This is a genomic window from Pullulanibacillus sp. KACC 23026 (assembly GCF_029094525.1).
Taxonomy (GTDB): domain Bacteria; phylum Bacillota; class Bacilli; order Bacillales; family Sporolactobacillaceae; genus KACC-23026.
Window position 1 is genome coordinate 2,595,222 of the sequence record NZ_CP119107.1, and the last position, 57,671, is coordinate 2,652,892.

At 40.4% G+C, this 57,671-nt stretch carries 48 protein-coding genes (2 of these 48 cut by a window edge); 8 read left to right on the forward strand and 40 right to left on the reverse strand.

Annotation, left to right across the window (positions count from 1 at the left end; translation table 11 throughout):
* Positions 1–179, reverse strand: the 5' end (the start) of a protein-coding gene (locus PU629_RS12110; protein ID WP_275280327.1) for a glycoside hydrolase domain-containing protein. 610 nt of this gene lie to the left of the window's left edge; only the first 179 of its 789 coding nucleotides appear in the window; its start codon is at positions 177–179; its stop codon lies beyond the left edge, outside the window.
* 212 nt (positions 180–391) lie between these two features.
* The gene (locus PU629_RS12115; RefSeq protein WP_275280328.1) at positions 392–1,555 is read right to left on the reverse strand and encodes an FtsW/RodA/SpoVE family cell cycle protein; all 1,164 of its coding nucleotides are present in this window, start codon (positions 1,553–1,555) and stop codon (positions 392–394) included.
* A gap of 314 nt (positions 1,556–1,869) precedes the next feature.
* Here PU629_RS12115 and PU629_RS12120 point away from each other — a divergent pair, with 314 nt between their 5' ends.
* The gene (locus tag PU629_RS12120) at positions 1,870–2,499 is read left to right on the forward strand and encodes a LysE family transporter (protein ID WP_275280329.1); all 630 of its coding nucleotides are present in this window, start codon (positions 1,870–1,872) and stop codon (positions 2,497–2,499) included.
* Between the two features lie 41 nt (positions 2,500–2,540).
* Here the strand turns inward: PU629_RS12120 and PU629_RS12125 are convergent, their stop codons facing one another.
* The 17 genes from PU629_RS12125 to PU629_RS12205 all read right to left on the reverse strand — a co-directional run bounded on the left by PU629_RS12125 (position 2,541) and on the right by PU629_RS12205 (position 23,423).
* Complete coding sequence (locus PU629_RS12125) at positions 2,541–3,869, reverse strand: amino acid permease (RefSeq protein ID WP_275280330.1); 1,329 nt, start codon at positions 3,867–3,869, stop codon at positions 2,541–2,543.
* A gap of 11 nt (positions 3,870–3,880) precedes the next feature.
* A complete protein-coding gene (locus tag PU629_RS12130; RefSeq protein ID WP_275280331.1) occupies positions 3,881–4,171 on the reverse strand; it encodes a hypothetical protein in 291 nt (96 codons plus the stop codon).
* 218 nt (positions 4,172–4,389) lie between these two features.
* Positions 4,390–7,131 carry an aconitate hydratase AcnA gene (acnA, locus tag PU629_RS12135; protein ID WP_275280332.1) on the reverse strand — a complete coding sequence of 914 codons (2,742 nt, stop codon included), beginning with the start codon at positions 7,129–7,131 and terminating at the stop codon, positions 4,390–4,392.
* Between the two features lie 1,133 nt (positions 7,132–8,264).
* Positions 8,265–8,732 (reverse strand): flavin reductase family protein, encoded by a 468-nt coding sequence (locus PU629_RS12140; protein WP_275280333.1) that lies wholly within the window; start codon positions 8,730–8,732, stop codon positions 8,265–8,267.
* A 243-nt stretch (positions 8,733–8,975) separates the two neighbouring features.
* On the reverse strand, positions 8,976–9,242 hold the full coding sequence (locus tag PU629_RS12145) for a phosphocarrier protein HPr (RefSeq protein WP_275280334.1): 267 nt from the start codon (positions 9,240–9,242) through the stop codon (positions 8,976–8,978).
* Positions 9,243–9,367: 125 nt separating this feature from the next.
* Entirely contained in the window at positions 9,368–9,958 is a 591-nt protein-coding gene (locus PU629_RS12150; RefSeq protein WP_275280335.1) for a GNAT family N-acetyltransferase, read from the reverse strand.
* A gap of 98 nt (positions 9,959–10,056) precedes the next feature.
* On the reverse strand, positions 10,057–10,665 hold the full coding sequence (locus tag PU629_RS12155) for an SAM-dependent methyltransferase (protein WP_275280336.1): 609 nt from the start codon (positions 10,663–10,665) through the stop codon (positions 10,057–10,059).
* Between the two features lie 135 nt (positions 10,666–10,800).
* Entirely contained in the window at positions 10,801–12,105 is a 1,305-nt protein-coding gene (locus tag PU629_RS12160; protein WP_275280337.1) for an MFS transporter, read from the reverse strand.
* Positions 12,106–12,669: 564 nt separating this feature from the next.
* The gene (rhaM, locus tag PU629_RS12165; RefSeq protein ID WP_275280338.1) at positions 12,670–12,984 is read right to left on the reverse strand and encodes an L-rhamnose mutarotase; all 315 of its coding nucleotides are present in this window, start codon (positions 12,982–12,984) and stop codon (positions 12,670–12,672) included.
* 28 nt (positions 12,985–13,012) lie between these two features.
* Complete coding sequence (locus PU629_RS12170; protein ID WP_275280339.1) at positions 13,013–13,774, reverse strand: DeoR/GlpR family DNA-binding transcription regulator; 762 nt, start codon at positions 13,772–13,774, stop codon at positions 13,013–13,015.
* A gap of 94 nt (positions 13,775–13,868) precedes the next feature.
* Positions 13,869–15,125, reverse strand: coding sequence for an L-rhamnose isomerase (rhaA, locus tag PU629_RS12175; protein WP_275280340.1), 1,257 nt, complete (start codon positions 15,123–15,125; stop codon positions 13,869–13,871).
* A gap of 18 nt (positions 15,126–15,143) precedes the next feature.
* The gene (gene rhaB, locus PU629_RS12180) at positions 15,144–16,556 is read right to left on the reverse strand and encodes a rhamnulokinase (RefSeq protein WP_275280341.1); all 1,413 of its coding nucleotides are present in this window, start codon (positions 16,554–16,556) and stop codon (positions 15,144–15,146) included.
* Positions 16,557–16,597: 41 nt separating this feature from the next.
* Positions 16,598–17,299: a LutC/YkgG family protein gene (locus tag PU629_RS12185; RefSeq protein WP_275280342.1), complete on the reverse strand. Its 702-nt coding sequence runs from the start codon at positions 17,297–17,299 to the stop codon at positions 16,598–16,600.
* A complete protein-coding gene (locus PU629_RS12190) occupies positions 17,292–18,734 on the reverse strand; it encodes a LutB/LldF family L-lactate oxidation iron-sulfur protein (protein WP_275280343.1) in 1,443 nt (480 codons plus the stop codon). The genes PU629_RS12185 and PU629_RS12190 overlap by 8 nt, the downstream gene beginning before the upstream one ends.
* Positions 18,700–19,464, reverse strand: a complete 765-nt coding sequence (locus PU629_RS12195) for a (Fe-S)-binding protein (RefSeq protein WP_275280344.1) — start codon at positions 19,462–19,464, stop codon at positions 18,700–18,702. The genes PU629_RS12190 and PU629_RS12195 overlap by 35 nt, the downstream gene beginning before the upstream one ends.
* A 155-nt stretch (positions 19,465–19,619) precedes the next feature.
* Positions 19,620–21,686, reverse strand: a complete 2,067-nt coding sequence (locus tag PU629_RS12200) for a bifunctional aldolase/short-chain dehydrogenase (protein WP_275280345.1) — start codon at positions 21,684–21,686, stop codon at positions 19,620–19,622.
* A gap of 270 nt (positions 21,687–21,956) precedes the next feature.
* On the reverse strand, positions 21,957–23,423 hold the full coding sequence (locus PU629_RS12205; protein ID WP_275280346.1) for a DHA2 family efflux MFS transporter permease subunit: 1,467 nt from the start codon (positions 23,421–23,423) through the stop codon (positions 21,957–21,959).
* 616 nt (positions 23,424–24,039) lie between these two features.
* Here PU629_RS12205 and PU629_RS12210 point away from each other — a divergent pair.
* The 4 genes from PU629_RS12210 (at position 24,040) to PU629_RS12225 (ending at position 29,153) form a co-directional block, all read left to right on the forward strand.
* On the forward strand, positions 24,040–24,723 hold the full coding sequence (locus PU629_RS12210; protein ID WP_275284415.1) for a response regulator transcription factor: 684 nt from the start codon (positions 24,040–24,042) through the stop codon (positions 24,721–24,723).
* Positions 24,724–24,725: 2 nt separating this feature from the next.
* Positions 24,726–25,730 carry a sensor histidine kinase gene (locus PU629_RS12215; protein ID WP_275280347.1) on the forward strand — a complete coding sequence of 335 codons (1,005 nt, stop codon included), beginning with the start codon at positions 24,726–24,728 and terminating at the stop codon, positions 25,728–25,730.
* Between the two features lie 184 nt (positions 25,731–25,914).
* Positions 25,915–26,598 (forward strand): ABC transporter ATP-binding protein, encoded by a 684-nt coding sequence (locus tag PU629_RS12220; protein WP_275280348.1) that lies wholly within the window; start codon positions 25,915–25,917, stop codon positions 26,596–26,598.
* Positions 26,595–29,153 carry an ABC transporter permease gene (locus PU629_RS12225; RefSeq protein ID WP_275280349.1) on the forward strand — a complete coding sequence of 853 codons (2,559 nt, stop codon included), beginning with the start codon at positions 26,595–26,597 and terminating at the stop codon, positions 29,151–29,153. Before PU629_RS12220 ends, PU629_RS12225 begins: the two co-directional genes overlap by 4 nt.
* 65 nt (positions 29,154–29,218) lie before the next feature.
* Here PU629_RS12225 and PU629_RS12230 read toward each other — a convergent pair whose 3' ends face one another.
* The 5 genes from PU629_RS12230 to PU629_RS12250 all read right to left on the reverse strand — a co-directional run bounded on the left by PU629_RS12230 (position 29,219) and on the right by PU629_RS12250 (position 34,550).
* Complete coding sequence (locus tag PU629_RS12230) at positions 29,219–30,706, reverse strand: hypothetical protein (protein ID WP_275280350.1); 1,488 nt, start codon at positions 30,704–30,706, stop codon at positions 29,219–29,221.
* A gap of 300 nt (positions 30,707–31,006) precedes the next feature.
* Entirely contained in the window at positions 31,007–31,519 is a 513-nt protein-coding gene (locus PU629_RS12235) for a DinB family protein (protein ID WP_275280351.1), read from the reverse strand.
* Between the two features lie 587 nt (positions 31,520–32,106).
* On the reverse strand, positions 32,107–32,313 hold the full coding sequence (locus PU629_RS12240) for a hypothetical protein (protein WP_275280352.1): 207 nt from the start codon (positions 32,311–32,313) through the stop codon (positions 32,107–32,109).
* A gap of 210 nt (positions 32,314–32,523) precedes the next feature.
* Positions 32,524–33,678, reverse strand: a complete 1,155-nt coding sequence (locus tag PU629_RS12245) for a Gfo/Idh/MocA family protein (RefSeq protein WP_275280353.1) — start codon at positions 33,676–33,678, stop codon at positions 32,524–32,526.
* An 11-nt stretch (positions 33,679–33,689) separates the two neighbouring features.
* Entirely contained in the window at positions 33,690–34,550 is an 861-nt protein-coding gene (locus tag PU629_RS12250; protein WP_275280354.1) for a sugar phosphate isomerase/epimerase family protein, read from the reverse strand.
* A gap of 201 nt (positions 34,551–34,751) precedes the next feature.
* On the opposite strand from PU629_RS12250, the gene PU629_RS12255 reads away from it, so the two are divergent.
* Complete coding sequence (locus PU629_RS12255) at positions 34,752–35,588, forward strand: AraC family transcriptional regulator (protein ID WP_275280355.1); 837 nt, start codon at positions 34,752–34,754, stop codon at positions 35,586–35,588.
* 142 nt (positions 35,589–35,730) lie between these two features.
* Positions 35,731–36,804 carry a Gfo/Idh/MocA family protein gene (locus PU629_RS12260; protein ID WP_275280356.1) on the forward strand — a complete coding sequence of 358 codons (1,074 nt, stop codon included), beginning with the start codon at positions 35,731–35,733 and terminating at the stop codon, positions 36,802–36,804.
* Between the two features lie 60 nt (positions 36,805–36,864).
* Here the strand turns inward: PU629_RS12260 and PU629_RS12265 are convergent, their stop codons facing one another.
* From PU629_RS12265 to PU629_RS12315, 11 genes are all read right to left on the reverse strand, one after another.
* The gene (locus PU629_RS12265; protein WP_275280357.1) at positions 36,865–37,335 is read right to left on the reverse strand and encodes a hypothetical protein; all 471 of its coding nucleotides are present in this window, start codon (positions 37,333–37,335) and stop codon (positions 36,865–36,867) included.
* A 38-nt stretch (positions 37,336–37,373) separates the two neighbouring features.
* Complete coding sequence (locus tag PU629_RS12270) at positions 37,374–38,711, reverse strand: glucose-6-phosphate isomerase (protein WP_275280358.1); 1,338 nt, start codon at positions 38,709–38,711, stop codon at positions 37,374–37,376.
* A 73-nt stretch (positions 38,712–38,784) separates the two neighbouring features.
* Complete coding sequence (gene fsa / locus PU629_RS12275; protein WP_275280359.1) at positions 38,785–39,441, reverse strand: fructose-6-phosphate aldolase; 657 nt, start codon at positions 39,439–39,441, stop codon at positions 38,785–38,787.
* Positions 39,442–39,481: 40 nt separating this feature from the next.
* Positions 39,482–40,387, reverse strand: coding sequence for a phosphogluconate dehydrogenase (NAD(+)-dependent, decarboxylating) (gnd, locus tag PU629_RS12280; protein ID WP_275280360.1), 906 nt, complete (start codon positions 40,385–40,387; stop codon positions 39,482–39,484).
* A gap of 30 nt (positions 40,388–40,417) precedes the next feature.
* Positions 40,418–42,403, reverse strand: coding sequence for a transketolase (gene tkt, locus PU629_RS12285; RefSeq protein ID WP_275280361.1), 1,986 nt, complete (start codon positions 42,401–42,403; stop codon positions 40,418–40,420).
* Positions 42,404–42,424: 21 nt separating this feature from the next.
* Complete coding sequence (zwf, locus tag PU629_RS12290) at positions 42,425–43,933, reverse strand: glucose-6-phosphate dehydrogenase (RefSeq protein WP_275280362.1); 1,509 nt, start codon at positions 43,931–43,933, stop codon at positions 42,425–42,427.
* A gap of 654 nt (positions 43,934–44,587) precedes the next feature.
* A complete protein-coding gene (locus PU629_RS12295) occupies positions 44,588–46,588 on the reverse strand; it encodes an alpha-L-arabinofuranosidase C-terminal domain-containing protein (protein ID WP_275280363.1) in 2,001 nt (666 codons plus the stop codon).
* A 32-nt stretch (positions 46,589–46,620) separates the two neighbouring features.
* Entirely contained in the window at positions 46,621–47,511 is an 891-nt protein-coding gene (locus PU629_RS12300; RefSeq protein WP_275280364.1) for a carbohydrate ABC transporter permease, read from the reverse strand.
* A gap of 16 nt (positions 47,512–47,527) precedes the next feature.
* On the reverse strand, positions 47,528–48,496 hold the full coding sequence (locus PU629_RS12305) for an ABC transporter permease (protein WP_275280365.1): 969 nt from the start codon (positions 48,494–48,496) through the stop codon (positions 47,528–47,530).
* Between the two features lie 67 nt (positions 48,497–48,563).
* Positions 48,564–50,117: an extracellular solute-binding protein gene (locus tag PU629_RS12310; RefSeq protein WP_275280366.1), complete on the reverse strand. Its 1,554-nt coding sequence runs from the start codon at positions 50,115–50,117 to the stop codon at positions 48,564–48,566.
* A 494-nt stretch (positions 50,118–50,611) separates the two neighbouring features.
* Complete coding sequence (locus tag PU629_RS12315) at positions 50,612–52,132, reverse strand: sulfatase family protein (RefSeq protein WP_275280367.1); 1,521 nt, start codon at positions 52,130–52,132, stop codon at positions 50,612–50,614.
* Between the two features lie 151 nt (positions 52,133–52,283).
* Between PU629_RS12315 and PU629_RS12320 the strand changes: the two genes are divergently transcribed.
* Positions 52,284–53,150 (forward strand): AraC family transcriptional regulator, encoded by an 867-nt coding sequence (locus PU629_RS12320; protein WP_275280368.1) that lies wholly within the window; start codon positions 52,284–52,286, stop codon positions 53,148–53,150.
* Positions 53,151–53,214: 64 nt separating this feature from the next.
* Here the strand turns inward: PU629_RS12320 and PU629_RS12325 are convergent, their stop codons facing one another.
* The 5 genes from PU629_RS12325 to PU629_RS12345 form a co-directional block, all read right to left on the reverse strand.
* Positions 53,215–53,406: a hypothetical protein gene (locus PU629_RS12325; RefSeq protein ID WP_275280369.1), complete on the reverse strand. Its 192-nt coding sequence runs from the start codon at positions 53,404–53,406 to the stop codon at positions 53,215–53,217.
* A 96-nt stretch (positions 53,407–53,502) separates the two neighbouring features.
* Positions 53,503–55,263 carry a glycoside hydrolase family 2 protein gene (locus PU629_RS12330; RefSeq protein ID WP_275280370.1) on the reverse strand — a complete coding sequence of 587 codons (1,761 nt, stop codon included), beginning with the start codon at positions 55,261–55,263 and terminating at the stop codon, positions 53,503–53,505.
* Between the two features lie 50 nt (positions 55,264–55,313).
* The gene (locus PU629_RS12335) at positions 55,314–56,282 is read right to left on the reverse strand and encodes an ArsR/SmtB family transcription factor (protein WP_275280371.1); all 969 of its coding nucleotides are present in this window, start codon (positions 56,280–56,282) and stop codon (positions 55,314–55,316) included.
* Positions 56,283–56,594: 312 nt separating this feature from the next.
* On the reverse strand, positions 56,595–57,437 hold the full coding sequence (locus tag PU629_RS12340) for a CheR family methyltransferase (protein WP_275280372.1): 843 nt from the start codon (positions 57,435–57,437) through the stop codon (positions 56,595–56,597).
* 223 nt (positions 57,438–57,660) lie between these two features.
* On the reverse strand, positions 57,661–57,671 hold the end of the coding sequence (locus PU629_RS12345; RefSeq protein WP_275280373.1) for a response regulator. It continues 3,214 nt past the right edge of the window; the window shows 11 of its 3,225 coding nt (coding positions 3,215–3,225); the start codon falls outside the window, past its right edge — the gene reads right to left on this strand; its stop codon occupies positions 57,661–57,663.

Consider the following 57,671-nt stretch of genomic DNA (forward strand, 5'->3'; position numbering starts at 1 on the left):
ATTTTACTTGTTGTATCAATTCCCCAAGCGATCTTAGGATTAGAGGAGCTTCCAGAAGTGGAACCACCGCTTGGTTGAGCTTGTTTGACCGACCAAAACGATAACCAAATCAAACCGACTACGAGGATAACGGCGATTAGCCATGCCCACCATTGAAACCATCTTGATCTATCCAACATACTAACCCTCCTTACTATATTGGGGTTAATATTAAGTATTCAGATCGATCAAGGTTGGTTACAGATTAGACTATAAATGGTGTTCTAACTAATTGGACGAAAAAAATTCTAAGTTCCAGGAAAAACCATCCACAGAATGAATTTGAATGATTATAAACACCACCTTGAAAACACGAAAGGCCGCCAACTATATCGGCGACCTTCACATCGATTTATGAAAACATAAACTTTCTCGTATTAAGCTTAATATTTAAAACAAGACCAATCGCAAACACATTAATCACTAATGAACTCCCGCCATAGCTAATAAACGGTAAGCTTAATCCAGTGATTGGTAGTAATCCGACTGTCATCCCAATGTTCTGGAATAATTGGAAGCCAATCATCCCGATAATGCCTGCACAGACCAATTGCCCGTAATAATCCTGATAGGCCATCGAAATAATCACGATTCGATACATGATGATAAAGAAAATGATGATTAAGACAGCAGATCCCAAGAAACCATATGCTCCCCCAATTATAGCAAAGACAAAATCAGAGTAAGCGTATGGAACTAGAGAGCTTCCTACCGCATTTCCATAAATTTGGCCCGAACCGATCGTCACAAGGGCTTGCTGTAATTGATATCCCTCTGAATTCGTATAATGTGAGGAATCTAACCAGCCATAAAACCGCTCTGCTTGATAAGAAGGGAGCGCTCCTAGGATGGTATTAAAAAAGAAATGCGGATGTGCAAGATACGCATAGACGCAAGCCCCTAATAAAATGACAACAGGAGACATAAATAATAAGATCGTTCTAAATCGAACCGTCGACACAATAAGAACTGAAAAAAAGATGAAGGCGTACACCAATAAGCTTCCCATATCCGGAAGTTCTTTTGTTAAATACCCAAGTGGGAGTAAGGCTAGAAGCATTTTCCCAATTAGGATACATTCATCTCTGAAACGGTCCCGATCGTATTTCGGATTTTCACTATGCTTTGAAATCAATTGACTCAGCATAAAAATAAAGCCGATTTTCATAAATTCGGTTGGTTGAATGGAAAAAGGTCCAATGCGATACCAGCCCTTTGCCCCATTCAGCTCAGGTGCAATACTGTTTGGTGCAATTAATATACCCAAAATCAACACTAGACAAAATAGATAAATGTACAAGGACAGTCTTTTATAGATGTCTAAGTCGACAAAAATCCCTAAAGCTAGAATAGGAAGCGCGATCACATACCAAATGATCTGCTGTAATAGGTAGTTACCATTCACTAAATGCTGGACTTGAGCTGTATATAAAGCTAGGCAGCTTATACAAAACAAGAGAAAAATCATAAACAGTAAGGAATAATCAAATCGATTTGAAAATGTTTTATCGTCCATTAGGCAAAACTCTCTTTCTAATGATTGAACTCACATCTCTTTATTTTAAGATAAAAACGACTAAAATAATACGTTTTCTTCGTGAATTTTTTATGAAAAAAGTCGATAAGTCTTCTATAAGATTTTGTAAGCGTTTTATATAAAAATAACAATTGGTTATCGACTTACCTGCCACACTTATTTTCCTAGTTCATTTACCGCTTGCATTAGGATCATCTTAATTAAGGTTCAAACTATTTTTTTTAGGTAATAAGCCGACTCACCGTTGAATAACATTGTACAGGCTTATGAAATAAGAAAAAAGAGGTGGCAAGATGGGTATCTTACTTAGTTATTTCTTATTAGGTCTCTCTTTAGCCGCACCTATTGGGCCATTAAATGCCGCCCAAATTGATCGAGGATTAAAAGAAGGATTTCTTTCAGCCTGGTTGTTGGGAATAGGTGCAAATGTTGCCGACATTTTGTATATGCTTATCGTTTATTTTGGCCTCTTTCATTTTATTAATATCCCATTTGTTAAAGTATTCTTATGGGGATTCGGTGCATTTATCTTAATTTATACTGGAATAGAAGGATTAAAAGGATGGAACCACCAAACGACAAAAAGCTTGACAAGAGGAAAGGAATCCTTGATAAAAAGCTTTTTCACAGGATTTATTATGTCCCTTTCAAACCCTCTAACTATTCTATTTTGGCTTGGTATTTATGGGTCTGTTTTAGCAGAGACCGCTTCGAAATTTGGAACACGTGAACTTCTAGCTTGCAGTACGTTCATCTTCCTCGGATTGTTTATGTGGGATATTTCAATGGCGGCCATATCAAGCAGTTTCAGAGTTTTCTTAACTTCACGTCTGATCCAGGCGATCAGCTTAGTTTCAAGTCTATCATTAATAGGATTTGGCTGTTTTTTTGGTTACCAAGGGATGTTGCTCTTACTAAATTAATTTAATTAGCCCCCAACCTTTTAAGTGTTGGAGGCTGAACTCTAGGCTCCCTTTTCTTTATTCCATTTTTTTCTAAGCAAAAAAATGACACTCCCTATGACCAATAAAAAGAGAAAGCTAATGAACAACCCTGGACGACTCCCTTTATGAAGTACGGTTCCAATGACCGCAAGAACTATTAAAATTATTCCAAGAAAATTTTTTAACGTTCCCCAGAAGGTAAGTTCAAGTAGTTTTTTAGAAGCAAATAAGATAAATAACCAATTGTAAATAAGCATTAATCCCGCTGCAGTCGTGATGTATTCATAAATCATTCTTGGCATTAAAAGTCCCATAATAACAGACACAGCCATCCCTGAAATCGTTAAGATCAAAGCTCTAACGGGTATGTTCCGCCTAGTTTTCTTGGAGAAGAATGACGGGGCATCTCCTTCCTTCGCTAAGGTCGACATCATGCTGGTTACCGAAAACAGTGAGGCCGACATAGTGGAAAAACCAGCAATGATCAGGGCACCATTAAACACATGTGGAAAAAATGGGACGTGATAATCCTTTAGAGCGATAACGAAAGGGCTCTCTTTATCTGTAAACTCATTCCAGGAAACCATGGTCACAGCTAGTCCAATCGATAAAAGATAAATTGTGACAAGTAAAATCAGCATCATTCGCCCTGCCTTTGGGGCATCATTTTTATCTTTTAAACGGATGGCCATAAGCCCCATCATTTCTACACCGCCAAAGCCGTATAACGCATAGATAAAGGAGGACCATAAGCCCATGAATCCATGAGGCATCAAGCGATCCGGAATATGAGGACGAGGGTCAGTGCCGTGGTGATGAAGCCATCCCATACAGGCAAGAGCTGCCAAAAGAATGAACATTATAATAGCAGCGACCTTGATAACAGCAAATAGATTCTCAAGTCGATCAAAGCCCGAAGCCCCCATAAGGACCACTAATATCCCAAGCACGGCATAACCCGCTGCAAAAGCCCATAGAGGGACCCTTGGGAACCAAAAGCGTGAGAAAAGTGCGAGTGCTGTCATCTGACTTCCCATAATAAGCATTTCGGAACTCCAGTAAACCCACCCACTGCTAAAGCCTGCCCATCTTCCAAACGCTTTCTTGGCATAGGAACGAAAAGACCCCTCAGCAGGGTCTTTTGCGGTCATTTTTGCTAAGGCATCATATACGACATACGTCGCAAATGCTGCAATTATGAAGGCTATTAAAATAGATGGGCCTGCCATCCGAATCCCGAGACTTGACCCAAGGAAGAAACCCGTCCCAATGATACACCCAATACCAACTAAAGATAATTGCCACCATGAAAGATGTGTCTCTTGAGAACTGTTCTTTTTATTTGACATAATACGTGTCCTCACATGGTTTGGTCCATTTTCTCAACCTGATGACGAGCTCGTGAAACCTGCTGAATAACGGTTTGAAGCTGATAAAAATCTTGAAAGGAAGCTTTCCCTTCAGCACACAAGAGATGAACTAATTCATAAGAATGCTGAAGCTTCATCTGTGTCCTATCTAGTTCTTCTTTCACTCTATTTTTATTAAAAGAAGGAGCACCCTCGTATTGTCCCCATCTTTTCATAACCTCACCAGCCTCATCCATCGTATCTTGAACGGCTTGTAAGACAATATCTCGATGATCCGTCACCCTTTCCCACCTCACCTTTACTTAAGCACTCCAATTCATCATACTTAAATTGGCAAAAGAAGAAAAAAGTTATTCACGCAAAACACACGGAGACTCGAGAGAACAAAGCGAGGACCGTTCGCTAATTCATTTTTTATGGATAACGCTCCCCCTTTGTCCCCGCTTTAACGCAAAACGACCCTGCAGCATCAAGTGCTGCAGGGTTGTTGGTAAAAAAGTTAAGCTTGTTTACTTTCTTCAAATTTCTTAAGAAGAACCGTTTGAAGGATTCCACCATTGCGGTAGTAGTCGATTTCGACCTCACTGTCAAAACGAGCAAGGACTTCAAAAGTCTTCGTGTTGCCCGCTTCATCAGTCGCTGTCACTTTAACGATGTCACGTGGTTTTACGTTGTCATCGATTTGAATGTCAAGCGTCTCTTTACCAGTGAGGCCAAGGTTGTCAGCATTTTCACCATTGATAAATTGAAGTGGAAGCACACCCATGCAAACAAGGTTGCTGCGGTGGATACGCTCGTAGCTCTCAGCGATAACAGCTTTGATTCCTAATAAGAAGGTACCTTTAGCTGCCCAGTCACGAGATGAACCCATACCGTAGTCAACACCAGCCATGATGACAAGACCGGTTCCGTCTTCTTTGTACTTCATAGCTGCATCATAGATGGAGAGAACTTCACCCGTAGGCCAGTAAGGAGCATAACCGCCTTCTGTACCAGGAGCAAGCAAGTTGCGAATACGGATATTTGCAAATGTTCCGCGCATCATGACTTCATGGTGCCCACGACGGGAACCAAAAGAGTTAAAGTCGCGAGGCTGTACCCCTTTACTCATTAACCATTGACCTGCCGGGCCGCCTTTTGCGATCGAACCAGCTGGAGAAATGTGGTCAGTTGTAACGGAGTCACCAAGCTTAGCAAGAACACGTAAACCAGTAATTGGTTTAACCGGTTTTGGTTCTGGTGAAACATTTTCAAAGAATGGCGGGTTCGCAATATAAGTGGACTCTTCATCCCAATCATAAAGCTCACCAGTGCTTGTTTCGATTTGATTCCAGCGTTCGTTTTGTTCAAAGACACGACCGTATTCTTTCTTGAACATTTCTGGGCTAACCGACTTCGTAAGAAGCTCGCTGATTTCCTCAGAAGATGGCCAGAGATCTTTGAAATACACATCGTTGCCGTCTTTATCTTTACCGAATGAATCGTTTTCTAAGTCGAAGTTAACCGACCCAGCAAGCGCGTAAGCCACAACCAATGGCGGTGAAGCCAAATAGTTTGCACGGACAAGCGGATGGATACGTCCTTCGAAGTTACGGTTACCGGAAAGAACTGATGCAACGGTCATGTCGTTTGCATTAATGGCGGATTCGATTTCAGGAAGAAGCGGACCAGAGTTCCCAATACATGTTGTACAACCATAACCGACAAGGTTAAAGCCAAGTTGTTCAAGGTATGGAAGAAGCCCTGCATCTTCTAGGTAATCGGTAACAACTTTAGACCCTGGAGCCAAAGAGGTTTTAACATAGCCAGGTACTTGAAGACCTTTTTCAACCGCTTTCTTAGCGACAAGACCAGCACCGATCATAACGCTTGGGTTCGATGTATTCGTACAGCTTGTGATAGCAGCGATGACAACATCACCGGTTTTCAGCTCTTCCGTACGGCCATCTTTGTAGCTGATGGTCGACGTTTTGTTGATTTCATCATCACCTAAACCAAAGCCATGAACACCTTGTTCAGTTGTCAAAGCTTTGTTAAATTCTTTTTTCATATCTTTTAAAAGAATTAAGTCTTGTGGACGCTTAGGACCAGAAAGAGCGGGTTGAATTTCAGAAAGGTCAAGTTCGATTACTTTTGTAAAGCGCGGCTCTTGTGCATCAGGTGTATAGAACAAGCCGTTTTCTTTGCAATAAGCTTCAACCAATTTAACCTGTTCTTCACTGCGACCAGTCAAACGCAAGTAATTTAATGACTCTTCATCTACTGGGAAGAACGTTGCAGTTGCCCCGTTTTCAGGAGACATGTTGGAAATCGTGGCACGGTCTGCAAGAGACATCTGAGCCATACCTGGACCAAAGAACTCCACAAATTTACCAACGGCTTTTTCCGCACGCAAAATTTGAGTCACTTTAAGAGAAAGGTCAGTCGCTGTAATTCCGCTAGCAAGTGTACCTGTTAAACGGACACCGATCACTTCTGGTACAGGGAAGTAAGAAGGCTGACCGAGCATTCCAGCTTCAGCTTCAATACCGCCAACACCCCAGCCAAGTACTCCGATACCGTTGATCATTGTTGTGTGAGAGTCCGTACCAACGAGGGTATCAGGGAAAGCAAGATACTCACCGTTTTCTAACTCCACACCGTGAACAACAGAGGCCAAGTACTCAAGGTTAACTTGGTGAACAATACCCGTTGCTGGTGGCACCGCACGATAGTTTTCAAACGCATTTTGAGCCCATTTCAAGAACTTGTAACGCTCGATATTGCGCTCAAATTCACGTTCCATGTTATATTTTAATGCTTCATTAGTTCCGTACTCGTCAACTTGAACAGAGTGGTCAACAACAAGATCAACCGGTTTTTCTGGATTAATTTTTTGTGGATCCCCACCCATGTCTGCCATTGCTTTACGTAATGACGCTAAGTCAACAACAGCTGGAACCCCTGTAAAGTCTTGGAGAACAATACGTGAAGGATTAAAAGGAACATCGATATCAGGGTTAAGTTTGTCAGTACCCCATTTTGCAAGGTTTTCAACATGCTCTTTAGTAATAACACGGCCATCATATTGGCGAAGCACAGATTCGAGCAAAACTTTAATAGAATAAGGAAGGCGTTCGATATCGCCAAATTGCTTAAGTGCATCAAGCTTATAATAGTTATAAGTTTTGCCATTCACTTGGAAGGAACTCAGTGCTTGATACACATCGTTCTTCGCTCTGTTTTCAACAGACGTAGACATGCCTTTCACTCCTTTACAACCTAGTTCAAATTCTACATAACTATCATAATGCAAACCTGACAATAAGTAAAATTCAATCATGTTATTATGACTGATAAGTAACACTTATTGAATAAATGAAAAAGCCATTGTTTAACCGGATATTGCCATCGGAATTTTCGTTAAACCCCAATGTGTGATTTGTCAGATTTGCACAACTCCTATATTTTCTCATCAAATTTCTAATCTGTAAATATCTATCAGAAAAACATCTCCGTACAATCGAAAACAGCTATGGACTCGCTTTATACATAGTCTTTAATAAGATCGTTATTCTGCTAACTAATAGATCTTGCTTTCCAGAAACAATTATGTCCAAAAAAGCACGATTAAACTCTTTTTTGAAAAAAGAAAAAGCACCCTAACTATAAATAACGGGTTTACTTGTGAGGTGCAAAACTCTAATTATCACCTTCAATCACACTACTATTCACAATCACTGAAAGAAAGTAAAGTAAACGCCAAAACAACCGAATCTTTTGAGATTCGGTTTAATTATTTTCATAAAAGGCAATCGATTACCTATTTCATTAATTGGCTAAAGCGAACTTTCTAAATAAGCGGAGAAATTCCGCTTATTTAGAAATCAACATCGAAAATAGCTAAAATAGACGGAAGAATTCCGACTATTGACTCGAAAAACAAGAAAATGGGTCATTTCTTTTGGTTTAAACGGAAAATCTCCGCTTATTTACGACGAACTGAACGCTACTTTGGTTGATAACGGAAAAATCTCCGCTTATTTCAACGATCACAGGTGACGCTAAAATTTCTTGTCAACCATGACAGTCCGTTTTTTACTTATTTATCCAAATAACTTGGTAATCCCCCTACCTTTCACTTGCTCAATCACAGGTTAATTCACACACCGCCAATAATTATATCCACACCATGTAAATTACACTATGATTTGAAAAGGTCAATAAACATTGATCTTACAATAAACGTCGCACGGTGATGACTATGTGAAACCCGTGCGATTTACCTTGATAGTTAATTGTTTGCACCTCTGAAGTGAACCCGTTAATCCTATAAAGGGATGCTCCTCTAAATCCCATGCAGCAGCGGATTCTCTGCACGATTAGGTTTATGATTTAGTTATCTTCAAGATAGCCATACTTGCCTTGATAGTAAGTAAGCGGCTCCCCGTTTCTAGATGTCAATTCAAGTACTTCACCTATAAATAGCGTGTGGTCACCGGCAGGGTGCGCTTCATGGAGTCGACAGACCAGGTTGGCTAAAGCGTCCTTTAGGATCGGCTGCCCTGCGAGACGACCGAATAAACCGTCTACTGAATCTAACCGCTTTTGTTTGGCAAAATGCATGGAGACCTCTTTTTGTTCTTTACTTAATATACTCACCGCAAATCGGCCTGCTTTCATGATCTTCTCATGCATGCTTGCCTGTTGGTCCACTGAGACTAATATAAGCGGTGGGACTAACGAGACAGACATAAACGCATTTGCCGTCATGCCTGAAATGTCCCCATCGTGTTCAGTGGTCACAACCGTAATGCCTGTCACGAATTTCCCAAGTGTCTGGCGAAAATGCCTCTTCTCCAACTGGTAATACCTCCCTTTTTCTCATAAATTAAAATCATAAGGGTCGACCAGTTTTTCTGTTCCCATCATTATATCGTTGCTATCCCTAGTATATGAACCAAATGCCAGAATAGTTAAAGAAAACACAGCTCGTGTCACGCCTTAAGGTGATCGTGGGCGCTTAATTGCACTTAATTAATGTATAAAAAATAGAGAGCGATACAACGATCACTCTCTAGAAAAATAGTAACTTAAGCAACAACTTTATTCGGCAAGACCTTCACTCTTCAATCGATCAGTTAATCCTTCAATCGCTTCCTTAGCATCGCTGCCTTCAGCGGTGATGGTAATGTCTGCACCGTGGGCAATCCCAAGGGACATGACACCCATAATGGATTTCAAATTAACGGTTTTGTCTTTATAAGTAATTTCAATTTCAGCTGCATATTGATTAGCTTCGTTGACAATTGCTGTTGCCGGACGTGCGTGAATACCTGCTTCACTAACAACCTTAAACGTTTTGCTTTCCATAAAATATGCCTCCTCTAAATTACCTGCTCTTGATTTTAATATGAATAAATAAAGGTCGCATTTACATTTTATACAAAAACTTAACGAAACAACAACAACTATTTTTCAAAAAAGAAACAAATTTTTTATGACTTTAAAGCATCTAAGAAATAACGTTGAAGCAAGTCTTGCCGAATCGCTTCCCATTCTTCTCTAAGAATGCCATAACGGATCGAGTCATAGTAAACACCTTGATAATGTCGGCATTTGCGAATCCGTGATTCCAAGACCATGCCACATTTTTCTCCAACCTTCATCATCCGCTCATTGCCAGACCAAGTTGTAAATCCGATTCTTACTAAAGGAAAACGTTCAAACAAATGCTCCATCCAAAGAATGAGGGCTTGGGTTCCATATCCACCATTCCAATACTTTGGATCATAGATGACAATCCCCATCTCTAACCAATACGAAGGTCGATGCTCCCAATAAAAAGTAACGATACCAATTGGCTCACCTTCCATTGTCTCAATAACAAATCGTTGCTTTTCCTCCATCTCTTCAAGCATTTGCTGCTTAAACAAGCGAAAGCTGGGCTTATGATAAGGAAAATACGGGGCATCCCACTTCTTCCACTCTGGAATCTTATTCCCACTTACTCCATGCATCAATTGATAGATGACTGGAAAATCCTGTTTCACCATTGGGCGTATCGAAACACGTCTTTTTTGGTCCAACTTCGATTCCCCCCTATTTGTAAGGCGTTTATCTTAATAGTCTACTTGAGTTAATCATACCTCAAGTTGTAAGTGATTTCACTCATACGTTATTCGTTCTAGAATTCCAATCTATAGATTAAAAACCTCTCCTGTACATCTGTTTCATATAAACCCTTTAAAACAATTTCTTTTTTTAACTTAAACGGGGTCTGGTTCTCTAGAAAATCGATATAGGCCTCTGATGGGTAATATAAGAGAACCTCAATATCTCTTGGTGCTTTTTCATAAGACTGAAGAATATTCCAGATAATCGTTCTGAAAATCTCTATTGAAAATGGGTTAAAAAAATAAAAGTGATTGTCATTTGAATTTACGGGATAGTCTTCTGCTAAACAATTATAGAGCCTCACGTCGCCTTCTTTGACTCGATGCCTCTTCTTGTAGCTTTCGAGATTCTCTTCAGCGTTTCGATATAGCCGCTCATTTTTCTCCACACCGGCAACCTGTACTTTGAAAAAGTGATGAATATAGAAAAGGATCCTGCCTTTTCCACACCCAAAGTCGACAATTCGGTCACCGTCTTTTACTTCAAACCGTCTCACTAGTTCATCAAGTGCACTGTAAGGGGTTGGTTCATAAGGATAGTAGTGAAGGTCGCTCCTATCATAAAGCTTTCGGCTCTCCGTTTTTATATGTAGATGTTTATCATAATCAGAGTCTTTCATCATCATTTCTTCCTTTTTCCAAATGAGTTAAGGTTAAATAAAGTTTAAACAATAGACCAATCTTTGTCCAAATAAAAAACAAGCCCCCGGACTTTTGGAGGCTTCAATGATGTTTTGCTTCTTCTATTAAAAGCTTTAAGAGTATTTTCTCTCGCTAACTGTCTTACCAAAGCGTTCCTCTTCAATTTCTTTCAGTGATTTTCCGAGTGTATTAGGTGCTAGCGTAATCCCGATGATAAAGTGAATGACTAAAAATCCAATCATGACGAGTCCTGCGACCTTGAAGTTAAGAGCATCCATGAGCAGCGGTAAAATAAAGGACCAAATAGCAACAGCTACACGAGCCAGGAAGAACATAAAACCTTGAGCCCCGGCCCGGTAGTGTGTCGGGAATAATTCACCGCCCCACAAGCCATAGAAAGCTTGAGCGCCAAAGCCCGCTGCACATCCCCAAAGGATAACAAAGGCAAATAACGTAAACCACCCCATTGGAGCGAACGTAAGAATAAGCCAAGCAACAATTCCCATGACCGCTCCTAGACCAAACAAGAAGCGTCGACTGATGCGGTCACCGCATTTCATGAAGACAAAATAGGTAGTTAAACAAGTTAGTCCCCATAAAAAGACTTGCAAGAGGTTCGCTTGTTCACTGGATAACCCGCCAACATGCTGATAAATATAAGGCATAAAATAACCCATGGCTCCAGCTGTCAAATTCCAGAACAAGTAAATCCCGACTAAAAGAAAAAGTGCTTGTCGATTCACTTTAAGCTTGAGAAGATCCTTAAAAGATTTTTCTGGTAATAGACCTGATTGATTAATTTTTTGTTCTTTATCCTTTTCTTCTTTCCAAATAGTAGATTCAGATAAACCTTGACGAATGTACCACGTAATAAAAGCAATCACCATCAAATGAAGAAAAATAATCCGACTGCCGAGCAAGCCGAGAGGTGATAATAAGACGGCCAATAGGAAGGTTAAGGCAGGGCCAAAAGACCAGGCGAGTTGTGCCGTTCCAACGTGTGCGGCCCGTTTTTGATGGGGAGCCTCTTCGGCAATATAAGTCCAAGATGCAGGGATTCCAGCTCCAACCGAAACGCCTGTGATAATTGTACCCACTAAAAGCATTGGGAAATTGAAGGAACAAGCAATAATCAGTATACCAAGCATGTAGGCAAGCAGATCATATGTATAGATAAACTTACGGCCATACTTATCACACAAGTACCCGCCAATAATGGCACCAATTGCAGCCCCTAAAGCGTTTGCACTTAATGCGCTTAAAAAACTGATGGCTAAACTATGTAAATGTAAATAAGCCTGCCACAAAGATAAACTGCTCGCTGCGGCAATAATGGAACCTGCCTCAATGTAATTTGACATTGCCACAGAAATGGTCGCCTTCCAACCAGAAGTGGATTTGCTTCCGAGTTTCGCCATGGTGAACTCCCTCCTATTCGCAAGCGCTTCACATACTGTATTCAAAGGAACGAAAGCGCTTTAGTCTTTATCTATATATTAGGGTAAATTGACTGAAAAATCAACACAAACACAAAAATTATGTTTATTTTTATTTGTTTATATGTTTTTGTAAAGCGTTTTCTGCTATCAAGTCACAAAATACTCTCCCAAGCTCTTCTCCACAGCTAAAAAGACATAAGACTTATCCTTAATCGGTTCTCTTGAAGATGCGATTTTAGCCGTACATCCGTTCCAAATAGAAGAAGCCGGGGCAAAACTAAACTAACTGACTTAAATTCTGAACACTAAATGTTTATAAGAACAGAAACAAATTTAAACGAAAAGCCGAACCCAACACGTTAAAAGGTGTGAATAAGTTCGGTTTTTTCTCTTCGTCAAATACTTCCGTCCCAGCTTCTTTTCATGTCTCTAGACCTGACTCTAATAGATCTAAATGTTTGTTTCGCTTTGTTTTTAGAAAAACTTGGCTTACCGCCAAGTCCTTAATAACGGAGCCTAAAAAATCCGAACATAAGCCCAAAATTATGCCATGTAAAAAACAGGATGTAATTCTTTTGAAACCGGGCTATGATCCTCATTCGTTTCCATCAACGGGTCCATGAAATGCCACCATTTTTGGCAAACCGCCGTTTGGGACATTTGCGCCCATTTTTCTTCACTCTCAATTTCGAGATAAGCAAACAGCTGCCCTGAATCTCGGTCAAGAAAAATAGAATAATTGCTCGCTCCGTGATTTTTCAACTCAGCCACCATCTCTGGCCAAATTTCCGTATGTCTTTTTTCGTATTCCTCATAAGCATCCTTTTTCACATACATGATAGATGCGATTCGCTTCATTTCGACCACTCCCAATGCCTGCCTTAAATTAAACACACTTATACACTATAGATAAATGCTGCATGGCTTGATGTTCTTCTTTTGTTAATCTATGATCCGTTATAATCATATCTATGTCAGTCAGAGAATTCGTAATCTGGACGAATGTCCTTGTTTGAAACTTAGAAGAATCGACTAGTAATATTGTTTTGTCAGAGACAGCCAGTATCTCTTTTCTTAGTAACGCCTGCCACTCATTCGAATCCGATATCCCTGTCTCAAAGTCGATCCCTTGGCATGAAATAAAGGCCTTGCTAACATGATAGGCTCTAAGTGAACGTGAGGCGAGCGGTCCGACAAAGGACAGAGATTTTGGTGATAACATGCCGCCAACCGAAATGACCTGAATGTTATCCTTTTTGCTTAATGCGAGCGCGACGTTGATGGAATTAGTAATAACCGTTAAAGGCTGGTTGGGGATTTCCTGAGCCATGTACCACGAGGTTGTGCTGGCGTCTAGAATAATCTTATCACCAGGTTCAATGAACTGAATGGCAGCTTGAGCGATCGCTCTTTTTTGTTTTTGATTGGTAATCTCTCTTTCTCGATAAGAAATTTCGAGGGAGTCGTTCTCAAGTCGAACCGCTCCGCCATGGCTTCGGCGCAAGGCTCGAAGTTTTTCGAGTTTTTCAAGATCCCGCCTGATCGTTTCCTCAGTTACATTAAATAACTGGCTCAATTCCGTTACACGAACGCTTATCTTTTCGTTAACTAACTCCACAATTTTCCGCTGGCGATCCGCAACAAGCACATTCCCCACCTCCTCTATTTCCACTCTATGTGTTTTTCAAAAGAGTTAAGCGTTTCAGTGAAATAGAGAGGGAGTCTTCCCTCCCTATGTTTCTCTATTTTCTTTTTGAAAGGACCGCTTCCTCGTAGGTTTTTATTTCTTTCAACCATTCTTCTTTAACTGGTACACCCATCTTTTCACAATAGTAATCCCAAACAGCGCCAAATGGATAGGTCTTGAACTCTTCCATTAATGCCAGTCGGTCTGTGAAATGGCCTTCTTCCTGCAGCTGCTTAAGCTGCTCATTCGGAACAAGCATCGCGTAAAGAAGCGCTTTAATCATATTGCGTGTACCGATCGTCCAGGCGGCGATTCGATTGATGCTGGCATCAAAGAAGTCAAGTCCAATAATCACGCGATCTAAGGCATCATTCCGGACAATTTCAAGGGCAATTTCTTTTAATTCATCGTCAAAAATAACGACATGGTCACTGTCCCAGCGAACCGGGCGAGAAACGTGAAGGGCGAGTTTATCCGAATAAAGAAGCATGGAAGAAATCTTATTCGATACCGTTTCTGTTGGATGGAAATGCCCGGTATCAAGCAGGCAAAGTTTGTTATTCTTCAAAGCATACCCAAGATAGAATTCATGAGACCCAACCACATACGCTTCTGAGCCAATGCCAAATAACTTGCTTTCAATGGCATCTAGATTATGAGCTTCATCGATATCCTCTGCAAAAATCTGGTCAAGTGAATCCTTCAATCGAAGACGCGGAGTCAGGCGATCACTTGGAATATCCTTATAGCCATCAGGAATCCAAATGTTCGTCACGGCTGGCGTACCGAGTTCCTGGCCAAAATAGGCGCCAATCTTACGGCTCGCAATACAGTGGTCAATCCAAAACTTGCGAATTGCTTCATCAGGATGAGAGAGTGTGAGACCATCATCTGCTTTTGGGTGTGAGAAAAGAGTTGGATTGAAATCCAGACCTAGCCCGTGCTCCTTAGCCCAGTTCACCCAGTTTTCAAAGTGCTTAGGTTCAATCACATCCCGTTCAACTACTTCACCGTCTGTCTCCGCATAAATAGCATGGAGGTTGACGCGATGCTTTCCAGGAATCAAAGAAAGCGCCTTCTCAAGGTCCTGTCTCAGTTCTTCAGGATTGGTTGCTTTACCAGGATAGTTGCCTGTCACATCAATACCGCCAGACAGCTCATTTTGGTTCACTTCAAATCCGGCAATATCATCCCCTTGCCAACAATGGATGGAAACCGGAATGGTGCTTAATTTCTTAAGGACCGCTTCAACATCAATTCCCCATTTTTCATAGTCTTGTTTTGCTAATTCATAAGCTTCTTTAATTGCCATTTTATTAGCCCCTCTCTATTAATAACTGACCGCTTTTTCAAAGATTTTAATTGGAAAAGATTCTCGAATCAGCTGTCTCGCTTCCTTTAAATTGGATAGATCACCTAAAGCCATTAATTGTGCCACAATATTTCCTATAGCGGTCGCCTCCACGGGTCCAGCGAGCACTTGCTTGTCAGTCACATTAGCAATCCACTGATTCAACAACTCATTTTGACAACCGCCCCCGATCACATTAATTTTATTGAATGATTTCTCAAAGATCGCTTCGATTTCATCAATTGCTTTTTGATAGCTGACAACAAGACTATCGTAAATACATTTTGCCAATTCACCTGGAGTCTGAGGTATCATTAAGCTATTTTCTTGGCAATACGCTTGAATCTCTTCGATCATGTTTTCCGGATTCAGAAATCGAGGATCATCCACATTAATAATCGTCTTAAAATAAGAAGCTTCCTTAGCAAGATCGACAAGTTTTTCAAAAGAAAAAGCGCTGCCTAAATGCCTTTTGATTTCTTGAATCATCCAAAGTCCCATAATGTTTTTCAAAAATCGAAAACGATAATCGATGCCGCCTTCATTTGTAAAATTATAATCAAGCGCTTTCGTTACACAGATCGGAAAATGGTTTTCCACGCCGATCAGCGACCAAGTTCCTGAACTGATGTAAATCGTATCCTCTTGTTCAGGAACGGATACGACTGCAGAACCCGTATCATGAGTCGCAGGCAATATCACCTTGAGGTCAAAGCCAAATTCCTGTACTAAATCTTGAGAAAGCGTCCCTAAAATGGTTTTTGGGCGTTTAATCGTTTGGAACATCTCAACGTTTAAGCCTAATAGAGCCAATAGCTCTCGGTCCCACTGCTTCGTAAACGCATTCACTAATTGCGTGGAAGTGGCATTCGTATATTCATTCACTTTAACACCGGTCAATAAATAATTGAGATAATCCGGAATCATGAGAAAGGTACGCGCCTTCTCTAGAATTTCAGGTTGCTGCTTCTTCAAAGCCATTAATTGATAGATTGTATTAAATTTTTGGAATTGAATACCTGTTTCTAGGTACAGTCTTTCTTTAGAAATGAATTGAAAGACTTCCTCCATCATGCCATCCGTTCGGGAATCGCGATAAGCGACCGCCTCTGTCAATAACTGATCATTTTCATCTAATAAAACAAAGTCAACCGCCCAAGTATCAATGCCAATACTCTCTGGAATAATCCCGCGTTCCTTACATTTATGAATCCCATTCTTTATTTCTTGAAAAAGACGCTCTACATCCCAACAGTCATAGCCGCCTCGTTTAATGAGTCCGTTTTCAAAACGATGCAGCTCTTCTAATTTCAGGACACCGGAGTCCAAGTAACCGAGCATCACACGGCCGCTTGAGGCACCAATATCCACCGCCAAGCTATAATTTGTCATCGAACCCTTCCTTTTTAAAGAACTTTAGATTTTCTCTTAGCCTATTGATCTTCAAGAATAAGATAGCCGACTTTTATTGGTCCATGAACGCCCACCACCATGTTCATCTCAATATCGGCACTGTTACTAGGTCCTGAAACCATATTGATATAGCTTTCGATCGTCTCCCCCTGTTTAACTCGGTCTCCTATCGTTTTCGTGACTTGAGTTAATCGCGGGACAATAGAACTCTTGTTCAGAAGGACAATCGAGACTTTTGGAAGCAGGCTGATCGATCGGGCCTTTTCTTTGTTATGAAAAAAAACAGTCGTTCCCGATTCCGCGAGGGCTTGGTCGCTGAAAGAAATCCCGATCGTCGCTTGCTTCGCTTGCTCAATATTGAAATCCCCTAGCCGTAAATTCCAAAAATAAGTGTCGAGTTCGCTTAAAAAATCTCGAATCCCAATACTTTCAAATCTTGGATCATTGGAAGCCACAATTGGACCGCCGCCGTATGACTGAATCATCTCTGCCAAATTAACTTTTAAATGATCAAGAGAAGTCATCACGACGTCTGTTCCCTGGCGTTTACACGATTGCAGAAAGACCTCTAATAGTTCATCCTGAGTGGCTTTTTTATAGACCTCCCATTGAGGCTTATACGTCCACGAAGGCTCTTCAACTCGTTCTGGTTTAGCTCGGCCAAGCTTATTTGCAATAGACGAAAGGAATTTCTCACGCCCTTGTATGACACCTTTAGTCATGAGCTCTTCCCTCCTTTTCATGTCGTTCAAACCATTTTCTAAAGTTCTCTTTGCTTGGGGCTGGAAAATCTCGGATTTCCGTCCAAGGCTTCATAGGGCCTGGCCCTTTTTCAATACGCTCATCTTTCGTAAAAGGCCCGAGCATTGAAGGGACAAATTTGGTAGCCATTTCAAATAAAGAAGGTGAGCCCGCTCCCATTCCAAACGCTTTCATAGATAGTTTTTCACCAAGTTTCGGATGTCCTTCTCCAGATACATAAGCTTGGCGATGTTTGATAAGGAGTTCATGCAAAGGAATTCGAACAGGACATGCCTCCGTACACGCTGCACAGAGACTGGAGGCGTAGGGCAATTCCCCATATTCTTCATAGCCGCCAAGAATCGGAGAGAGAACGGCGCCAATTGGACCGGGATAAATCGACCCATACGCATGGCCTCCGATATGTCTATAAACAGGACAAACATTAACGCAAGCCGCACAGCGAATACAGTGAAGAGCGGATTGAAAGTCTGTTCCAACGGCATTTGACCGGCCATTATCAACAATCACCAAATGATACTCTTTTGGACTATCAACGGCATCGGTCTCAAGATCCGGTGTCAAGGTGGTGATATAAGTCGTTAATTTTTGACCAACGGCGCTTCGGCATAAGAGGGTCAGTAATATATCTAAAGATTCCCATGATGGGACAAGGCGTTCCATTCCCATTATCGTAATCTGAGTGTCCGGAAGCGTTGTCACCATGTTGGCGTTCCCCTCATTTGTAACAAGGGCGATGGTTCCTGATTCGGCAACTGCAAAATTACAGCCGGTTATCCCAATATCCGCTCGAAAAAATTTTTCTCTCAAATCTGCACGCGCAAAGGCTGCTAACTCTTCAGGCTGGTCCGTTCCCTTATAACCCCGTTTATCCCGAAACGCATCACGAATCTGTGACTTATTCTTATGCAGAGAAGGGACGACGATATGGGATGGCCGATCATGATCATCGATTTGAAGGATGTACTCCGCCAAATCAGATTCAAGAACCTCGCATCCAGCCTCTTCTAGAGCTTCATTTAAACTGATTTCTTCAGTCACCATCGATTTGGCCTTAACAACGTGTTTCGCCTTTTTCTTCTTTACAACTTCTTGTACGTATCTCTGGGCTTCTTCTGCTGTTTCAGCAAAAAAGACATGACCGCCGCGAGAGGCAAACTGTTCGCTCAGCTGTTCTAAGTAAAAATCCAGATTATCTAAAGTATGTGAACGAATGTCTTCACCTGCATGACGCCATAATTCCCAATCCACAAGCGACTCGTCCTCTACCGTCACTTGAAGCTTTCGTCCCCGCAGCCGGTCTTGCGCGCCACTGACCGCCTTTCTCATGAAGGCTTCGTCTAAGCTCTTATCAACACGATCAAAGAATGGCTCCGCTCCGATTTTCATTGGCATGAGCGATCCCTCCCTCTTTTGAATTAAGAATTTGGGCTATATGCATCACTTTAATCGGTTGACCTTTTCTGCTGAGACGCCCCCCTATATTCATCAGACAGCCATTATCTGCTCCAATTAAAACCTCTGCCTCTGTTTCTGTGATATGCTGCACCTTTTCATCCACCATTTGTTCTGAAATAGGAACCATCTTTACTGAAAAAGTTCCGCCGAAACCGCAGCAGTCATAATTATGTGGAAGATCAACCAATTCAAGGCCTTTCACATTTTTAAGCAATTTAAAAGGAGCAGATCCTTCATTTAATAATCGAGTCATATGACAAGATGTATGATAAGTCGCCTTTGCGTTAAATGTCGCTCCTAGATCTTCAACACCCAGTACATTAACAATAAATTGCGTTAATTCAAACGTTTTATCGGCAAGGCCCTTCGCTCGGTTAAACCATTCCGGATCCTCTTTAAACATACCTGGATATTCTTTGAACATGGCGCAACAAGAGCCAGATGGGGTGACGACATACTCCGACTTTTCGAAGGCTTTGATCATCTGCTTTGCGCCTTTTGCTGCTTCCTTCAAGTAACCGCTATTATAAGCAGGCTGTCCACAGCAAACCTGTCCTCTTGGAAAATCGACATGACAGCCTAATCGTTCTAAGATCTCGACAACGTCTTTTCCAACATTCGGATAAAACATCTCGCCAAGACACGTTACAAACAATGAGACATTCATTTCTAAGTCTCCTTTCATGAAACCATCTTCATGCTGTATCACGCAGGGTTTTTAGTCATTGTACCAGAAAAGTGTCAAAATTAGCAGAATTTTATAGAGGCGAAAAAGACCCGGGAGATGAGCCTTTTTCGCTTAAAGTATTCGTTTTATCTCGACTATCGAGTGAAAGCTGCTGGAACCCCGCCATCAACCGTTATCATACAACCTGTTGTTTTTTCAGCTTTGGAAGAAGCGAAAAAGAGAATGGATTCAGCAATATCTTTTGGATAAATATTAACTAATAAAGTCGTCCGCTTGCGGTAATGCTCTTCTAGTTGGTCTGGCTCAATGCCGTAAGCCGCTGCTCGCTCATTTCTCCAGCTTGAATTCCAGATAGCAGAACCTTGAAGCACCGCATCAGGAAGCACAGAGTTGACACGAATACCGTACGGACCGCCTTCAGCTGCGATACATCTTGCAAGATGAGTTTCAAGTGCTTTTACAGAACTGTAGGCTGCTGCATTTTTACCAGCATAGACCGAGTTCTTCGAGCCGATAAAGACCATGCTTCCGCCAACGCCCTGTTCCTTCATTTGCTTAAAGGCTTCGCGAGCGACAAGGAAGTAACCCGTACCAAGCACGTTCATATTAAGATTCCATTCTCTTAAAGTGGTTTCTTCAATTGGGCTTGACGTTGCAAGACCGGCATTATTCACAATGATGTCAACACCACCGAAAGTGAGAGCTGTTTTCTCAAATGCAGCTTGGACTTCTTCCTCTTTCGTAACATCCATTTTTACAGCGATAGTTCTTGCTTCACCGTATTTCGCATTTATTTCAGCCGCAAGTTTCTCTGCCCCTTCAAGGTTTAAGTCAGCGATTACTGCATGCGCCCCTTGTGCAACGAATTGACGGATGGTTTCACTGCCGATCCCGCCGGCCCCGCCCGTTACAAAAGCGACTTTTCTTGAAAACTCAGCTTCAGCAGGTGCTAAAGACAGCTTATAAAGCTCAAGCGGCCAGTATTCCACATTGTAGGACTCGTTTTCATTTAAAGAGACAAAGCGGCCTAGTGCTGTTGACCCTTTCATAACGGCAATGGCTCTATGATAAAGCGCACCACTGATGTTGGCATTCTTAAGATCCTTACCTGTATTCACCATACCGATCCCTGGAATTAGGACAACTCGAGGAGCCGGCTCAAACATTTGGTCCCCTTCTACTTTGTTTCGTTCAAAATAGGCTATGTATTCTTCTTTAAAAGCCTGGATACCAGCCTTCAGCTTGTCAACCAATGTACTGACATCTTCGGTTTGAGGATTCCAGTCCACATAAAGAGGAATTCGCTTAGTGTGAACAAGATGATCCGGACAAGCGGCGCCAACTTGTGAAAGCACCGGCGCTTCTTTGCTGTTTACAAATTGAAGAACATCAGCCCCGCGATCATAAGTTAATAACATTTTCTTGCTATCGCTCACTTGACCTCGAATAACAGGAAGGACCTTTGCTAAAACTTTTTCCGTTTCTTCATCAGAAAGAGATTGATAGATTGGCCCACCAAAGACAGATTCCTCATTGATTTTACTATTAATAAAGGCTTCTGCTTCGTTGATAATTTTAATCGTTTGATCATAGGCTTCTTTAGAAGTCTCTCCCCAAGTCACAAGACCGTGCTTCTCCATTAACACAAGCTCAGCATTGGGATTGTTTTTGACTCCTTCTGCGATCATTTTTGAAAGTGTGAATCCAGGTCGTACATAAGGTACCCAAACAAAACGATTTCCAAATAGTTCTTCCGCTAGTTGACGACCGTTATCCGCACAGCAAAGGCTGATGATGGCATCTGGATGGGTATGATCAACATGCTTAAATGGTAGAAAAGCATGGAGCAGCGTTTCAATAGAAGCGCGAGGATGCTTAGCATCAATCATGCAATGAGTTAAGTAATCGACCATTTCCTCATCAGGCATTTCCTCTCTTTCAAACAATGGACGAATGTCATCAAGACGTAAACCTGTAAAATTTTTCGCTTTCATAGTGGCGAGATCAGAACCACTTCCCTTTACCCACATAACTTCTACGTCGCGACCCATAAAATCCTTTTCAACCGTTTTCATAGAAGTATTTCCGCCGCCGTAATTACAAACCGCCCGATCGGAACCAATCAAATTGGAACGGTAAACTAATTCTTCGACACCTGTATGTTTAGCAGCAGCTTGTGAATCCCATAAGTTTTTAACCAAGTTTATTCCCTCCCATTATCAATATACCTTTTGTCTAAATAAATTGTAACACATTCGTTTCGTTTTGTGTGGATTTATTTTTGTTTTTATTTGATTTTATGGTTGTAGCCGTTATCATGAGTAGAGAAACCAAACAATCATGCGTTTAGAATACGTTTATATAAAAAAAAACACGCAGCATTTGCGCGTTTTTCGATGCTGGAAAACTCCTCCAGCAAAGTGTTATTAAGTTTTTAGAAGCAAAAGATTAAAATGAAGGACTGTTTTCTCTTAGCTTCTTGCCCCTTGAAGCTTAGGATGCGTTCCTGAACCTCTTAACGAAGAACTGATTGCGCCAAGAACACAGACAGCGGCAGCCGCCCAGAACACGGTATGCAAGGCTTGCAGAAACGGCTCAGAAGGAATATTTGTAAGCTCACCGTGAGTTGCTATTCCGGTTAAACTATGTAAGCGGGCAGAAAACAAGGACACAGAAAGGGCTGTTCCAAGTACCATGCCGACATTTCTGACTAAAGCATTTAAACCGCCCACTTGACCGGTTTTTGAACGGGGTGCCGCACCCATAATACTTGAATTATTGGGGGATTGAAACATGCCTTGTCCAATTCCAAAGATCGCTAAGTGCAGGGCAACAAGCCAAACGGGTGCTGTCCCGGAGAGGAACGTTAATAAGACAAAACCAAGTGCATTAAGAAGCAGTCCGCCAGTCGTCAACACATAAGGACCTATTTTATCAGATAACCAGCCAGAAATCGGCGCCACAACTGCCATAGCTAACGGATAGGTCATCATAGCCGTTCCCGTTAACTCCGGACTCGCATGCAAGACATCCTCCAAGTAGAACGGCATGATCGTCGTGGTACAAAAAAGGGATATGAAAGACAACATTGCGGCAAAACTCGCCGAGGATAATAACCGATTTTTATATAATGAAAAATCAATGAGCGGATTTCCTGCAAATCGTTCTCTAACTCCAAAGGCAATGAGTAAAAGAATTGAGAAAATAAGGCCCATGACACTTTGTTTCGAGGACCATCCCCAAACATCTCCATTTGAGACTGTATATAAAAAGAGGACAATCCCTAAAACAAATAAAATCGAACCGCTGTAATCAAATCGTTTTGCTTCAGACGTATTGGGCTTGCCTTTTGGTAATAAGAATAGACCTAGTATAAAGCCGGCAATGCCAATCGGCACATTTACCCAGAAAATCGACTGCCAACCAAAAAAACCAATTAACAGACCACCGATAACAGGCCCTGATAAAGATCCGAGTGAAACCATTGTCCCAGTCACACCAAATGCTCGGCCGCGCTGATTTATTGGAAAGACAGAAACGACCAATGCTTGATTATTAGCCATTAAAAGGGAAGCCCCAACGGCTTGAATAATTCGAGATACAATTAATAAGGAAATCGTTCCTGACAGACCACAAAAAGCCGAACCCAGTGCAAAGACTAAAAAACCCATATTATATAATTTTCCACGCCCATAACGATCGGCAAGATTCCCCACTAACGGCAGCATCGCACAAATGGTTAATAGATAAGCCGTCACGACCCATTGCACCACATGTAAAGGCACATGAAGGGAATCGGATATCGTGGGTAAACCAACATTGGCAATGCTGCCGTCTAAGGTTGCCATAAATGTCCCAACGGATACATTACCGAGTATCCACCATTTTCGCGGATCCCCATTTTCAGGGAATGTATTGGTCTTACTCTTTTCTCCCATAAAATTAAACTCCTTTTTCGATACTGATTTCTTTCACTTCAACCGCTTATGTATTACTATTTAATCCCGTTCAACCGTCCACCACTTTAATAAATAGGCTCTTTTCTAAAAGATTGTTGCTAGTTGATAAAAATAGGTGGAAATAGGCGAGACTCCCGCGGAAAGCGAGCTTATTGGAGTCTAAAAAAAACAACAAAGTTTACGAAAACAGCCAATAAATAAAAGTTATACAATCAATTTTACAAAAACAGACAGGAAATGTACATGAATCTACCTTGTTGAAGATCATTTGATTAATCCATACAAAATATCTATAGTCGAATCCTATCCCCTTTCAAACCTAGGAGTAAAATACGGACATTTAAAATTGGACTCTAAAGGATCCACATCAGATGTGGTTTTAAGGAAAGCTAAATCTTTCTAAAAAATCAACTCTTAAAATTGGAAGAACGTTTAATAGAACTTGAACTATTTGGTTCAAAGGTTAAAATAGTTTTAATTGTGATTGTTGATAGATACTTGGGAATGTTACAAGGGGAACTTTAAACTTATGGAACAAAAGAACCGTCCCCTTGTTCACACCCTTGTTCACAAAAAAATTGGGGTGTTAATTAAGATGAAAATTTTGTTGGTAGAGGATGATCATACGATTGCGTCTGGTCTTGATTATTCCTTGCAAAAAGAAGGCTATGAAACATTGGTTTCTTATTCGGTCCATGAGGCAAAGTCCCTCATTACTGAACAACTCCATGATATTGGTCTTTTTTTAATAGATTTAGGTTTACCGGATGGAAATGGCTATGAAATCTGTGAGTTTGTTAAACAGCGACGTGATATACCCGTGATGTTTCTGACCGCCTATGACGAGGAAGTCAATATCGTCATGGGACTAGATATGGGGGCGGATGATTATATCACCAAGCCTTTCCGTATTCGTGAATTGCTTTCTAGGATCAAGTCTGTCCTGCGCCGTTACCATAAGCAGCCCCCAAATGACCCGATTATTCAGTTCGGTCCTATTCAGATTCATACTTCAGAGGCAAAGGTATACAAATCAGGAATCGAGGTTTTCTTGACGACACTCGAATACCGACTCTTTCTTATTTTCGCAAACCATATTGGACAAGTTCTAACAAGAGAACAGCTTCTAGAACGCATATGGGATGTTGCCGGTGATTTTGTCAACGATAATACCTTAACTGTTTATATAAAGAGATTGAGAGAAAAATTAGAGGATGACCCGCAGCGTCCAAACTTAATAAAAACCGTGCGCGGTTTGGGTTATCGATTAGGTGATTAACTATGTGGCGCAACCGAGAAATTCAAATTCTATTACTTATTCTTTCTTTGTCTACGATAATTGGTACTGGGATTGCGGCCTATTTGTTCTCTATTCAAGCTGCTCTCTATACTTTTTTTCTATCAGTATTCCTTATTACCTGCTTTCTCTTTTTTACAGCCTGGCGTTATCGCGAAATCGAAAAACTATCCAGCTATTTAAGGCAGATCAGTCATGGAGATCATCAATTAGATATTCGGGATAACCATGAAGGTGAACTAAGCATCCTGAAAAATGATATCTTCAAAGTCACAAACATGCTGGTTGAACATCACTCCCTTTTGCATGATGAAAAGATAAAATTAACGGAGGCTATTTCCGATATTTCTCATCAATTAAAAACTCCGCTGACCTCCATGACGGTTATGGTGGACTTATTAAGCGATTCCAGCCTTGATCAATCAAAGCGCCAAGAATTTACGCATCACATGTCGGTTCAAATGGAGCGGCTTGATTGGCTCGTCTCATCCTTATTAAAGCTCTCAAAAATTGAAGCAGGAACCGTCCGATTTAAGCAAGAAAAAATAGGCGTAAGCGATCTGCTTCAAAAAGCGACACAGTCGATCGCCATTCCGATGGATATTAAACAGCAAACGCTCATTCTTTCAGGAGATGAAACAGCCTGTTTTTATGGAGACATCAATTGGACGGTTGAAGCCCTCATCAATATTTTAAAAAATGGGGTAGAGCATACACCCGAACATGGAACAATCACTATTTCTTATTCAGAAAATGTCTTATATACTGAAATGAACATTTCAGATAATGGAAATGGGATATCCAAACAAGATCTCCCTTACATTTTTAAACGCTTTTATAAAGGGAAAAACGCTGGTCTTGACAGCGTTGGCATTGGACTTGCTATGGCTCACACGATTATAAAGGAACAAAATGGGGCTATTTCTGTTAAGAGTGAGGCAGGCAGAGGTACTCAATTTCAGATTAAGTTTTATAAACAAGTCGTTTAAGCGCAACCAGCTTTAATGACAAATACCCTATATTCCATGTTCCCCTTTATACTTTATGTCCTCGCAAAGTTCATTGCCTTTTTACCTCCTTACCTTAAGTGACTAAATTGTCACTTTAAAGTCACTTAATCGTCAGCTTGGACAGATAAACTAAAAGCTATGTTTCTAATCAGGAGGTTTTTAAATGGCTATTTTGAAGATTGACAATCTGTCTAAAGTCTACGGTAAAGGGGAAACAACTGTCACCGCACTTGACAAGGTCTCTTTTTCTGTGAGAAAAGGCGAATTTGTCGCTATTATCGGTCCATCAGGATCAGGTAAATCCACCTTGCTGCATTTATTAGGAGGTGTCGACCGACCCACCAATGGCAAGGTTTGGATTGATCAAACGGATATCTATTCGCTTAGTGAAACAAAGCTGGCTATTTTCAGGCGACGTCAAATTGGGCTAATTTATCAATTTTATAATCTCATCCCTATTTTAACCGTTGAAGAAAACATGGCCCTTCCCCTATTGCTGGATGGCCATAAGGTGGATCCCAAACACTTTAACCAAACGGTCAAAATTTTAGGGCTTGAAGACCGGCTCGGCCATTTACCGAATCAGCTTTCAGGTGGTCAGCAGCAACGCGTTTCCATCGGGCGCGCACTTATAAGCAATCCCAGTATTATGCTGGCAGATGAACCGACTGGAAACTTAGACAGTAAAAACAGCCAAGAGATAATAGAACTGCTCAAACTGTTTAACAAAACGTTCCATCAAACGCTTATTGTCATTACCCATGATGAGCGAATTGCCTTACAAGCCGACCGTGTCATCTCGATTGAAGACGGGCATATTGCGACTGACGAGGTGATTCGTCCATGAACATTGTTAACACCCTTACACTTAGGCAGTTACAAAGAAATAAAAGAAGAACACTTGTGACGATTATAGGCGTCATCATCTCAGTCGCTATGGTCACCGCTGTGGCGACCCTTAGTTTCTCTTTTTCCGATCTCTTAATAAGGCAAGAAATAGCCAATAATGGAGAATGGCATGTTGATTATCCAAATGTGAACCAAGATCAGTTTAAAACGATTGAGAACGACAGTTGGACCAAACGGCTCAGTCTTGCACAAGATACAGGGTATGCCAAGTTAAATGAGTCCATTGATCCAAATAAGCCTTATCTCTTTATTAAATCGTTCAATAGCCTCGGTCTTAAGAGCTTCCCCATCCATTTAACAAGCGGGCATCTTCCGAGAAACTCACAGGAAATTCTCATAACCGATGACCTAGCACACCATTCAACACACCCCTATAAAATTGGAGATCGTTTGACATTAGGGGTTGGCGACAGACAGATTAAAGGAAACCATGAAAAGTTATCAGAAAATGACCCTCTCCAAGTCAATGCAAAAGGTAAAATCACTGAAACTTTGGATGTTCAATCATCCCATACCTATACAATCGTCGGGACATTTGAGCAACCGACATGGGCTTCGACGATTTCGCCTTCGTATCTCGCGATCAGCTATATGAGTCCTTCTCAATTATCTAATTCCAATAGAGCCGACGCTCTTGTTGTCTTAAAAAAGGTCAACCATTCGCTTTATCTGCACGCCAAACAACTTGCAAACAATCATCAGATTAAACACGTCTCCTTTAATGCTAGCCTTCTAAGACTTTACGGAGTGACCAATAATGATTCCTTAATGAGAACCTTATACTCTTTAGTAGCCATCATTATGTGTGTCATTATCATTGGGTCCGTTGCCCTTATCTATAATGCTTTTGCCATTAGCGTTTCCGAACGGGCAAGACATTTAGGCATGCTCTCGAGCGTTGGAGCTACCAAGAAACAGAAACGAAATTCCGTCTTCTTTGAAGGAGCTGTTATTGGTCTGGTCAGTATTCCAGTAGGACTCCTTGCAGGTATTGGCGGGATGGCGGCTACTTTTCTATTTATTAATAAATTCCTTAATGGTGTCCTAGGTGGAACAGAAAAACTGAGGGTTATTGTCACCCCTCTCTCACTTATCATAGCCTGTCTCGTATCCATTGTGACCATTTTCATCTCGACGTATCTGCCAGCGATCAAAGCATCAAAAGTCTCCGCTATTGATGCCATAAGACAAAGCGAAGATATAAGGCTCTCCAGAAGAAAAGTCAAAACATCAAAGCTTGTGAGAAAGCTATTTGGGATTGAGGCCGATATTGGCCTGAAAAATTTAAAGCGGACCAAACGGAGATACCGAGCGACCGTCTTCTCACTCGTCATCAGTATTGTCCTATTTCTGTCCGTCTCCTTTTTTACTGGAAATATAAAACAGTCGCTTGTGATGTCTCAAAGCAAAATGAATTACGATATTCAAATCAGCCAAACAAGTGCCAACAGCAGTGAACTTGAACCGCTTGCCCATCTCACCCATGTCACCCAATCCACACTTAATAAAGAACTTACACTGATGACCTGGATCGATCCATCCATGGCCAGCAACCAAAGGAAGGGGAATGAAAAAAATAAGGACGGGAAGTTTCCTTATTATGTCATCTTACAGGGATTAGATGAGCCAAGCTATACAGCATACGCAACCCGCGTTGGTGTTGATCCAACCGATCATCCGGCAATTGTCATTAATAAAGGCAGTTATCAAGACGATCAATCGCACAAATATATTGAATTAACCACCCTACATGCAAAGCTTGGCACTAAGTTAAACTTATATTCGATGGATACAAACTCCGCTCACAAGAAGCCTATTGACCAACTACAAATCGGGGCTTTAACCGATCAAGTTCCATTGGGGAATTATCAAGTGGATGCCGATGAATTCCATATCATTGTTTCAATGAAGGATTTTCGAAAACTCGTGCAAAAATCCAACACTTTAAAAGAACAAGTTCAATCCAATTTATATTTGAAAAGCTCTGACCCGATCGCCACACAAACAGCCATTGATAAAGTCAAAAGTCCAACTATGTATGTGTTTAATGACTATGTTGACCACCAACACAGTCAACAAATGTTGCTTTTCATGAACCTATTCGCTTACGGATTTATTACGTTGATTTCGTTAATTTCCATCGCGAATATCTTCAACACCATTTCAACCAGCATTGCCCTTCGAAAACGAGAATTCGCTATGTTGAAGTCAATGGGTATGACGCCAAATGGCTTTAATAAAATGATGACCTATGAAAGTCTCTTTTACGGCCTGAACGCCTTAGCTTTCGGCCTACCCATCAGCGGCGTCTTCATGGTTCTAATCTATCTGGCCCTTCGAAACAACTTTCAATATAGCTTTACACTACCCTGGGTAAGCCTGATCATTGTCATTGCGGCAATTTTTACGATCGTAACTGCCGCCATGCTTTACTCTATTCAAAAAATTAAAAAGGAAAACATTATCGATGCCTTAAAGCACGAAAACATTTAAAACAAAAGCGCCTCTTTAATGGTTTGGGATTTCTGAAACCATTTAAATAAGGCGCTTTTTTACTTTCACAGATTTAGTTGTTGTTCATACTGTCTTTTTAGTTGAACGATTCTTTCATCAGTAATGGGATAATGAGATAAAACGTAATTGATTAAATCAATCTTATTAGTCAGATGGGTTGCTTTATCCCATCTAAGATAAAGATAGAAACCGGTATCCGCTCTCCCGCGATTAATCTGGCTATTTAATAGTTCGATTTGTCGGGTGAGCGCTCTATGATAGGGACGCCCTAATTGGATCTTGTGTATTTCATTTAAGGCTTTAGAAGGATTGGAGTACATATACAATCTTGAAAGAAACTCATTTTGTTCAACATCCCTCGGGTTTAATGTATCCGCCTTTTGGGCAAGAAACGTCGCTTTCGAATACTCCCCTTCATTCATATACAGTTGAGCAGCCATTAATAATGGCAGACTGTTCTGCGGGCAAAGTGTGTGAATCTTATTGAGCGAGCTTATGGCTTGGTAAGAATTCTTTTTTTGATAAAGATCGTGAACCTGTTTCCAAAGCGTCAGAGATTGATGAATGTCTTTAAAATATTGTTTCTCATAAGACGAGAAGTCTAGTCCAGTCGTGTCCTTAAAGGCTTGATTAAAGCTTTTGTTTTGAAGCTTCAAGAGGAGCTTATTTATCGTATCGCTCCCATTTTTATTCATCATATAACTGACAAAAATGGCACTTTGGTTATAAGGACTGTAATGACCATTAGAGGTATAGCTTTTCCAATTTAACGGATTGGTTAGCTTTTCGAATGGAACCAGTTTACTGCCTTCAAGTCTTTCCTCTGTTAATGGGGTCCCAACACTTCGGTCTGCTGTATAACTTGCCAGGCCTTCAACTAACCAAACAGGAATATCTGACAGCTTAATGTGATGCTCTCGACTAAATTGATATAAAAGATAATGATTATATTCGTGAGCACTCATTTTTATCGTATTCTGATTGTCATAATTTGAACTTGTTTTATTGGTATCCGAAAGTTCTATTGTAAGACGGTTTTCTTTAGGGATAAAATAACCGTACGAGTCTACAAAATAACCACTATCTTTTTTTATAAGTGAATGATTCGGATAGAAAACCACAGTTAGAGAGCCTGTTGACACATTATTAAAGAATTCCTGATTGTCTTTCTGTTCGACTTCTATACCTTGATTATAGGCATTTAGAATGTCTTGATTGGGGCTAAATTGAAAATAAAAAGTGGTCTTTCCTTTTTTAATAGGTTGAAAATAAGTAGTTGCTGCCTTCGGCGGGGACACATGGTCCAATAGTTCATATAACAGCTTCATTCTTCCCGCAAAAGTATGTGTCAGATCCTTTTTGTGAACTTGTTGGCTAAATGATGGAAGAGAAGCATTTGTCATAACAATTCCAGTAAAAGTTAATGAAAGAACGAGGGAATAAGTAATAGCAGCAAGATGCCTTTTCCCTTTTGTTCTTATATATTTAATAATGTGATAAAGAATAAGTCCTAAAAAGCTAACTAACGCCAAAAGAAGGAATCCCTTACCAATTGTCACAGGCAAAAGGAAAATAATCAAAAACCAAACTAAGTTAATGAAGACAACCGTCCCTAGAAGAAAGAGTAAACGCTTCAGAATGATCCACTCCCTAAAACCTTTACTTTAATGTTGTTGTTCTTCTTTAACTATAACAGTTTTTATAGTCGAATTGACAATCTAAGAGTTCCTATAGGCTAAGAAACTGTAAATGATGGGTATCTAGAGTCTATGGGCAATGCACTTTTCATGTTTTTTCGTACGATCACCATTGATTAATTCGATCTTCTGGTTTTATAGATAGTTATCACGAATAACTTTTAAATGATGCAGTTCGTGGCCGGCAATAATATAGGCAATAGCACGCGTCGTCACCGGGCTGTCCCACACGGTTCCCGTACGAACCCACGCGTCATCGTCAATGGTCGATAACAGACTTATGGTAGCTGAACGCATGATCCCTAAATCTTTTAAGAGCTGTGCCAAAGTTAATTGATTGAAGTGAGCAGACGAAACGTACAACTCTTGGTCCATTCCCTGTAAGGACACAAGCTCACCCCTAGCCATAGCAAGCATTCGATAGGCCATTACACGTTCAGTGTCTGATAAATGCCCGATGACTTCTTTCAACGTCCATTTACCGGGAGCATACGCTCTTTCTGCGTCTTCCTCAGTGAGACGGCTTAAGAAGGCATGTGTCTCGCTTCCCTGCCTGTTTAGCCAATCTTCAATATCTCCATCTGGAACAAGACTAACATATCTCTCATAATAGGCTGGATATTCACTAGATAAAGGACGTGAACGCAAACAAATCCCTCCAAGCTTTATATATAATTCACCATTTTCTATTCTTCATTAATCAGGACAGGCAGACTATTTCTTTACACCATTTTTAGCGTTGGGAAGCCCAAGACCCCTGAAGCTTTCTAATTTGAATACCTTGGTCTGTATGATAGGCGTCATGCAGCAGGCTGTCCAAACATTCTAATGTATTGACCTGGCCTCATCAAGTTCTTCTACTTTAATATTAAGAAGCAAACCTTTCAACTGCTGAAAAACTTTTCGGCACATTCAGTCACCTTTATCCAAGCTGCATCATCATTCACAGCTTGATTATAAAGATAAGTCTCTTCACCATCAAGCGGGTTCGCCCATGGCCTTCCTTCCATTTTCGATAGCAATCGTCTTTTTATAATATATGAAATGATTTAGGTTCTCCTAAATCGATTTTGTTGCTTATCTGATGGTTTCCAATTCGCTTCTTCTGCCGCCAATCCATGGACTGCATATCCCGAGCGGCGCATACCAGCTTTCCTTATCGAATGTCGACTCTAGAACATTTACAAATAAGTCAATTTGGTTCAGCTTATCCTCCTTCCTAATTATATATTCAATTATTCCCTAAAAGATAAGCCATTTCCTTCTTTATTAATTGGACTTATTAGAAAAACATAAAAAGCGTATTCAAAAGCAACAACAATAGTAATAGCAATCCGTCCTGTACGTTGCGGGCTCCCATACACCAAATCGTGGCGCGGCGGTACCCCTTTTTGTGTGATGGAGGCTCCAATACACCAAATTAAGGCGCGAGCGGGTCCCATTGTGTGTGATGAAGGCTCCCATACACCAAACCAGGGTGTTGTATATTTAAAGTGGTAACTCAAAAAGCGAGAATTTTATATCAACACAAAAAAGCGATACCGTTTAACGTATCGCTAATCTAATTAATTTCAGAATATTTGAATATCTTTTCTATATGGTTTCGTTTATGTTTTCGATTAAAGGGACGCCCCGCTCAAGCTTTGCCCTTTTTAATAAGTCCCTGACGTATCGAGCGTGATATCTGTAATTTTCTTTTTAAAGGTTGAGTTCTTAATTTTCTCCTGCAGCTTTTCATAATAGAGATTCTCATCAAAGGGGAGATCCACCCACTCATCCGTCCAGGCTGATAAATGCATCGCGTTCGAAATGGTAAGCCCATTAATTCCCTCTTCTCCAGGCGCAATTAACGCTACACCATTCAAGATAGAATTAACAAAGTTCTGTAAAATCCCGATGTGCTGTGAGTTATCTCCCTGTATAGGAATTTCACATTTCCAGCACTCAGGGCTTCCAAAGCCGCCTTTGAAATTTTGATTAAATGTTCTTTCGGACTCACGAAGTCTCCAAAATGTTAATTGGTCATCTTCAATAACAATCTTTCCGCGGTCACCTGTGACTTCTAAACGATTCGTTCCAGGCGCTTCACCTGTCGTCGTCACAAATAGCCCTGTTGCTCCATTCTCATATTCGACATAAGCCGTGACATCATCCTCAACTTCAATATCATGATATTTTCCAAACGACATAAAGGCACGTACTCGTTTCGGCATCCCGCATATCCATTGCCATAAATCAAGTTGATGTGGATCCTGATTAAGGAGAACACCCCCTCCTTCACCTGCCCAAGTGGCTCTCCATCCTCCTGCATCATAATAGCTTTGAGAGCGATACCAGTTTGTTATGATCCAAATGGTTTTTTTGAGTTCACCAAGCTCACCAGAGTCGATGAGATCTTTTAACTTCCGATAAACAGGATTCGTCCGCTGGTTGTACATAATGGCAAATACTTTATCCGTCTTTTCGGCGACGACGTTCATTTCCCTAACCGCTTTCGTATAAACCCCTGCTGGTTTCTCAATCAACGTATGGTAGCCGTTTTCTAATGATTGAATAGCCAAACGCGGATGATCGTAGTGCGGGGTTGCAATCAAGACTGCATCGAAGGCCTTCGATTTAAAGAATGCGTCGACATTATCAAATACCTTTACATGCTCCAAATTTTCCTTCGCCCATTCTAAGCGGTCTGAACGGATATCGCAGACTGCTGTCAACTGCCCGTTTGGCACAGCTCCTTCTATTAGACTTTTTGCATGGCCGGTTCCCATATTTCCAATCCCTATGATGCCTATTCGTACTTTTTCCACAGTATGTCCTCCTAGCGATTTGTGATTTCTCTGATCAGATTTTTAATGGCCTGTACCGCCACCGCAAAATTCTTGGCTTCTCCTTCTGGTAAATGAAAGCCAGGTGAGTTGGGTTCAAGATCGGAGTACCCTTTAAAGTTCCATAGATGCGGTTCAAGCGATAAAAAGCCTTCGAAACCATGACGATATAGATCTTTAAGGATCTCTTTGACATCACCGTCTCCATGACCTGCCGGCACAACCTGATGATCACTGTACCTTGCATCTTTAACATGGATATACTCGATATAATCCTTAAGAAGCTCATAGCCATCGGGATAATTTTTGACATCGCATTGGACAAAATTTGCAAAGTCAAATATAGCTTTTACATGGTCAGAATGTAAGCTTTTAATGAGATCCAAGCATCTTTCCGGGGTATCTCCATAAATCCCTTTTTCATTCTCGTGAAGCAAAATGACACCGCTTCCTTTTTCAGCCTCAACAAATTGACTCCATCTATGTAAGACCTCATCTCTATAGTTAGAAGGATCCTCACCTTCTGGCATAAAGAAACTGAACATCCGGATATAACGGCATTCCATGATCTTTGCTATTTCAAGTGTGTGCTTAAAAAGTGCCAAATGCGGTTCAAAATCATCCGTAATTTTAATTTTACCGATAGGGGATCCGATAGCTGAGAGCTTGAAGCCCCTTTCATCCATCGCTTTCTTAATAGCCTTTACTTCATCTAAATCATAATGAACAAGCGGTTTTCCATTTACCCCTCTCATTTCAATAAATTTTATATCATGCTCATCTAAAATATCCATCTGGGTGGTTAATTCAGTTGCCACCTCATCCGCAAAAGCAGATAACACAAATTGACTCAACACCGCTCTCTCCTTTTAATAACTTATTCTCAATTAAATCTAATAACTCTATCGTAAACCAATACTGAGCAAGAATCATGGGAATTATTGCTTTAAATATTGCAAATATTGCTTTTTGTTATATCATTGAAACAAGGGGACGGTTCTCCCGTTTCAGAAACGGGAGAACCGTCCCCGCGTATCACTCAAGAGGTGAGAATATTGGATAAGCAAATTTGCAGCTATACCGATCAGCATTTTTTCTTAGAGCATTGGGTCACGGATTCACCGGTTAATATTGACACTCACATCCATGATCGTTATGAACTGTTTTACTTTATTTCGGGTGACCTCACCTATTACATTGAAGGACAAGCTTACCATCTAAAACCAAATGATTTAATCCTTACCAATTCACGGGAGTTGCACCGAATCATCTTTCATTCTAAGGCGATCTATGAACGAAGCTTTCTTCAATTTAAGCCCGAATACATTACCGCTTACCAAACGAGTGACTATAACCTGCTAGCCAATTTAGAAAAAAGAGAACGGGGTTATTTTAATCGAATTCCGGCAAAAGAGGTGATTGAGGCAGGCATTAGCCAGTTGTGGAAGCAAATTGAAAAAGCTTCACTTGAAGCGACCCCAGAGCGGGAGATCCTAGTCAAAACTTACTTCATACAGATGCTGATTAAAATCAATAACAGCCTATCTAAATCAAATCATCTCCTTTCCGATCATCCTCACTATGATAAAAAAATGGATGCGATTATCGACCATCTAAATAAAAACCTTTATGAAAAAATTACACTTGATTCGCTTGAACGGCAATTTTTCGTTAACAAATATTATATTTGTCACCTCTTCAAATTAAGCACAGGATTTACGGTCGTCGAATACATCACTTACAAAAGAATTGTAAAGGCAATGGAGCTCCTGACATCCGGTCAGAAAGCACTTGATGTGGCTCACGCTGTCGGGTTCAGCGACTATTCCACCTTCTATAAAGCTTTCAAAAAGATATCAGGTTCTTCGCCCAAACAGTATTTAAATAAATAAAAACGCTTCCATTCTGAATGAAATCTGTTAAAATAGAGGTCAACTAAGCATTGAAAGTTTTTCGAATGAACGGCCTGATTCATAATAAACGGCATTTTTTAATAGAGTCCATCTGACTTTTAACTTCTTGGAGGAAACTTGAATGATTGCGTTTAGCATTATTGGCGGGTCTAGTTTTCGTGCCCAATATTATTTAAGAATTGCACAAGCACTTCCGAAACTTTTTCAAATCTGCGGGATGGTTGTCAGAAATGAAGATAAAGGCCAAGAACTCGAGAAAACCTGGAACGTCTCAACTTATCGAACGCTCGAACAGCTTTTAGAAAAAGAGAATCCCAATTTTATCGTTGTTTCTGTAAGCGGTTCAATGATTCCAAGTTTCCTCCTCCGACTAGGTGAACTTGGGATCCCCGCCCTATCCGAAACCCCTCCTGCTCCTAATCTAGAAGCATTAATTGACCTGCATGAGAAGTTGACTTGCAAGGGAGCTAAAATCCAAGTCGCTGAACAATATCATTTGCACCCTGTCCAGCAAGCTCGACTTTCCTTAATCAAGTCTGGCAGATTGGGAAACGTCACACAGGCGACCGTCTCCATTTCCCATTTTTACCATGGGGTGAGTCTCCTAAGAAGAATGCTCGGGATCGGCTTTGAGGAGGCGACCATTAAAGGAATGCATTTTTCAGCGCCTATCACGAGTGGTCCTGATCGCAGCGGCCCTCCAAAAGAAGAAAAATTAATAAACGCAGAACGCGATCTCGCCTGGTTAGATTTTGGCGATAAACTCGGCATTTATGATTTTACAAAGGATCAGCATCGGTCATGGATTCGTTCTAATCATCTGTCCGTTCGAGGAGATCGTGGAGAGATCTTCGATAACCGCTTAACCTATTTGGCGGATTACACAACACCCATTTACAGTGATCTTAAACGAATCAATAAAGGTGAAGAGGAAAATCAAGAAGGCTATTATCTTGAGGGGATCCTATCCGGAAACCATTGGATATACCGAAATCCTTTTTTTCCAGCACGGTTATATGATGATGAATTGGCGATTGCCGAATGCCTGGTAAAAATGTCTGAATACATGGCTCAAGGAACAAGTTTTTACAGTTTGGCTGAAGCTTCGCAAGACCAGTATTTAGGTCTTATGATAGAAAAAGCGATTCGTACTCAAGAAGCGATCCGGACAAGTCGTCAACCCTGGGCGGAATAAGTAAATAACGTCTCTTCATACTAATAAAAGGAAGAGACGGGATGTCTCTTCCTTTTATTTTTAGACTTGAGTCACTATTTCAGTTTCTTTATGCTTAAACTGAATATCTCCAGGCTGCAGGTTCAACAGTTTTTCAAGCAACATCTTGACTTTATTAGGTGCTTCCGCTTTACTGATTACGTTTTCCAGCAAATGTTTAAATGCTGGAGACTCCATCAATATATAATCAATAAACTCAATGACAGTGTCTTCCTCTTTTCCGTATCGTGCGGCAAAGATGCTTTCATTTCCCGGATCGAAAATCGACAAAGCCTGCAAGTCATCCGTAGCGCGCAAACCGAAATACACTTTTTCTTTACCATAAAATTGCCAGTTTCGAACACGCCCCATTATGACACCAACTAATATTTCAAAATGCGGCCGATTCTCACCATGGTATTGAAATCGTTTAAGTTCAAGATTTTCAGGTAGATCAATAAAAATTTCCTTTTCTAACTCTGTTTGAATGACTTTGGCATCCAATAAATTCATTTGAATGACCTCACCTTTTAGTTAGCGCTTCGTTTCACTTATTTTGATAAGCGCTTTTGCAATTCCGCTTTTTGCGCTTCAAAGCCTGGTTTGCCAAGTAATGCAAACATGTTCTTTTTGTAAGCTTCTACGCCTGGCTGGTCGAATGGGTTTACGCCCATTAATAATCCGCTGACGCCACAGGCTTTTTCGAAGAAGTAAACCATTTCACCAAATGTGAATTCATTTAATTCATCGAGTTCAACATGCAGGTTTGGAACGTTACCATCAACGTGAGCTAAAACAGTTCCAGTAAAGGCGTTTTTATTAACAAAATCCATTGTCTTTCCAGCTAAATAATTCAATCCGTCTAAGTCAGAAGCTTCTTCTTTTATAGTGATATCGTAATTAGGCTTCTTGACCGTTACTGCTGTTTCAATTAAATCACGACGGCCTTCTTGTACATATTGACCCATTGAGTGAAGATCCGTTGTAAAATCAACAGACGCTGGGAATAAGCTTTTTTGGTCTTTTCCTTCGCTCTCACCAAATAACTGCTTCCACCACTCAGAAACATAATGCAAATGTGGCTCATAGTTGACAAGAAGCTCGATGGACTTGCCTTTACGATAAAGGGCATTACGAACCGCAGCATATTGGTAGCTTTGGTTAGTGGCAAGATCTGGATTGTTGTATTTCTTAGCGGCAGCGGCTGCCCCTTCCATCATCTTGTCAATATCAAGACCTGCAACAGCAATTGGTAATAGACCCACTGCTGTTAATACAGAATAGCGTCCACCTACATCGTCAGGTATAACAAAAGTCTCGTAGCCTTCTTCGTCAGCCAATGTTTTTAAAGCACCTTTTGCACGGTCAGTCGTGGCAAAAATACGGTTTTTAGCTTCTTCTTTACCATACTTTTTCTCCATGTATTCTCTAAAGATTCGGAAGGCAATGGCAGGCTCGGTAGTCGTTCCGGATTTGGAGATGACATTAACTGAGATATCTTTGTCTTTAATAACCTCTAATAGATGAGTCATATAAGTCGCACTGATATTTTGCCCAGCAAAATAAATCTCAGTTTCACCATCCATTTGGTTATGGAAGCTATGAGAAAGGGCTTCGATAGCCGCTCTTGCTCCAAGATAAGAACCGCCAATTCCAATAACGATCAACGCTTTGGAATGACTGCGGATGCGTTCAGCCGCTTTTTTGATTCTTGAAAATTCTTCTTTATCATAATCAGTTGGTAAATCAACCCAACCTAAGAAATCAGAACCTGGGCTTTTCTTTTCATGAAGCATGGTGTGTGCCACTTTAACGAATTCACTTAAGTTATCTACTTCACTTTGATTCATAAAAGATAACGCATTTGAATAATCAAAACTAATTGTCATGTTCATACTCCTTTTTTTATCAAAGATGTACAAGGTGCTAGAGCTTTAGAAGCTCTAACACCCCATATTTAAATTAGAATTTCCAATCAGCAGCAAATTTTTCAATACCTTGTTCAGTTAATGGATGCTTGGAGAGCTGTTCAATAACTTTAAAAGGAATTGTTGCAATATGAGCCCCTGCCAAAGCAGCACGAGTTACGTGGTCTGGATGACGAACAGATGCTGCGATGATTTGAGTATCGATATTTTGAATGATGAACATTTCAGAGATTTTGCTAACAAGTTCGATTCCGTCTTCATTGATGTCATCTAAACGACCCAAGAATGGGGAAACGTAGGTAGCACCTGCACGTGCAGCTAAGAGCGCTTGGTTGACTGAGAAAATAAGGGTAACGTTGGTTTTAACACCTTTTTTTGTCAGATAACGGCAAGCTTCAAGTCCGGCTAATGTCATTGGAAGCTTGATGGTAATGCGTGAATCGCCGCCATTTATTTTAATAAGCTCGTCAGCTTCAGCAATCATTTGTTCAGCTGTTACAGCATTTGGAGTTACCTCAGCAGATACGGATTCAACATCTTCCACTGCTTTTAAAATTTCTTCAATACGTGTTTCGAATTTGACGCCTTCTTTGGCAACGAGTGATGGGTTAGTAGTTACCCCAGACAAAACACCAATTTTATAGGCTTTTTTTATGTCATCTAAGTTAGCTGTATCAATAAAAAATTTCATTTATATTCCCTCCAGTTCTAACTTTTGAATTAACCATGAATTATACTAATTCTTTTGCTTTTTCAACCGCATGGCCGCCAAACTCATTTCTTAATGCGGCAACGACTTTTCCTGTAAAGGTATCATTTTCTAAAGAACGATATCTCATTAATAATGACATTGCAATAACAGGTGTTGCGGCTTGAAGATCAAGCGCTTCTTCAACTGTCCATTTGCCTTCACCAGAAGAGTGCATGATCCCTCTAAGCTCATCCAATTTTGGATCTTTAGAGAAAGCATTCTCAGTTAATTCCATTAACCAAGAACGGATAACGGAACCGTTATTCCATACTCTTGCTACTTTTTCATAGTCGTAATCAAATTGACTTTTCTCGAGGACTTCAAAGCCTTCGCCAATAGCTGCCATCATCCCGTACTCGATTCCGTTATGAACCATTTTTAGGTAGTGTCCGCTTCCGGCTTTACCTGCATAAAGATAGCCGTTTTCAACAGCCGTATCGCGGAACATTGGCTCAACAATTTCCCATGATTCAGGATCTCCACCGATCATATAGCATGCTCCATAGCGAGCACCTTCCATACCGCCAGAAGTACCACAATCCATAAAGCTAATTCCGTCTTTCTTCAAGTCATCATAGCGACGTAAGGATTCTTTATAGTGGGAGTTCCCTGCATCAATGACGATATCCCCTTCTTCTAAGAATGGGCGAACTTCACTAATGACCACGTCCACAACAGAATGCGGAACCATTACCCATAAAACTCTTGGTTTTTCTAACGATTGAGCAAGTTCTTTAAGACTTGATACACCTTTGGCACCCATTTTCGTAATTTCTTCAACTGCGCCAGGATTTACGTCAAAAGCAACAACTTCATGCTGATGCTCCATTAGATTTTGCCCTAAATTTAAACCCATTTTTCCTAAACCGATTAATCCTAGTTTCATGATTTCTTCCTCCAGTAGTTCGAAATTTTTTTATAAACTTTTAGCAATGGAAACAACATTTTCAGGAGTAAAACCAAATTTCTCAAGCACTTTGGATCCATTTCCTGAAGCGCCGAAAGTTTCAATCGATAAGATCTTGCCTTCTGAGCCAACATATTTCTCCCAACCTAATGAAACCCCCATCTCAATGGCAAGACGTTTCTTAATCGATGTTGGTAGAACAGACTCTTTGTAAGCTTCAGATTGCTTGTTGAACAACTCCCAGCTTGGCATTGCCACAACGCGGACCGATTTGTTTTCCTTTTCTAACTCAGCTTTTGCCTTCACAGCTAAGGAGACCTCAGAACCGGTTGCCATAAGAATGATCTCTGGGTTGGCATTCGTTTCAGTAAGCACATAAGCCCCTTTTGAGACATTATCCAAATTAGCTTTCGTCTCATCATAGACCGGTAAATTTTGACGGCTTAAAACTAAGACAACCGGACCTTCTTTTTGCTCAAGCGCATAAGCCCATGCACTTGCCGTTTCATTGGCATCTGTAGGTCTAATAACAGTCAGCCCAGGGATGGCACGAAGAGCGGCTAGATGCTCGACAGGTTCATGTGTCGGTCCATCCTCACCAACGGCAATAGAATCATGAGTGAAGACATAAGTCACCGGAAGCTTGGATAAGGAAGCCAAACGGATCGATGGACGCAGATAATCATTAAAGACAAAGAAGGTGCTCACAAATGGTTTGATTCCGCCATGATAGGCCATCCCGTTTCCGGCTGCTCCCATAGCATGCTCACGAACCCCAAAGTAAACATTACGAGCCGCATAATCTTGAACGGCAAAAATTTGTTCCCCTTCTATTTCTGTCATTGTGGAATGAGACAAATCTGCACTTCCTCCAAAAATAGATGGAACTTGTTTTACATAATGATTGATGGCTTTCCCACTTGCTACACGTGTTGAAACGTCTTTACCTGATTCAAATGTCAAAATATCTTTGGCATCAAATGTGACGTTTCCATCAATAGCATGAGTTAGTTGTTCTGCAAGCTCAGGATAAGCTTTTTTATAAGAAGCAAATAACTGGTTCCAATTTTGTTCGATATCCTTACCTTTTGCTTTTAACTGTGCAAAATGCTCTTTCACTTCATCAGGGACATAAAAATCCTCTTCATAAAGCCAGTTATAAGCTTTTTTGGTGACTTTCCCTTCGTCAACTCCAAGTGGAGCACCATGAGCCTTATTGGTTCCTTGTACCTTTGGACTTCCGTAGCCGATAATGGTACGAACTTCAATTAACGTAGGCTGTTCCGTATTCTGTTTGGCCTCTTCAATCGCTTTTGAAATAGCTTCAACGTCATTGCCATCCTCTACTCTCAAATAGTGCCAATGAGCGGATTCAACGCGTTTCTTAACATCCTCTGAGAAGGAAACATTTAACTCACCATCAAGCGAGATATCATTGGAATCATATAAGACAACCAACTTGCCAAGCTTCATATGCCCAGCCATTGACATTGCCTCATAGGAGATTCCTTCCATTAAATCCCCATCCCCTACTAAAGCATAGGTATAGTGATCAATAATGGAATGATCTTCTTTGTTGAATTGTGCTGCTAAGTGTGCCTCGGCCATCGCCATTCCCACTGCATTCGCAATTCCTTGCCCTAATGGACCCGTCGTTGCTTCAACACCAGGGGTATGACCAAACTCTGGATGTCCAGGTGTTAAGCTATCGAGCTTTCGAAATTTCTTAAGATCCTCAATTGAAACTCCGTAACCGGTCAAATGAAGAAGGCTGTAAAGAAGACTTGAGCCATGACCTGCTGATAAAACAAAACGGTCACGGTTGAACCATTTTGGATTTTCTGGATTGTGTTTCATTTGCTTTGCCCAAACCGCATAAGCCATTGGAGCTGCTCCCATGGGCAGCCCCGGATGCCCTGAGTTCGCCTCATTAACTTGATCAATAGATAAAGTACGAATGGTTGTAACCGCTAAGTTATCGATATTTTGTGTCATCATTAATCCTCCAAATATTTGTTAATACTGAAGTACTTTTTCTTCGCTTACCTCTTTGCGCTTATCCAGCCACCATTTAAAACCATTTTCTTCTAACAGTTGATCCGCTGCTTCTGGACCATAAGAACCGGATGGATAACCATGAAGCGGTAAAAGATTCTCATCAAAGGCATCCAAAATAGGTTGAACCCATTCCCAAGACAATTCGACTTCTTTCCAATGAGCAAAGAACGTGGAATCGCCCACCATCGCATCATTAATAAGAATTTCATAAGCTTCAGGAACATTAAGATCTTTATTATCACAAGATAAATTAATCCTAACCGGTTCAATCTCACCGTTTTTCGCTGGATTCTTACTGTTTAGTTGTAGAGATACGTTTTCATCTGGGCTGATTTCAATGATAAACAAATTAGGCTCTATGTTGTGTTGGTCCTTTTTGTAGTCCAGTTCTAACGTATTTTTGAATTCAATAACGATACGCGTGGATTTTTCCTTCATTCTTTTCCCAGTGCGAATATAGAATGGAACCCCCGCCCAGAATTCATTATCAATCCATAGACGAGCTGCTACAAAAGTATCGGTCTGCGATTGCGGAGCGACACCTGGCTCGTCTAGGTATCCAGGCAAGCTCTGTCCGTTGATTTCACCGGATTCATATTGACCTCGGACGATATGCTTCTTAGCTTCTTCTTTCTTAACAGGACGAAGAGCTTCCATAACCTTCCGCTTTTCGTTTCGGATCTCACGGGCATTAATTTTTTGAGGGACATGCATGGCCGTCATCATCAGCATCTGGAGCATATGATTCTGAATCATATCCTTAATCGCACCGACGTGATCGTAATAACCCGCTCTTTCTTCAACACCAACGGTTTCACTGGCCGTGATTTGAACATTGGAGATAAAATCATGATTCCAAACCGTTTGAAGAATAGGGTTAGCAAATTCAATCGCTTCAAGATTTTGTACCATTGGTTTACCAAGGTAATGGTCAATTCGATAAATTTCTTCTTCATCAAAGGCGTGACTTAGTTTTTCATTTAACTCACGCGCTGATTGAAGGTCGTGGCCAAAAGGTTTCTCAATGACAAGACGTTTCCAGCCTTTTGTATCACCTAACCCGCTTTCTTTAATGTTTAACGCAATCACATCAAAGAAATCTGGAGCCACCGACAAATAGAAGAGTCGATTTTCTTCAATCTGTAATTCCTCTTCCCGCTTTTTAACGATATCCAAAAGGTTAGCAAAATCTTCTGGGTTTCTTGCATCTAAAGGCAAATAACGGAATGCATTCAGAAAACGATCCATGTCTCTTCCGTCTTGTCCTTTACGGCGAGAAAAGGTTAATAAAGAGTCCTTCACCTTTTCTTGAAAGTCCTCATGTGTCTGATTGCCTCTTCCTAATCCAATGATGGATATGACTTCCGGAAGTTTTTGATCTATATAGAGATTGTAAAGAGCAGGAAAAATTTTTCTCTTTGCCAAATCACCGGTTGCCCCAAATAAAACAAAGGTCATCGATTCCATTGTTTAGCTCTCCTTGATTCATATTTATTACGAAAAATGTCTCTCTCTTATTATTTTTCGTTATATCAGTAAAAGGATTATCTCCAAAATCCTTTATCATTCAAGGCAATTACTTCCGTTACCTTGAAATAAAAGGGGTCCCTATAAAAACTTTGATTATGGGGTAAATTATGTTAAATGACACTCATATCGTAAAATTTTTAGAGGCACCCATACACCTTGAGAATCACGAAATGAACCGGACTCTCTTTAGACACAAAACCCATAAGGCCTAAGGCTGAAGCGGTCAGAGTAAGCGGATATTTTTTAGGCATCCTGGACACAACACCATATCCTATTCTAGGTTTGCATCTGATTCTTTGCAAATAATAACCCTTGCGTCTTGTCCTAGATAGCCGGGAACCATTGATATTAAAGGAAAAATTAAAAGGAGTTAGCCTGCAGAACCCCCTTCCCATTTGCTTTATTTATTCGTCAAATAGCTCTAGACAACACGCATCAATTTATGGTAATTCATTTATTGATCGAAAACACCACCCCCATTTCCCGCATGCGTCTGCCATTTCAATACAGGATGAAAATTTTTTTGAACAATAAGGTAAACTAAAAAGAAGAGACACAAGGGTCCCTTCCTTCTCGCTTTCCATATTAGAATTAACCCATTAATTCAAAGGTATAAATGGAGTGAGCTTTTAACAAATAATTGATAGGAGCACCATCGATTTCAAAGGTTTCATAATGACAGGTGATCGCCTCAGGGTTAAACACATCATTTATGCAATTGATATCTGGACCTGTTATTTCGCCGACCTTCATTCTCCCATTGAAATGAAAGGCATTGGGATAGAGATCAACAGTGACATCTTCCAAACTGCGATTAACGATAAAAACCGTCATGACATCCCTGCTTTCATTGATACAGGAAACAACATCTAATTCTGGTAATTTATCCGTTTGCACCCGATTGTGTTGGTTTGAAAAACAAAATGAATCGCATTCGACTTGGGTTTCTACGAGATAAGCGATATCGCGATTGGCATACAGTTTAAGCACGTGATAAGTGGGTGTGCCATAGACCACATCCGGCTTCCCACTCCATCCCGGTTCTTTGCCTCTAAATTGATCGGCATAATGATCCCCTACACGAATACAACCACCAAGCCAGCCATTGACAAGATCTGAGAAATTGCCAATTTCAATAAGGTCACAGTTGCGAATGAATTCATTAAGATTTCCGGCATTCGCGATAGCCGCTTCAAGCGTATGTTCATTCGGCAACCCTTTTCTTATGTTATTTGGATAATACATGGTGTTATATTCGGTAACAGCAAGCTTCACATGCGGATAATCTTTTAAGGTTTCCCTAATTTCGTTAAGAAACCGATGAGTGACCTCTGGGTAAGAAACAATAGCTCGGTACTTGTCAGCCTGCGATACTTCCTTATTAATATAACCAAAGTGACCATAGCCTTGATAAATATGTAATGTTAGGTAATCGATATAGTTACCAGCCATTTGAAGAACAGTCTTATTCCATTCAGGATCGGTATGACCGCAAGCTAATAAAACAATATTAGGATCAGCGGCTTTCATCGCTTTAGCAAAACGGACACAGCGATTAGCGAATGCTTCAGCAGTGCAATGTCCAACTTGCCAATTGCCCCAAACCTCATTTCCAATTTCCCAATACTTCACACCATAAGGACTTTTGTGACCGTTCTGTGCTCGCAAAGCTCCCATTGGCGTCGTCTCTTCCCCATTGCAGTACTCGACCCAACGAGCGGCTTCTTCAGGCGAGCCTGAACCATCATTCACACAAATTTGCGGCGCGACACCTAATTCTTCACAAAAGGCTAAAAATTCATCGGTTCCAAAATATTTACAAGCCAATGTATCCCATGCTTCATTTAGCATGACAGGCCTTTCATAAACAGAGCCTACTCCATGCTCCCAATGATAGGCGCTGATATAATTACCGCCCAAACGCATAATACCAGCATTTAGGTCCTGCGACATGTCAAATACTTGCTTTTTTACAATGCCCACACTGTCTTCTGGCAACATTGAAAAGTGGTCAATCCAAAGCATCCCAGTTGCGACTGAATCCTTCCATCCTTTGTCTTCAGAGCTTATAAAAATCCTTAATTCCGCCTCGCAGCAATCTCTTTCAAGGCTAAATTGCCCTTTATATTCTTTCCAATCATGGCTATCAATCGGAATCGTTGTCTGCATTAATTTTTCTTGTGTGTGTTTATCGATCATCTCTAACTTAACCTCATTAATTTCTATAGAAGCCCTTGCAAATAATTGAAAATGATAAGTTACACTTCCCCTGACAGAGAGTTTTTGGGCGATCCCTCCATAACCATCATCATCACTAAAAATTCTTATTTTTTGCGAGTGTCCACTATGTTTTGGTGCAGCAGGTTCCAACGCAAATTGGGTATGTCTTCCATTTGTAAAAGGAAGCCAGGACCCTGAAACCCCTTTGATCTTGAGGTCTTCATGTTCAAAGTCCATATCCTGAAGACCGTAAGCGAGCATTGCATCCATATGGTCTCTAATATCTTCTACAAAATGTCCAAATATGAAGGGATGGATCCGCTCCTTACCAATCTGGTCGCCGTTAATTTGTACACTGGCAGATTTCGTCATGTTAATTGTCCTCCTTAATAACTTAGAAAGGATTAGCCTTTAATCGATCCAATCATGACACCTTTAACAAAGTGCTTCTGAACAAACGGATACAGGATAATAACGGGTATGCTAGACACAACAATAATCGCATATTTCATACTTTCAGCTAATAGCGTCTGTTTTGCCATAGAGGCCGTGATATCCGTATCAGACGCTTGATTTTGAATCAGTATTTCTCTTAAAACAAGTTGAAGAGGATATAGCTTTTCATTCTGCAAATAGATCAGGCCGTTAAAATATTCATTCCAGTGCCCAACCGCATAAAACAAGACCATGACCGCGAGGATGGGTTTAGAAAGAGGCAATATAACTTTTATAAATAATTTAAAATTGGAGCAGCCATCAATAAGGGCCGCTTCCTGCAGTTCCCAAGGGATGCTCGTTTGAAAGAAGGAGCGCATGACAATCACATTGTAAGTCGCGATCGCATTCGGAATGACCATTGACCAAATCAAATTATACATCCCTAAATTTTTAACTAATAAATAGGTTGGGATAATTCCACCTGAGAAGAACATCGTAAAAGCAATGATAAACGTAAAAATAGTTCTGCCAGGCAAATCTCGTCTTGATAGAGGATACGCAATTAGCGTTGTTAAAAAGAGATTAATAAATGTCCCGAGTACCGTATAAATGAGCGTATTCTTAAAGCCGTTCCAAATCTGAGCATCATGAAAAACTTTCGCATAAGCTTCCCATGTAAACCCTTTAGGTAACAGCCAAATATCTCCATTTACGACATGACTCGGATCACTAAATGACGCACTAATGACAAATATCAAAGGGTACAAAACGATCGCAATCAGAATGGCAGCCATACAATTTAAGACGATATTAAAGATCCGATCCTCAGAATTCACTTTATGGACTTGCTCGTTCATCGCTTGACCTCTCTTTCTACCACAGACTGGTCGATGTTTTTTTCCTGGCTATTTGGTTAATCACGATGAGCAATATAAAATTGATAATGGCATCAAATAGACCAATAGCTGTGGTATAGCTATATTCACCATCTAAAATACCCGTTCTATAAGTAAAGGTGGCAATGACATCGCTAGAGGACATATTTAATTGATTCTGCATTAAAAGGATTTTTTCAAATCCAATATCCATAAAATGACCGACTTCTAAAATTAATAAAATAATAACGGTAGGCATAATACTTGGTATGGAAACATGCCAGATCCTTTGCAGTTTGCTTGCACCATCTACTCTTGCAGCTTCATACAATTCTGGGCTGACACCGCTTAATGCTGCAATATAAATGATCGATTGCCATCCCATATTCGTCCAAATATTGGAGCCTATAAATAAAGGCTTAAACCAACCAGCCTCTTGCATAAATGGGATACTTTTAATACCAAACGAATGGAGAATAACGTTTACCACTCCAGTATTAGGATCTAAAAACAGGTTCAACATCCCGACAATGACAACGACTGAAATAAAATGCGGAATATAGGTAATGTTTTGTAAAACTTTCTTATATTTATTATTTTTAAGTTCATTTACTAATAAGGCTAGTAATATGGGAATGGGGAATCCAAATAGGATAGAAAAGACCTTGATGGTCACCGTATTTCGTATCAATCTCCAAAAATAATACGATGAAAAGAACCGTTGAAAATTCTCAAAACCAACCCAGGGGCTCCCCCAATACCCCTTAATGGGTATAAAATCTTTGAAAGCAATTTGCAAACCGTACATAGGTCCATATAAAAAGATAATATACCAAGCCATCGGCAAAATGAGCATCAGATAGAGATCGTATCGCCTGACTATATTCTTCCAAAGCTTCTTCTTCGGTTTGGTTGCAGGAAGAACCTTTTCTTTTATTCGCTTCGTACTCTCAGGTTTAAGACTCATTCTTTCACCCCTATCTAAGAAAAGAGAACTGGGGAAATTCGTCTAAATTCCCCCATCTCCTGTTTCATTACTTATATTGTTTGTCAAAAGCCTCTTGATAGTACTTTGCCAGTTTGTCGATTCCCATCTTATTCAACTGAGACACGTAGCTGTTCCATGCACTGAAACTTTGTTGACCCGTGATAAACTTGGCCGTCGCCTCGCCAACATACGTATCAATATCCGTCTTGAGATCATTTACTTCATTGGCTGTAGTTGGATCAAAGAGTGGTGCTGCATAGATTTTTTGTGAAATATAAGGTTGAATCTTATCAGCCGCTTGCTGAACTTGCGGCGGATTGATAGCTGTTGAGTTTTTATCATTAATCAACTCTGGTGAACCGCCGCCAGGCCAAGGAGTCATCGAGCCAATTCCGAGATCAGACTTTAACACACTATCCGCATAAACCGGTGTCCCGTCACTTGAATAGCTAAAGGTCTTTCCTTCAACACCGTATCGGAAAAAGATAGAGCCTTTATCTCCGTAAAAATAATCGATCCAGCGAATAGCTGCTTCGGGATCTTTATTCGTTGATGAAATGGCGAACGCGCCATACGAACGGGTAATGGGACCGGCTGTATAGGATTGATCGCCTTCTGGTCCCTTGAATGGAGCAATGCCTTCATATTGAGAAGCATCTTGTGGAAAAGCATCGGTTGCCTGATTGGTGAACAAGGCTACTTTACCTGACTGCATTTTAGCAAGATATTGCGCGTAAGTCTGAGTGGTGATTTGGTGGTCTAGTAGATTTTCTTGGTAGAGTTTGTGTAAATACATGAGTAATTCTTTGTACTTATCACTTGTTGTCCAGATCGAGACTTTGTCATTATTAACACTAATGTTGTAGCCCATTTGTTGAGTTAATCCCCATGCCCCTCCAATTGCATTGATAAGATCACCGACACTGGCTGTTGAAAGTGGTGTATCATTCGGGTATTTTACCTTTATCGCTTTTAAATAATTATAGAGTTCGTCAGTAGTGGTCGGGACACTCATGTTGACGCCTGCCAACATATTTTTGTTAAGCCACAGCTTATTCGTTCTCGCCGAAAGCAAGGTGACGATATCGGATAAAGCGTAAATATGGCCATCTGGAGCTGTTAGCGCCTGTTTAACTTCTGGATATTTATCGAAGAGGCCTTGAAGGCTAGGGGCATATTTTTTGATTAACCCTTCTAATGGGATTAATTCACCGCTAGAACCGTATTTTACTGCTTCTAAAGGGGTAAGATTGGCTTTAAATAAAATATCCGGAAGATTATTCGAACCAAGGATTAAGCTTTTCTTTTCAGCAAAAGAGGCATCAGGCACATCATTAAATTTAATATTAATATTTGTCATTTTTGCATATTCCTGGAACATAGACATGTCTTTATAGGGTCCATCTGCTGCCGAACGGTCCGCAAACATCGTCATCGTAATTGGCTTTTTAACAATTGGAAAACCGCTCGCATTAAAATTCGATGGTGCTTCCTCTTTGGAAGGATCTTGTACAGCCGTACTTGCGCTGGAACCACACCCCACCAGTAAGACAGAAGATAGAACAACAGGACTTAAAACTTTAAAAATGGTCTTATTCAAATTAACTGCCTCCCTATTTAATCTTTTATAAAAGTTAATTGACTCAAACTAAACGAATTGTTCTGCTCCTCATTCTCTGAAAGAACGACATCTTATAAGTAAAACTCCGCTTTTGTAAAGGTTTACACTAAATATACTAAAGATTAAATCAAATAATAATGTCATTATGTTAGGTTTTACTTATCAATTTGTTAGGTTAAATAACGCTTCTTTACATCTACTCTTCTAATTTTCAATAACAAGACTCTTATAACCATTCTCCCCTCATAAAAAATGAAAAGACTCCTTAAGTTTTGCGTTAACTGAACGAAAAACTTAAGGAGCCATTGGTAGACCAGTAGGTTAACTTTTATTCTGATTGGTAACGAGATTCTGTTTGAAGTTTAATAATACTTTCCCGATAAGTCAAGCTGGAATTTATCAAACGATTTAAACATTCAAACTTTTTTTGTGCGCGCTTTGACTTTAGGGTTAAAAACACGATGATCGTTTCCTCATGCAAAGCTCTCTCTTACTGGATAAGGGTTTTCCAGATTCCCATAAATATCGATTAATTCCATGAACATCTTTGTTCGAAGTTCAGCGTATTCAGGCTTATTATAAAGGTTCACATACTCGTAAGGATCTTCCTTTAAATCATAAAGCTCCCCTTCTTGACGACTTAAGAAATAATTGAGCTTATATTGATCCTTCACTAATGTTTTTACATAAAAATGGGGTTCTGCCCGATTCTCGACTAAACACCAACCCCTTGAAGCTTTACCAGGATTTAAGAAGGTTTCTTTTTGAGTGATTCCTTGCATAGCGGTGACGGGCTCAATTCCGCAAATATCCAATAAAGTTGGAGCAAGGTCTACTAGACTTAACAAGGAATCGGTTCTTATTCCAGATGGTATCCGATTTTTCCAACGGACAAGAAATGGAACGCGCAAAATATCCTCATAATGAATGGGACCTTTTAACCATAAGCCATGGTTACCCGCATAGTCACCATGGTCGGAAGTAAAAATAACTAACGTGTTCTCACTGAGGTGAAGCTGATCCAACTTATCTAATATCCGCCCAATATGGTGATCAATTAAACTGATCATCGCATAATAGGAGGCAAGCCATTTTCGAGCCCTGTCATAACCTATTTTCTTGTTTGTATGACCTAAGCACTGAATCCCGCCTGTATCATGCCCAGGATCCGCCATCGCTTTCACATCAAGTTCATCCATTCGATCCTCGATTAAATAGTTGTGAATCTTAGGCTTATCCTCCATCTCACCTTCAAGTTCATTAAATGGAGGCAAGTCCTCAGGGTTATACATACTATTCCAAGGTTCTGGGCAAAGAAAAGCATTATGCGGATCTTGAAAACTGCACCAGGCGAAGAACGGTTTTCCGTCTCCTTCTCCTACTGTTGATTCAATAAATTCCATCGTTCTATCTGCGGTCCATCGCGTATAATGGAACTTTTCTGGTAAGTCCCAAGAGCCCTCACGATGTCCTCCATTCGGACCAAAATACTGTGACGGATCAATTCCTTGTTCCTCAAGCCAGACCCCGTAATGCATACCATGAGAGGAATCTTCATCGGCATGTCCATGAACCATTGCCACTTTTTCAAATCCATAATAGGGGCCATCCCACTTCTTCCAAAATTCTCGGTGATGGATATTAGGTTTGCCTTCAAAACTCCCTTCCTTTAATACAGGCTGAAAGTGGGCTTTCCCAAACAAACCTGTGTGAAACCCGTTCTCTGAAAGAATCTCACCAATTGATGGGTGAGACTGATCCAAAGCAACCCCGATATTCCAGCAGCCATGTCGAGAAGGATATTTCCCTGTAATAATTGAGGATCGGCTTGGAGAGCAAGTGGGATTCGTTACGTAAGCGCGTTCAAAAGCAACGCCTTCTTTAACTAGCCTATCCAAATTGGGAGTGTTTATTTTTTCAGCCCCAAGTGCTCTGATTGTATTCCAGTGCTGTTGATCTGTCGTGATAAACAAGATGTTAGGTGTTTGCTCCACTTGATGATCCTCCTTAATTAAAATAAAATAAAACTAATGAAAACTAGTTATTAAAAACATAATCCATTATTTGGCTAATTTAAATGTTTAAATGTCGTTTAGCATTTGTCATTTTGTTAGTTTATCTGTTTTTTGGGGGAGTTGATTTAAAATGAGAGAGTACTCGCATGAATACGCCAACCATTGGTTTTATATCCCCACGCCTTTTGAAAAAGCAAGCGGAATCTGGCCGGTACGAGCTGGAGAAACTTCGTCAAAGCCTCACTATAAGATCGGCCCTCGGTTTATTACTTACTATAGTTTACATTTTGTGTTAGATGGAAAAGGAGAATTCAATCAAGAGGGGTATAAAAAAGCCATTAATAAAGGCGATATTTTTTGTTTATTTCCCAATAAAACCCACCAATACACAACGGACCCTTCTAACTGTCTGAACATGTTTTGGTTTGCGTTCGATGGCAGGCAGTCGGAGGAACTCATACGAAGGATTGGTTTGAGCGAGCAGTCACCACACGCAGCAGGCTTAATTTCAAATGAAGTAAGAAAAACCATAAAAAAACTATGTACGCGATTTTCAAATCTAAGAGAAGCGGAAACACTTGAGAGGATCAGTTTAATCTATGAACTCTTCTATAATCTGTCAACTATGGCCATCCAAAAAAATATCGTGAAAGTCGTCAATTCAACCAATTGGCTGCAAGAAAGCAGGAAATATATGGACAACCATTACAGTGAAGGTATATCCGTATCCGATGTCGCCAAATATCTAGGCATCAACCGCTCCTACTTCACGAGCTCTTTTACAAAAGAAATGCAAATGAGCCCCCTGCAATATCTTACAACCATAAAAATGAAAAAAGCCTATCAGATGCTGCTAAATCCAAACTATACCGTTACAGAAATTGCCCTGTCAGTCGGGTATTCAGACCTCTATTCGTTTTCACGAGCCTTTAAAAATCATTATGCCATTTCCCCTAGTCAATTCAGAGACAACCCTGACCTCATAGAAAGTCATTAATCTCTTAATCATTCAATTTAAAAAAATAGACTATCGCCCACAGCCTTTCGCTGAAGGAGACAGCCTAGTTGTCCTTATACTTAGTTCCTACATTTTCCGTTAAGTAGGGATCAATAATAAGTGCCCCATCCCTCGCTTTTCCTTTTATAATGACACCTGATTGGCCAAGATGCCAAATGGAAACGGTCCCATATGGCATGTCCGTTTTCTCGATTTCGTCTGATAAGGCTTTTCCTTCTCTATATAGATAATTCACAACTGATCTCCTCTCCATGATGTCTGACAAAAAGCGTCGTCATTCAGTTTAATTAAAAAAGTGGGTACCCCGCAAAAGCGGGAGTACCTACTCTTGTCATTTAAGATTGATTTCACGCACTCGCTTAAGATCTACTTTTGGCTTTCGATCTTCAGTTAACAAACCATTTATCTCCTGTTGGACATCTGTAATTTGCGTATAGCAATAGCCTACAATATAATCACAATTTTTAATGGCTTGAGTAATAGAATCATAGCGTGCAAAAAACTCTTTCTCCGTATTCACCTGATTCCCATAACCCCATCCGCTTTCCTCCTTAAAAGCAATACCGCCGTATTCGGAAAGAATAATCGGTTGACCTTTGTATTCGTATCCTTTGGCCATGGCATATTTATGATGGTTATGCGTGATTTCATTGGTGACAATCTTTTCCTTATTCGCATATCTCTTTGCAAATAAGTCACCCATTTCTTCGTAATCATGAAGAGTAATAATATCAGAGATCGTATGCTCCCAGCCATCGTTGACAATGACCGGTCTCATGGAATCCAGGGACTTAGTTAAATAATAGATACTCTCTGTAAAGTGTTGTTGTTTGGTATCAACGAAGATATTTTTAACTCCCCAAGATTCATTAAAAGGTGTCCATGCGATGATTGAAGGATGGTTATAATTTTGGCGAACAATATCCAGCCATTCATTTGTGAAATTATGAATAGCTTCATCAGAGAATTCATAAGTCGCTGCCACCTCCGACCAGACTAACAATCCTTTACGGTCACACCAGTAAAGATAACGGGGATCTTCCACTTTTTGGTGTTTCCGGACACCGTTGAAACCCATTTCTAGTGTTCGATCAATGTCCTCTATAAGAGCTTCTTCAGATGGTGGGGTTAGATGAGTGTCTCGCCAGTAGCCTTGGTCTAGGATTAGCCTTTGGTAAATGGGGGTATTATTTAACAAGACTTTGCCATTTTCAATGGATACCTTACGCATTCCAAAATAGGAAGACACTTGGTCAATCACAGACTCTTTGTCATATAAAGTAAACGTCACATCGTAAAGATTCGGATGATCGGGATGCCAAAGCTTAATCCCCCATTCGTCCACTGCACTCGAAATATTTAGTGTCAGTTCTTCCCTAGCACTCTGAATCTCTTGCGAAAAGGTTTTAACCGGTTGACCATCAAATTCGATGTTTGTTTTTAAACTTAATCCTTTTTTCAGTCCAATACCAGCTAGTTCATAATTAAAAGTAATTGAAGCCGTATCGATATCGGGTGTTATCTTAACGGACTTTAGATGCGTGTCATTCACCAATTCCAACCAGACGGTTTGCCAGATCCCCGTCGTCTGTACATACCAACAACCAAAATTCTCGCCTATCCATCGCTGCTTTCCTCTCGGTTGTGCACGACTCATCGAATCCTCTACTTTGACAATCAATTCATGCTGATCCTCTTCATTCAGATAATCGGTTAAATCAAAGAAAAAATGGGTATAGCCACCTTGATGGCTTCCAACAAAACGACCGTCTACCCATACTTTAGTCAAGTAATCGGAGGCATTAAAATGCAAGAGAACGCGCTTTTCTTTTGACTCTTCAGGTAGGCCAAAGGTGCGTTTGTACCAAACAAATGGATGAAATGTCTCATCACCAATACCGCTCGCTTTCGTTTCATATGTAAAGGGAACGATAATTTTTTTATCAAAATGAGCGCCATTAAACCATTTCCTTTTTTCTCCCAGATTCTCATCATCGAAAGCAAAGTCCCATTCCCCATTTAAATTAACCCAATCATTTCGCGTGAATTGTGGTGTCGGATGGCCTTCATACTTCTTAGATAAGCTTGTCATCTGCCGCCTCCTTAATAGTTTGTTTAAAATGCCTCACTAACAATCTTCCCTTATTGTTTTTTGAGACTGTAATCAAGCCTCATAACAAGATCGGTATCATAGTTGCCAAACCCTTTTCCAAATAAATTAATCCCCCCATTATTTGCGGCTTCTTTCTTTATCCCTATTCTCACCCTTATATAAGATTCAGACGAAAGATTTAAATCCTTTAATTGACAATCTGAGATTTTTCTCCCGTCTATAAAGGTTCCTTCATCATTCACTCGCCAAGTTTTCAAAAGGCCATATTGACTATTCTCAACACCCCACCATGACGGTGTTAAAACGCCTCGTTCACCGCCAAAATCCCCGGGACTGGTCCAAGTACCAATCTCGATTCCATTCATCCACATCGTTATATCGGATGGCCAATTCTTATTATGTAAAGGAGCTTCTGAGCAGATCTCCATGGTTACTTCAACATTCTTTATAGGTGCGCCATAAGGGATTCGCTTTGGAAAACGATACTCGACAAATCCGCGGCAAAACCAAATTAATTTCGCATTAACACGCATTGGATCAAAAAAAGAGCCTGGATCATCAAATTCACCTATGATTCCATTTTCATCTAAAAGCCCGCAAGTCGGGGCAACGTGAGAGTCAAAAAAATGGCCGATTGGCATTTGAACAAGCGAAAAAGGTTCCTCTCTTTTTTCTCCTGCAGGATCCATTTCAACCATGATTCTGTTGCATACAGCCGCACAAACCTTTTGAGTCCCCCGCGTACCAGGTATCAATTCGCTTTGAATGAGTTTGGCTTCTTCTAATTTTTTGATATTAACCGCTGCCGTTGAGGGTGGGAGATTAAACATTTCCGCTATTTCGTTGACATTCATCGTTTGCTTCAATAATTGCTTAAAAATAGTTAATCTTATATCGGTAGACAGCGCTTTCGCAATTTCTAGAAAATCATCGAGGTTCGTTGATAAGACTCGATTAATACTTCCAGATGCCGTTCTTTCAACCTTTAACTCTCCCACTCTCACACCTCATTTTTAAAAGACAATAAATATTAATTATTTTAATTTTACTTGAATTATAGCGCTTCCAATCATGATCCTCAAGCAACTTGGCGGATTCGTTTAAAAAATGACAAAACAATGAGCCTTTTTCATAAAACGATTCCGATGCTTAATCAATTGTAGACTCTTTCATTTAATTTATTTGGAACCAAGAACAAAATCGCTAATTGCCATGATCCTCTTCTTCCCAAGTATAGACTTAGTCCATGAGTTTCTCCCGGGAAGAAAGAGGTCCTTTTTAAGGATATCTTCAAATATTTTTAGATAAAACTACTTAATCTTTCTGTATAACTTTTGGCCAGTGCTGACGTCTTCGTAATACGTTGCTCGATCGGTGTTATAAAGGGATTCTTTATCACCCAATCCTAGGATTCCAAATAAACAGAGACTCTCATAAAAAAGTTCATGAACCCTCTGTTGCAGTGACTTATCGAAATAGATAAGGACATTCCGGCATATAATGGCATGGAATTCATTGAATGACCGATCTGTCACAAGATTGTGTTGAGCAAATACGACATTCTTTGTTAAACCCGCATCAAACAACACGCCACTATTAGTGACCGTATAATAATCCGAGAAAGCCTTCTTTCCTCCCGCTTTTAAATAATTATTCGTGTATTTTTTCATGTTTTTCAATGGAAAAATTCCAGATTTGGCTGCTTTTAAAACATTTGCATTTATATCAGTTGCATAGATTTTAGTTTTATCATAAATGCCTTCTTCTTGGAGCAGCATAGCCATAGAGTAAACCTCTTCTCCAGTAGAACAGCCAGCATGCCAGATCCTTATTGACGGATACGTCCGTAATAGAGGAATCACTTTTTCTCTAAAATTCAAAAAAAACAAGGGATCCCTAAACATCTCAGTTACATTAATGGAAAAATCCGCAACAAGCCTTTTTAAACAAGCCGGGTCATGTAGAACTTTCTCTAATAGACCTGTAATACTAGAAAGCTTTTCAGACTGAACGCGATGCCATATTCTTCTTCTTATGGAGTTATAGGCATAATTTCTATAGTCATAGCCGCACCACTTATATAGCCCTTCTAATAATAAATCAATTTCAATTCTCTCAAGTTCAGTATTAGTTGTTCCTGGATAGTCGCTCATTTGATCTTTCCTTTAAACAAATTCTTTACATTGGGCTGTTTACATACACTTTTTTGTTTTTTTCTCTCGCTTGGATTGCTATTCCCGCAGGACTCTACTCTATGCTTCAAGAGTAAGCGGCGTTAAAGAAACACCAGATATGCAAGTGTTTCCACTCTCACCAGTTTCTTTAAATCCTCTAAAATAGCAATTTTTTTAGAAAGGAGCCTTAAATTTTCTTTTATCACTGATAAA

Excerpts from the sequence above, each read along its gene's own strand:
- PU629_RS12195 (WP_275280344.1), bottom strand. The coding sequence starts at position 19,464 with ATGAATGTCTCATTGTTTGTAACGTGTCTTGGCGAGATGTTTTATCCG.
- PU629_RS12210 (WP_275284415.1), top strand. The coding sequence starts at position 24,040 with ATGAAAATTTTGTTGGTAGAGGATGATCATACGATTGCGTCTGGTCTT.
- tkt (WP_275280361.1), bottom strand. The coding sequence starts at position 42,403 with ATGACACAAAATATCGATAACTTAGCGGTTACAACCATTCGTACTTTA.
- PU629_RS12125 (WP_275280330.1), bottom strand. The coding sequence starts at position 3,869 with ATGTCAAATAAAAAGAACAGTTCTCAAGAGACACATCTTTCATGGTGG.
- PU629_RS12225 (WP_275280349.1), top strand. The coding sequence starts at position 26,595 with ATGAACATTGTTAACACCCTTACACTTAGGCAGTTACAAAGAAATAAA.
- PU629_RS12120 (WP_275280329.1), top strand. The coding sequence starts at position 1,870 with ATGGGTATCTTACTTAGTTATTTCTTATTAGGTCTCTCTTTAGCCGCA.
- PU629_RS12215 (WP_275280347.1), top strand. The coding sequence starts at position 24,726 with ATGTGGCGCAACCGAGAAATTCAAATTCTATTACTTATTCTTTCTTTG.
- PU629_RS12145 (WP_275280334.1), bottom strand. The coding sequence starts at position 9,242 with ATGGAAAGCAAAACGTTTAAGGTTGTTAGTGAAGCAGGTATTCACGCA.
- PU629_RS12220 (WP_275280348.1), top strand. The coding sequence starts at position 25,915 with ATGGCTATTTTGAAGATTGACAATCTGTCTAAAGTCTACGGTAAAGGG.
- PU629_RS12155 (WP_275280336.1), bottom strand. The coding sequence starts at position 10,665 with ATGAAAGACTCTGATTATGATAAACATCTACATATAAAAACGGAGAGC.
- rhaM (WP_275280338.1), bottom strand. The coding sequence starts at position 12,984 with ATGAAGCGAATCGCATCTATCATGTATGTGAAAAAGGATGCTTATGAG.
- PU629_RS12190 (WP_275280343.1), bottom strand. The coding sequence starts at position 18,734 with ATGCCAATGAAAATCGGAGCGGAGCCATTCTTTGATCGTGTTGATAAG.
- PU629_RS12305 (WP_275280365.1), bottom strand. The coding sequence starts at position 48,496 with ATGAGTCTTAAACCTGAGAGTACGAAGCGAATAAAAGAAAAGGTTCTT.
- PU629_RS12320 (WP_275280368.1), top strand. The coding sequence starts at position 52,284 with ATGAGAGAGTACTCGCATGAATACGCCAACCATTGGTTTTATATCCCC.
- PU629_RS12260 (WP_275280356.1), top strand. The coding sequence starts at position 35,731 with ATGATTGCGTTTAGCATTATTGGCGGGTCTAGTTTTCGTGCCCAATAT.
- zwf (WP_275280362.1), bottom strand. The coding sequence starts at position 43,933 with ATGGAATCGATGACCTTTGTTTTATTTGGGGCAACCGGTGATTTGGCA.
- PU629_RS12160 (WP_275280337.1), bottom strand. The coding sequence starts at position 12,105 with ATGGCGAAACTCGGAAGCAAATCCACTTCTGGTTGGAAGGCGACCATT.
- rhaB (WP_275280341.1), bottom strand. The coding sequence starts at position 16,556 with ATGACAAATTATAGCTTGGCGGTGGATATTGGTGCCTCAAGCGGCCGT.
- PU629_RS12185 (WP_275280342.1), bottom strand. The coding sequence starts at position 17,299 with ATGACTAAAGGTGTCATACAAGGGCGTGAGAAATTCCTTTCGTCTATT.
- PU629_RS12270 (WP_275280358.1), bottom strand. The coding sequence starts at position 38,711 with ATGACAATTAGTTTTGATTATTCAAATGCGTTATCTTTTATGAATCAA.
- PU629_RS12340 (WP_275280372.1), bottom strand. The coding sequence starts at position 57,437 with ATGAGCGACTATCCAGGAACAACTAATACTGAACTTGAGAGAATTGAA.
- gnd (WP_275280360.1), bottom strand. The coding sequence starts at position 40,387 with ATGAAACTAGGATTAATCGGTTTAGGAAAAATGGGTTTAAATTTAGGG.
- rhaA (WP_275280340.1), bottom strand. The coding sequence starts at position 15,125 with ATGGCAATTAAAGAAGCTTATGAATTAGCAAAACAAGACTATGAAAAA.
- PU629_RS12115 (WP_275280328.1), bottom strand. The coding sequence starts at position 1,555 with ATGGACGATAAAACATTTTCAAATCGATTTGATTATTCCTTACTGTTT.
- PU629_RS12240 (WP_275280352.1), bottom strand. The coding sequence starts at position 32,313 with ATGGGACCCGCTCGCGCCTTAATTTGGTGTATTGGAGCCTCCATCACA.
- PU629_RS12330 (WP_275280370.1), bottom strand. The coding sequence starts at position 55,263 with ATGACAAGCTTATCTAAGAAGTATGAAGGCCATCCGACACCACAATTC.
- fsa (WP_275280359.1), bottom strand. The coding sequence starts at position 39,441 with ATGAAATTTTTTATTGATACAGCTAACTTAGATGACATAAAAAAAGCC.
- PU629_RS12300 (WP_275280364.1), bottom strand. The coding sequence starts at position 47,511 with ATGAACGAGCAAGTCCATAAAGTGAATTCTGAGGATCGGATCTTTAAT.
- PU629_RS12295 (WP_275280363.1), bottom strand. The coding sequence starts at position 46,588 with ATGACGAAATCTGCCAGTGTACAAATTAACGGCGACCAGATTGGTAAG.
- PU629_RS12265 (WP_275280357.1), bottom strand. The coding sequence starts at position 37,335 with ATGAATTTATTGGATGCCAAAGTCATTCAAACAGAGTTAGAAAAGGAA.
- acnA (WP_275280332.1), bottom strand. The coding sequence starts at position 7,131 with ATGTCTACGTCTGTTGAAAACAGAGCGAAGAACGATGTGTATCAAGCA.
- PU629_RS12205 (WP_275280346.1), bottom strand. The coding sequence starts at position 23,423 with ATGGGAGAAAAGAGTAAGACCAATACATTCCCTGAAAATGGGGATCCG.